General features: G+C 61.9%; 49 protein-coding genes and 18 pseudogenes (1 of these 67 running past the window's edge). 21 read left to right on the top strand and 46 right to left on the bottom strand.

The window, feature by feature from the left end; genetic code table 11:
• From IY145_RS02375 to IY145_RS02365, 3 genes are all read left to right on the top strand, one after another.
• Nucleotides 1-1,489, top strand: the 3' portion of a protein-coding gene (locus IY145_RS02375; protein WP_196406756.1) for a TonB-dependent receptor. The gene continues 983 nt to the left of window position 1, outside the view; 1,489 of the gene's 2,472 nt are visible here — the last part of the coding sequence; its start codon lies off the left edge, out of view; its stop codon occupies nt 1,487-1,489.
• Nucleotides 1,490-1,862: 373 nt separating this feature from the next.
• The gene (locus IY145_RS02370; protein ID WP_196406755.1) at nt 1,863-2,864 is read left to right on the top strand and encodes an XdhC family protein; all 1,002 of its coding nucleotides are present in this window, start codon (nt 1,863-1,865) and stop codon (nt 2,862-2,864) included.
• Nucleotides 2,861-3,451, top strand: coding sequence for an NTP transferase domain-containing protein (locus IY145_RS02365; RefSeq protein WP_196406754.1), 591 nt, complete (start codon nt 2,861-2,863; stop codon nt 3,449-3,451). Before IY145_RS02370 ends, IY145_RS02365 begins: the two co-directional genes overlap by 4 nt.
• Nucleotides 3,452-3,493: 42 nt before the next feature.
• Here IY145_RS02365 and IY145_RS02360 read toward each other — a convergent pair whose 3' ends face one another.
• Together IY145_RS02360 and IY145_RS02355 are read right to left on the bottom strand one after the other, a co-directional pair.
• Complete coding sequence (locus IY145_RS02360; RefSeq protein WP_196406753.1) at nt 3,494-5,671, bottom strand: xanthine dehydrogenase family protein molybdopterin-binding subunit; 2,178 nt, start codon at nt 5,669-5,671, stop codon at nt 3,494-3,496.
• 13 nt (nt 5,672-5,684) lie between these two features.
• On the bottom strand, nt 5,685-6,140 hold the full coding sequence (locus IY145_RS02355; RefSeq protein WP_196406752.1) for a (2Fe-2S)-binding protein: 456 nt from the start codon (nt 6,138-6,140) through the stop codon (nt 5,685-5,687).
• A gap of 187 nt (nt 6,141-6,327) precedes the next feature.
• On the opposite strand from IY145_RS02355, the gene IY145_RS02350 reads away from it, so the two are divergent.
• Nucleotides 6,328-7,224 (top strand): S-adenosyl-l-methionine hydroxide adenosyltransferase family protein, encoded by an 897-nt coding sequence (locus IY145_RS02350; RefSeq protein WP_196406751.1) that lies wholly within the window; start codon nt 6,328-6,330, stop codon nt 7,222-7,224.
• Between the two features lie 297 nt (nt 7,225-7,521).
• On the opposite strand, the gene IY145_RS02345 is transcribed toward IY145_RS02350, so the two are convergent.
• Nucleotides 7,522-8,181: a TetR/AcrR family transcriptional regulator gene (locus IY145_RS02345; RefSeq protein ID WP_246721712.1), complete on the bottom strand. Its 660-nt coding sequence runs from the start codon at nt 8,179-8,181 to the stop codon at nt 7,522-7,524.
• Nucleotides 8,182-8,303: 122 nt separating this feature from the next.
• Here IY145_RS02345 and IY145_RS02340 point away from each other — a divergent pair, with 122 nt between their 5' ends.
• Genes IY145_RS02340 through IY145_RS02325 form a run of 4 tightly spaced genes read left to right on the top strand, consistent with a single transcriptional unit; the run spans nt 8,304 to nt 11,736 of the window.
• Nucleotides 8,304-10,307, top strand: coding sequence for an FUSC family protein (locus tag IY145_RS02340; RefSeq protein WP_196406750.1), 2,004 nt, complete (start codon nt 8,304-8,306; stop codon nt 10,305-10,307).
• Nucleotides 10,304-10,513, top strand: coding sequence for a DUF1656 domain-containing protein (locus IY145_RS02335; RefSeq protein WP_196406749.1), 210 nt, complete (start codon nt 10,304-10,306; stop codon nt 10,511-10,513). Before IY145_RS02340 ends, IY145_RS02335 begins: the two co-directional genes overlap by 4 nt.
• Complete coding sequence (locus tag IY145_RS02330) at nt 10,510-11,403, top strand: HlyD family secretion protein (RefSeq protein WP_196406748.1); 894 nt, start codon at nt 10,510-10,512, stop codon at nt 11,401-11,403. The genes IY145_RS02335 and IY145_RS02330 overlap by 4 nt, the downstream gene beginning before the upstream one ends.
• A 30-nt stretch (nt 11,404-11,433) precedes the next feature.
• Nucleotides 11,434-11,736: a hypothetical protein gene (locus tag IY145_RS02325; protein ID WP_196406747.1), complete on the top strand. Its 303-nt coding sequence runs from the start codon at nt 11,434-11,436 to the stop codon at nt 11,734-11,736.
• Here IY145_RS02325 and IY145_RS02320 read toward each other — a convergent pair.
• From IY145_RS02320 to IY145_RS02305, 4 genes and pseudogenes are all read right to left on the bottom strand, one after another.
• On the bottom strand, nt 11,654-12,607 hold the full coding sequence (locus tag IY145_RS02320; protein ID WP_196406746.1) for a hypothetical protein: 954 nt from the start codon (nt 12,605-12,607) through the stop codon (nt 11,654-11,656). The two genes, IY145_RS02325 and IY145_RS02320, sit on opposite strands and share 83 nt — an antisense overlap.
• Nucleotides 12,608-12,618: 11 nt before the next feature.
• Nucleotides 12,619-13,470, bottom strand: a complete 852-nt coding sequence (locus IY145_RS02315; RefSeq protein WP_246721711.1) for a transposase — start codon at nt 13,468-13,470, stop codon at nt 12,619-12,621.
• A gap of 432 nt (nt 13,471-13,902) precedes the next feature.
• A pseudogene (cas2, locus tag IY145_RS02310) lies at nt 13,903-14,134 on the bottom strand (CRISPR-associated endonuclease Cas2).
• A gap of 15 nt (nt 14,135-14,149) precedes the next feature.
• Nucleotides 14,150-14,644 (bottom strand): IS630 family transposase, encoded by a 495-nt coding sequence (locus IY145_RS02305; protein WP_210332602.1) that lies wholly within the window; start codon nt 14,642-14,644, stop codon nt 14,150-14,152.
• 47 nt (nt 14,645-14,691) lie between these two features.
• Between IY145_RS02305 and IY145_RS25265 the strand changes: the two genes are divergently transcribed.
• Nucleotides 14,692-14,835, top strand: coding sequence for a hypothetical protein (locus tag IY145_RS25265; RefSeq protein WP_210332595.1), 144 nt, complete (start codon nt 14,692-14,694; stop codon nt 14,833-14,835).
• Here IY145_RS25265 and IY145_RS26520 read toward each other — a convergent pair.
• From IY145_RS26520 to IY145_RS26515, 3 genes and pseudogenes are all read right to left on the bottom strand, one after another.
• Nucleotides 14,787-15,074: pseudogene (locus IY145_RS26520) on the bottom strand (hypothetical protein); the annotation flags it as partial. The gene IY145_RS25265 and the pseudogene IY145_RS26520 sit on opposite strands and share 49 nt — an antisense overlap.
• 304 nt (nt 15,075-15,378) lie before the next feature.
• The gene (cas1c, locus tag IY145_RS02295) at nt 15,379-16,419 is read right to left on the bottom strand and encodes a type I-C CRISPR-associated endonuclease Cas1c (RefSeq protein ID WP_196406745.1); all 1,041 of its coding nucleotides are present in this window, start codon (nt 16,417-16,419) and stop codon (nt 15,379-15,381) included.
• A 136-nt stretch (nt 16,420-16,555) separates the two neighbouring features.
• Nucleotides 16,556-16,948, bottom strand: a complete 393-nt coding sequence (locus IY145_RS26515; RefSeq protein WP_409455290.1) for a hypothetical protein — start codon at nt 16,946-16,948, stop codon at nt 16,556-16,558.
• Between IY145_RS26515 and IY145_RS26510 the strand changes: the two genes are divergently transcribed.
• Together IY145_RS26510 and IY145_RS02285 are read left to right on the top strand one after the other, a co-directional pair.
• Nucleotides 16,874-17,077: a DDE-type integrase/transposase/recombinase gene (locus IY145_RS26510; protein ID WP_409455280.1), complete on the top strand. Its 204-nt coding sequence runs from the start codon at nt 16,874-16,876 to the stop codon at nt 17,075-17,077. The two genes, IY145_RS26515 and IY145_RS26510, sit on opposite strands and share 75 nt — an antisense overlap.
• A gap of 174 nt (nt 17,078-17,251) precedes the next feature.
• Nucleotides 17,252-17,458: a hypothetical protein gene (locus IY145_RS02285; RefSeq protein ID WP_196406744.1), complete on the top strand. Its 207-nt coding sequence runs from the start codon at nt 17,252-17,254 to the stop codon at nt 17,456-17,458.
• 54 nt (nt 17,459-17,512) lie between these two features.
• On the opposite strand, the gene IY145_RS02280 is transcribed toward IY145_RS02285, so the two are convergent.
• The 6 genes and pseudogenes from IY145_RS02280 to IY145_RS02245 all read right to left on the bottom strand — a co-directional run.
• A complete protein-coding gene (locus IY145_RS02280) occupies nt 17,513-19,447 on the bottom strand; it encodes a M10 family metallopeptidase C-terminal domain-containing protein (RefSeq protein WP_196406743.1) in 1,935 nt (644 codons plus the stop codon).
• Nucleotides 19,448-19,597: 150 nt separating this feature from the next.
• Nucleotides 19,598-19,657: pseudogene (locus tag IY145_RS26505) on the bottom strand (hypothetical protein); the annotation flags it as partial.
• Between the two features lie 185 nt (nt 19,658-19,842).
• Nucleotides 19,843-20,289: pseudogene (locus IY145_RS26500) on the bottom strand (calcium-binding protein); the annotation flags it as partial.
• A gap of 123 nt (nt 20,290-20,412) precedes the next feature.
• Nucleotides 20,413-20,499, bottom strand: a pseudogene (locus IY145_RS26495) (hypothetical protein); the annotation flags it as partial.
• Nucleotides 20,500-20,529: 30 nt separating this feature from the next.
• Nucleotides 20,530-21,330: pseudogene (locus tag IY145_RS26490) on the bottom strand (calcium-binding protein); the annotation flags it as partial.
• A 120-nt stretch (nt 21,331-21,450) separates the two neighbouring features.
• A pseudogene (locus IY145_RS02245) lies at nt 21,451-21,900 on the bottom strand (IS6 family transposase); the annotation flags it as partial.
• 106 nt (nt 21,901-22,006) lie between these two features.
• On the opposite strand from IY145_RS02245, the pseudogene IY145_RS02240 reads away from it, so the two are divergent.
• A pseudogene (locus tag IY145_RS02240) lies at nt 22,007-22,177 on the top strand (sigma factor-like helix-turn-helix DNA-binding protein); the annotation flags it as partial.
• Here IY145_RS02240 and IY145_RS02235 read toward each other — a convergent pair.
• The 11 genes and pseudogenes from IY145_RS02235 to IY145_RS02190 all read right to left on the bottom strand — a co-directional run.
• Nucleotides 22,171-23,031, bottom strand: a pseudogene (locus tag IY145_RS02235) (GH36-type glycosyl hydrolase domain-containing protein); the annotation flags it as partial. The pseudogenes IY145_RS02240 and IY145_RS02235 sit on opposite strands and share 7 nt — an antisense overlap.
• Nucleotides 23,030-23,359 (bottom strand): annotated as a pseudogene (locus IY145_RS02230) (IS6 family transposase); the annotation flags it as partial. The pseudogenes IY145_RS02230 and IY145_RS02235, both read right to left, overlap by 2 nt.
• Before the next feature lie 180 nt (nt 23,360-23,539).
• Nucleotides 23,540-24,055, bottom strand: a complete 516-nt coding sequence (locus IY145_RS02225) for an NADH-quinone oxidoreductase subunit B family protein (protein ID WP_196406742.1) — start codon at nt 24,053-24,055, stop codon at nt 23,540-23,542.
• A 13-nt stretch (nt 24,056-24,068) separates the two neighbouring features.
• On the bottom strand, nt 24,069-25,586 hold the full coding sequence (locus IY145_RS02220; protein WP_196406741.1) for an NADH-quinone oxidoreductase subunit C: 1,518 nt from the start codon (nt 25,584-25,586) through the stop codon (nt 24,069-24,071).
• Nucleotides 25,587-25,612: 26 nt separating this feature from the next.
• Nucleotides 25,613-27,060: pseudogene (locus tag IY145_RS02215) on the bottom strand (hydrogenase 4 subunit F).
• Nucleotides 27,057-27,719, bottom strand: a complete 663-nt coding sequence (locus IY145_RS02210) for a hydrogenase-4 component E (protein ID WP_196406740.1) — start codon at nt 27,717-27,719, stop codon at nt 27,057-27,059. The pseudogene IY145_RS02215 and the gene IY145_RS02210 overlap by 4 nt, the downstream one beginning before the upstream one ends.
• 1 nt (nt 27,720) lies before the next feature.
• Nucleotides 27,721-28,674, bottom strand: coding sequence for a respiratory chain complex I subunit 1 family protein (locus IY145_RS02205; RefSeq protein ID WP_196406739.1), 954 nt, complete (start codon nt 28,672-28,674; stop codon nt 27,721-27,723).
• Complete coding sequence (gene hyfB, locus IY145_RS02200; protein ID WP_196406738.1) at nt 28,665-30,668, bottom strand: hydrogenase 4 subunit B; 2,004 nt, start codon at nt 30,666-30,668, stop codon at nt 28,665-28,667. The genes IY145_RS02205 and hyfB overlap by 10 nt, the downstream gene beginning before the upstream one ends.
• 6 nt (nt 30,669-30,674) lie before the next feature.
• Nucleotides 30,675-30,893 (bottom strand): hypothetical protein, encoded by a 219-nt coding sequence (locus IY145_RS02195; protein WP_409455289.1) that lies wholly within the window; start codon nt 30,891-30,893, stop codon nt 30,675-30,677.
• A 27-nt stretch (nt 30,894-30,920) separates the two neighbouring features.
• Nucleotides 30,921-30,995 (bottom strand): annotated as a pseudogene (locus IY145_RS26485) (transcriptional regulator); the annotation flags it as partial.
• 227 nt (nt 30,996-31,222) lie between these two features.
• Nucleotides 31,223-32,251, bottom strand: coding sequence for an RHE_PE00001 family protein (locus tag IY145_RS02190; protein WP_196406736.1), 1,029 nt, complete (start codon nt 32,249-32,251; stop codon nt 31,223-31,225).
• A 326-nt stretch (nt 32,252-32,577) separates the two neighbouring features.
• Between IY145_RS02190 and IY145_RS02185 the strand changes: the two genes are divergently transcribed.
• The 3 genes from IY145_RS02185 to IY145_RS02175 are packed head-to-tail and all read left to right on the top strand — an operon-like array spanning nt 32,578 to nt 34,216.
• Nucleotides 32,578-33,003 carry a putative toxin-antitoxin system toxin component, PIN family gene (locus tag IY145_RS02185; protein ID WP_196406735.1) on the top strand — a complete coding sequence of 142 codons (426 nt, stop codon included), beginning with the start codon at nt 32,578-32,580 and terminating at the stop codon, nt 33,001-33,003.
• Nucleotides 33,000-33,266: a toxin-antitoxin system HicB family antitoxin gene (locus IY145_RS02180; protein WP_196406734.1), complete on the top strand. Its 267-nt coding sequence runs from the start codon at nt 33,000-33,002 to the stop codon at nt 33,264-33,266. Before IY145_RS02185 ends, IY145_RS02180 begins: the two co-directional genes overlap by 4 nt.
• 35 nt (nt 33,267-33,301) lie before the next feature.
• Nucleotides 33,302-34,216, top strand: coding sequence for a recombinase family protein (locus IY145_RS02175; protein WP_196406733.1), 915 nt, complete (start codon nt 33,302-33,304; stop codon nt 34,214-34,216).
• Between the two features lie 43 nt (nt 34,217-34,259).
• Here the strand turns inward: IY145_RS02175 and repC are convergent, their stop codons facing one another.
• From repC to IY145_RS02155, 4 genes and pseudogenes are all read right to left on the bottom strand, one after another.
• Complete coding sequence (repC, locus tag IY145_RS02170; RefSeq protein ID WP_196406732.1) at nt 34,260-35,594, bottom strand: plasmid replication protein RepC; 1,335 nt, start codon at nt 35,592-35,594, stop codon at nt 34,260-34,262.
• 191 nt (nt 35,595-35,785) lie between these two features.
• Nucleotides 35,786-36,859, bottom strand: a complete 1,074-nt coding sequence (gene repB / locus IY145_RS02165) for a plasmid partitioning protein RepB (protein WP_196406731.1) — start codon at nt 36,857-36,859, stop codon at nt 35,786-35,788.
• Nucleotides 36,856-38,067, bottom strand: a complete 1,212-nt coding sequence (repA, locus tag IY145_RS02160) for a plasmid partitioning protein RepA (protein WP_196406730.1) — start codon at nt 38,065-38,067, stop codon at nt 36,856-36,858. Before repA ends, repB begins: the two co-directional genes overlap by 4 nt.
• A gap of 456 nt (nt 38,068-38,523) precedes the next feature.
• A pseudogene (locus tag IY145_RS02155) lies at nt 38,524-39,693 on the bottom strand (Fic family protein).
• A 160-nt stretch (nt 39,694-39,853) separates the two neighbouring features.
• Here IY145_RS02155 and IY145_RS26480 point away from each other — a divergent pair.
• Entirely contained in the window at nt 39,854-41,290 is a 1,437-nt protein-coding gene (locus IY145_RS26480; RefSeq protein WP_196406729.1) for a DUF6880 family protein, read from the top strand.
• A gap of 109 nt (nt 41,291-41,399) precedes the next feature.
• Entirely contained in the window at nt 41,400-42,032 is a 633-nt protein-coding gene (locus tag IY145_RS02145) for a plasmid pRiA4b ORF-3 family protein (RefSeq protein ID WP_196406728.1), read from the top strand.
• 422 nt (nt 42,033-42,454) lie between these two features.
• On the opposite strand, the gene IY145_RS02140 is transcribed toward IY145_RS02145, so the two are convergent.
• From IY145_RS02140 to IY145_RS02125, 4 genes and pseudogenes are all read right to left on the bottom strand, one after another.
• Nucleotides 42,455-42,733 carry a DNA-binding transcriptional regulator gene (locus tag IY145_RS02140; protein WP_166144049.1) on the bottom strand — a complete coding sequence of 93 codons (279 nt, stop codon included), beginning with the start codon at nt 42,731-42,733 and terminating at the stop codon, nt 42,455-42,457.
• On the bottom strand, nt 42,730-43,065 hold the full coding sequence (locus IY145_RS02135) for a type II toxin-antitoxin system RelE/ParE family toxin (RefSeq protein WP_166144108.1): 336 nt from the start codon (nt 43,063-43,065) through the stop codon (nt 42,730-42,732). Before IY145_RS02135 ends, IY145_RS02140 begins: the two co-directional genes overlap by 4 nt.
• An 87-nt stretch (nt 43,066-43,152) precedes the next feature.
• Nucleotides 43,153-43,812, bottom strand: coding sequence for an IS630 family transposase (locus IY145_RS25525; protein ID WP_246721730.1), 660 nt, complete (start codon nt 43,810-43,812; stop codon nt 43,153-43,155).
• A pseudogene (locus IY145_RS02125) lies at nt 43,743-44,078 on the bottom strand (winged helix-turn-helix domain-containing protein); the annotation flags it as partial. The pseudogene IY145_RS02125 and the gene IY145_RS25525, both read right to left, overlap by 70 nt.
• A 429-nt stretch (nt 44,079-44,507) precedes the next feature.
• Between IY145_RS02125 and IY145_RS02120 the strand changes: the two are divergent.
• A protein-coding gene (locus IY145_RS02120; RefSeq protein ID WP_196406726.1) for an IS3 family transposase occupies nt 44,508-45,694 on the top strand; the annotation gives its coding sequence in 2 pieces (ribosomal slippage) (nt 44,508-44,760 and nt 44,760-45,694; 1,188 coding nt in all).
• Between the two features lie 296 nt (nt 45,695-45,990).
• On the opposite strand, the gene IY145_RS02115 is transcribed toward IY145_RS02120, so the two are convergent.
• Entirely contained in the window at nt 45,991-48,762 is a 2,772-nt protein-coding gene (locus IY145_RS02115; RefSeq protein ID WP_196406725.1) for a caspase family protein, read from the bottom strand.
• Nucleotides 48,763-48,780: 18 nt separating this feature from the next.
• Nucleotides 48,781-49,119 (bottom strand): hypothetical protein, encoded by a 339-nt coding sequence (locus IY145_RS02110; protein ID WP_196406724.1) that lies wholly within the window; start codon nt 49,117-49,119, stop codon nt 48,781-48,783.
• Between the two features lie 210 nt (nt 49,120-49,329).
• On the opposite strand from IY145_RS02110, the gene IY145_RS26475 reads away from it, so the two are divergent.
• Nucleotides 49,330-49,536 (top strand): helix-turn-helix domain-containing protein, encoded by a 207-nt coding sequence (locus tag IY145_RS26475; RefSeq protein WP_196406723.1) that lies wholly within the window; start codon nt 49,330-49,332, stop codon nt 49,534-49,536.
• 44 nt (nt 49,537-49,580) lie between these two features.
• On the opposite strand, the pseudogene IY145_RS26470 reads toward IY145_RS26475, so the two are convergent.
• From IY145_RS26470 to IY145_RS02090, 3 genes and pseudogenes are all read right to left on the bottom strand, one after another.
• Nucleotides 49,581-49,703: pseudogene (locus IY145_RS26470) on the bottom strand (hypothetical protein); the annotation flags it as partial.
• The gene (locus IY145_RS26465; RefSeq protein WP_210332594.1) at nt 49,700-49,879 is read right to left on the bottom strand and encodes a DUF1403 family protein; all 180 of its coding nucleotides are present in this window, start codon (nt 49,877-49,879) and stop codon (nt 49,700-49,702) included. The gene IY145_RS26465 and the pseudogene IY145_RS26470, both read right to left, overlap by 4 nt.
• Nucleotides 49,880-50,497: 618 nt before the next feature.
• Nucleotides 50,498-50,794 carry a hypothetical protein gene (locus IY145_RS02090; RefSeq protein WP_196406721.1) on the bottom strand — a complete coding sequence of 99 codons (297 nt, stop codon included), beginning with the start codon at nt 50,792-50,794 and terminating at the stop codon, nt 50,498-50,500.
• A 126-nt stretch (nt 50,795-50,920) separates the two neighbouring features.
• Here IY145_RS02090 and IY145_RS25510 point away from each other — a divergent pair, with 126 nt between their 5' ends.
• Nucleotides 50,921-51,619 (top strand): helix-turn-helix domain-containing protein, encoded by a 699-nt coding sequence (locus IY145_RS25510; protein ID WP_312030541.1) that lies wholly within the window; start codon nt 50,921-50,923, stop codon nt 51,617-51,619.
• A gap of 14 nt (nt 51,620-51,633) precedes the next feature.
• On the opposite strand, the pseudogene IY145_RS02075 reads toward IY145_RS25510, so the two are convergent.
• The 6 genes and pseudogenes from IY145_RS02075 to IY145_RS25235 all read right to left on the bottom strand — a co-directional run.
• Nucleotides 51,634-52,083 (bottom strand): annotated as a pseudogene (locus tag IY145_RS02075) (IS66 family transposase zinc-finger binding domain-containing protein); the annotation flags it as partial.
• On the bottom strand, nt 51,998-52,372 hold the full coding sequence (gene tnpB / locus IY145_RS25505; protein ID WP_246721710.1) for an IS66 family insertion sequence element accessory protein TnpB: 375 nt from the start codon (nt 52,370-52,372) through the stop codon (nt 51,998-52,000). The pseudogene IY145_RS02075 and the gene tnpB, both read right to left, overlap by 86 nt.
• The gene (gene tnpA / locus IY145_RS02070; RefSeq protein ID WP_196406720.1) at nt 52,369-52,794 is read right to left on the bottom strand and encodes an IS66-like element accessory protein TnpA; all 426 of its coding nucleotides are present in this window, start codon (nt 52,792-52,794) and stop codon (nt 52,369-52,371) included. The genes tnpB and tnpA overlap by 4 nt, the downstream gene beginning before the upstream one ends.
• Before the next feature lie 4 nt (nt 52,795-52,798).
• The gene (locus IY145_RS25500; protein ID WP_312030540.1) at nt 52,799-53,197 is read right to left on the bottom strand and encodes a DDE-type integrase/transposase/recombinase; all 399 of its coding nucleotides are present in this window, start codon (nt 53,195-53,197) and stop codon (nt 52,799-52,801) included.
• Complete coding sequence (locus tag IY145_RS02060) at nt 53,118-54,311, bottom strand: sensor histidine kinase (RefSeq protein ID WP_196406719.1); 1,194 nt, start codon at nt 54,309-54,311, stop codon at nt 53,118-53,120. Before IY145_RS02060 ends, IY145_RS25500 begins: the two co-directional genes overlap by 80 nt.
• Before the next feature lie 333 nt (nt 54,312-54,644).
• Nucleotides 54,645-54,734, bottom strand: a pseudogene (locus tag IY145_RS25235) (ATP-binding protein); the annotation flags it as partial.
• Between the two features lie 73 nt (nt 54,735-54,807).
• Between IY145_RS25235 and IY145_RS02055 the strand changes: the two are divergent.
• A pseudogene (locus IY145_RS02055) lies at nt 54,808-55,473 on the top strand (IS6 family transposase).
• Nucleotides 55,474-55,970: the final 497 nt, after the last annotated feature.

Genomic DNA, 55,970 nt, shown 5'->3' with positions numbered 1-55,970 from the left:
GCGCCATCTCATGGTCTCGAACGAAGCGAACTGGACCTGGGGTCGCAACACGCTCTCTTCGATCACCGCCTTTGGCAACTCGCGGGTGATCGGCAATAATCCGTTCAGCAATCAGGAACTGGAGAACAGCGTCGGCGTCTTCTCGCCCTATGTCGATCAGTTCTCGCAAGAATTTCGCCTCTCCTCGCCCAAGGAGGAGCGTCTCGAATGGACCGCGGGACTCTATTCGCTCTATGAGAACGCCTGGAGTCGTACCTATACGCGCTTCGGCAGCGACGCGGCCGCCTGGTATAGCCGCCCGGCGCTGGCGGCTGGCCTGCGGAACAATCGGGACAGCAAGTCGCGAACATTCAGCGTCGCCGGCTATGGGCAGGGAACCTATCACATCGACGACGCCTTCGCTCTCTCCTTCGGCCTGCGCGACAGCTATGAGATCAAGGAAGGCTCCGTATTCAGCTGGGATCAGATCTACGCCAATCAATACACATTCGCTCAGCAAGAGGCGGCCATTCGCGCCGGCGGCGGCCAAGCGCTCTTCGACACTGGCGGACAGAGCAAGACCTTCAATTCCATCACCGGAATCTTCAACCCGCAATACAAGCTCAACGATAATCTTCTCTTCCACGCTCTCGTCGCGCGCGGCGAGAAGTCGGGCGCGATCAACAATTCGGCCCAGCCGATCCTGGACGGCTCCCTCAACTTCAAAGGGTGGCAGCCGCTCATCACCAAGCCCGAAACCTCCTGGGACTATGAGATCGGCGTCAACACCAATTGGCTGGACAATCGGCTCATCGCCAATTTCAATTTCTACTGGAACGACATCTATAATTTTCAGACGAGCCTCACCGACGCCTCCTATACGGACAGCACGGGGCAACCGATCCGCACCTCCTATCTCGGCAACGTCGGCCACCTCCGGCTGCGCGGATTCGAATTCGTCGGGCGATGGAGCCCGCTCGAGCGTCTGTGGCTCTCCTTCAACGGCGCTTATACCGAAGCGCGCTGGATCGACTACGCCAACGCCACGCCGCCGACCGACTGGATCTGGCCGGCGACGGCGGGCTCGCTCACCGCGCCTTTGACGTTGTCGCGCTCCAACACACGTTGGGAAAACCTGCCGATCTGGGCGTTCAATGTCGGCGCCACTTACGATCATCCGCTCGGTCCGCTGTTCCGCGACCTCGGACCGGAATGGGACAGCTCGATCACCGGCTTCGGCTATGTCAATGTCGCCTGGCAGGACAAGACGCAGCTCACCGATCCGCATTCGGTGTTGCAATTCTGGCAGCCGGCCTACGCCATAGTGAATGCCGGCCTCGGCCTGCGCACCGACGACGAGCGTTACAGCCTTTCGGTGTGGGCCAAGAATCTCTTCGACGAGCGGCCGCTCTATTCCTGGTCGCCGGGCGACGCGAGCAATCCGGCGACAATCGGCCTGCCGAGTCAGCCACGCGTCTTCGGCGGCACGCTGCGCGTCAGGCTATTGTGAGGACTGTGGTCGGAATTCGAGCTACACCCGCTTTCAGATGACGGGATGGACCAAGCTACGGTTCTGGTTTCGCGCGGCACGCCGATCGATGCGCGGCCTGCTCGGCGACGACGGCAGTCGCATCGGCCGTGATGGACGTAGGCGACTGCCGTGACCGGACTTCCGAGAACCAGAGATTTCGGGCGTCGGTCTGCCCCTCGCGGCGGCCGCGATCGTTCACTGGGACACCGTCTATCTCGATCTTGCCGTCCGGCATTTGTGCATGCGGGGACCGACGTTTCCGGCAGGGGAGGGTCGACTTCCGCGTGAGCTATTGAATTTGCGGCGACCGACAGGGCAATATCGTGCAGTGACGACTCTGATGGACGCATCAATGGCTGCCGAAGACGCTGAAATATTGTTCCAAGCCGTGTGCTGGCGGCGCGCCGGCAGAGGAGTCGCGGTCGCCACCGTCATAGAGACGTTCGGCTCGGCCCCGCGACCCGTCGGATCCCATCTCGTCGTCGAGGAAAGCGGCCGCTTTCTGGGTTCGGTCTCGGCCGGCTGCGTCGAAGGCGACGTCGTGACGGCGGCACTCGACGTCATCGCCGATGGCGGCTCGAGAGTGCTGGAGTTCGGCGTCGCCGACGAGACAGCTTGGCGCGTCGGACTCTCCTGCGGCGGCCGCATCGTCGTGCTCGTCGAGGCGCTGAACGCCGCCACCGCCGAGTTGCTGGAAATTTCCAATAGAGAGATCGCCGCACGGCGCTCCCATCGAATCGCGACGCCGCTCAATGGCGGCGACCCGCGCCTGCTGAGGATCGGCGATCCGCTCGAACCTTATTCACGACGGAGCGGCGTCGTCGCGCACGAGGGAAGGCGTTGGTTCATCGAGTGGCGCGAACCCGCGCCGCGCCTCGTCATCGTCGGCGCCGTGCATGTCGCGCAATCGCTCGCCCCCATGGCGCAGATCGCGGGCTTCGAGACGATCGTCGTCGATCCGCGCGACGCCTATGCCACGCCGGAGCGCTTCCCCGGCGCACGCCTGGATTTGCGCTGGCCGGACGAAGCGCTGCCGGAAATCGGTCTCGACTCGTCCACGGCGCTCGTCGTGCTCACCCATGATCCGAAGATCGACGACGGCGCGCTGTCGCTGGCGCTCGCCTCGGACTGTTTCTATGTCGGCGCCCTCGGGTCGCGCGCGACTCATGCGCGGCGGATCGAGCGCCTTGTCGCCAAAGGTCTGACGCGGGATGCTCTGGCGCGTATAAAGGCGCCGATCGGCCTCGACATAGGGGCCCTCGGCCCAGCGGAGATCACGGTCTCCGTGCTCGGCGAGCTCATTCTCGAGCGCAAGCGCAAGCCGCTACGCGACGAAGCGAGGAAGACCAAGTGATCGTGGCGATCGTTCTTGCCGCGGGACGCGGAGCGCGCTTTTCCGACGACGGCAGAAACAAGCTGCTCGAGGATTTGGGCGGGCGTCCCTTGCTGCGACACGCGGTCGACGCCGCGCTCGGCTCGCGCGCGGGCGAGACTGTCGTCGTCACCGGTTGGGACCATGAGCGCATCGCCGAGGCGCTCGCGGGGCTACCCGTGACGCTCGTCCACAATCAGTTTCATACGGACGGCATGGCGTCGTCGCTGCTCGCAGGGCTCGAGCGGGCGCGCGAGGCCGCGGGCGCGCTCGTGCTGCTCGCCGACATGCCGAATGTCTCGTCCGCCATCGTCGATCGATTGATCGGAGCCTTCGAGGAGACGCAGGCCGCAGCAGTCGTCCCATTGCGCGGGGGACGACGCGGCAATCCCGTGCTGCTCGGGCGCGAGCTGTTCCCGCGCCTCGCGGAATTGAGCGGCGACGCGGGCGCGCGCGGCCTGCTGCGCGCAACCGCGAACGTCGTCGAGGCGCCCATCCACGATGACGGCGTTCTCGCCGATGTGGATACGCCCGCGGACCTCGTCTCGCTGCGCGAACGAGCCGGTTAGCCCGTCTGGCCGCTCGAACGATTCCGTTCGAGCGGAATCGCTCTAGGCGAAAGCCACGTTGGTCGTCTTCAACGGAACGCTGCGAATGCGCCTTCCCGTCGCCGCGAAGAAAGCGTTGAGCACAGCCGGCGCGGCGACGCAGATCGTCGGCTCGCCAACGCCGCCCCAAAAGCCGCCGCTCGGCATGACGATCGTCTCCACTTTCGGCATGTCCTTGATCCGCATCGAATCATAATTGTCGAAATTGCTCTGCTCGACGCGGCCGTTCTTCACCGTGACGCCGCCATAGAAGAGCGCCGAGAGACCATAGACGAAAGAGCCGGCGACCTGTCGCTCGATCTGCGCCGGATTGACGGCGTGGCCCGTATCCGTCGCGGCGACGATGCGATGAATCTTGATCTTGTCGCCGTCCTGCACGGAGACTTCGGCCGCTGCGGCGACATAGCTTCCATAGCCCATGAAGGAGGCGATTCCGCGATGTACGCCCGTGGGCGCCGGGGCGCTCCAACCGATGCGCTCCGCCACCGCGTCGAGCACGGCGAGCTGCTTGGGATGGTTCTTCATAAGCGCGCGGCGAAAAGCCAAAGGCTCGGCGCCGACGGCGTGAGCGAGCTCGTCGATGAAGCTCTCGAGATAAATGGCGTTGTGATTGATGTTCACGCCGCGCCAGAATCCGGGCGGGACCGGCGGATTGCGCATCGAATGCTCAACCAGCAGATTGGGGATGTCGTAGCCGAGCTGCGCGTCGCCGTCGGGCGCGAAGCCCTGGAAGGCCGCTGGATCGATCCCGTCCTTGATCGCCTCGGGACGCACGCTGGCCAGAATCGATTGACCCGACAGGCGAATGCGCAGACCGACGAGCGTGTTGTCGGCGTCGATGGCGCCGACGAGCCGGCACTGCGTCACCGGATGATATTTGCCATGGGCCATATCCTCCTCGCGCGACCACAAGAGCTTCACCGGCCGACCGGGGAACTGCTTGGCGAGAAGCACAGCCTGAGTGACGTAGTCGGTGAAGCCGCGCCGGCCGAAGCCGCCGCCGAGCATGATCTTGTGGACCTCGCATTTTGCGGGCGGCAGGCCGGAGGCGGCGACCACGGCGGCGAAGGCGGCCTCGCCATTCTGCGTGCCGGTCCACACTTCGCAGCGCTCCGGCGTGTAGAGCGCCGTCGCGTTCAGCGGCTCCATCTGCGCATGATTCTGATGCGGATAGGAATAGATCGCCTCGATCACCTTCGCAGCGCCGGTGATCGCGGCTTCGGCGTCGCCGTTGCGATTGCCGATCACGGCGGGCTGGGCGAAGTCGAGCCCTTCCGCGAGCCATGCGGCCGTCGCCTCGCTGGAAGCGGCCGCGTTCGGCCCCTCGTCCCAGACGATCGGCAAAGCGTCCAAGGCCGTCTTTGCGCGCCACCATGTGTCCGCCACCACGGCGACCGCCGTGTCGCCGACGCGTGCGACCTTCACGACGCCCGGAAAGCCGACGATCTTGCTGTCGTCGAAGCTCTTCAGCCTGCCGCCGAACACCGGGCAATCCCTGATCGCCGCATTCAGCATGTTGGGCAGCTTCACGTCTATGCCGTAGACCATCTTGCCGTTGGTCTTGTCCGCCGTGTCCAGCCGCAGCAGGCCCTTGCCGGCGATTTTCCAGTCTTTTGGATCCTTCAGCGGCGGGTCGGCGGGCGGCGTCAGCTGCGCCGCCGCTGCGGCGACCTTGCCGAAGCTCGTCGAGCGGCCCGAAGCCGCGTGAGTTATAATCCCTTTCTCCGCCTTACACTCTCTGGCAGGGACCTTCCATCCATCGGCCGCGGCCCGGATCAGCATTTCGCGCGCCGTCGCGCCGCCCTTGCGGACATAATCCTGCGAGCCCCGAATGCCTCGGCTGCCGCCCGTCGAGAAATCGCCCCAGACGCGGTTGCGCGCGGCGCTCTGGCCCGGCGTCGGATATTCGGTCGTGACCTTGGACCAGTCGCATTCGAGTTCCTCGGCGACGAGCTGGGCGAGGCCGGTGAGCGACCCCTGCCCCATCTCCGAGCGCGCGATGCGAATGACGATCGTGTCGTCCGGCTTGATGACGACCCAGGCGTTGACCTCTGGCGCGCCGTCCGCCGCCAAGGCGCCCTCGGGCCCCCCGGGAATGTCGAGCCCGAGCATCAGCCCCGCGCCGAGCGAGGCTCCGCCGACGATGAAACCGCGCCGGCCGATGGAGAGAGATTGCGTCATATCCGCCCCCTTTTTACGCCTTCGCCGCGGCGTGTATGGCTTCACGCGCCTGCTGGAACGTCCCGCAACGGCAGATATTGGTGATGGCCTCGTCTATGTCCTTGTCGGTCGGACGCGGATTCTCGCGCAGCAAAGCGGCGGCGGCCATCAGCAGCCCGCTCTGGCAATAACCGCATTGCGGCACGTCATGGGCGATCCACGCCTCTTGCAGGCGATGCAGAACGCCCTCTCGAGCGAGCCCTTCAATGGTGGTGATGTTCTTGCCGACGACATCGCCGGCCAACACGCCGCAGGCCCGAACCGCCTCGCCCTCCACATGCACAGTGCAGGCGCCGCATTGGGCGATGCCGCAGCCATATTTCGTGCCCGTGAGGCCGACATTTTCACGGATCGCCCACAGCAGCGGCGTGTCCGGCGCGACGTCGATGTCGTAGCTGCGCCCATTGACGGTCAGAGTGAGGGTCGTCATGCAAAAGCCTCTCGAAAGGCGCCATTTCGAATTTGTCTACCAAAATAGTCATGTTAATGAAAGGGCGGTGACGAGGGGTCGGTCGGCGCCGACCTCCCTGAAGTTTTTCCCGTTCCGACTCTTTCCGGCAGCTCATTCACGAGCGAAGATCGCGTGGAGAGCCGGCTCGACCCCGCGAGGAAAGTCCATGTTTCGCTCGATCGTCGTCGCTCTTGCTCTCGGCCTGTCCTGCGGCGGCGCTGCGGCCCGTTCGCCGCTCGTGCTGTTCACCGATTTCGGGACTGCGGACGGCGCCGTCGCGGCAATGAAGGGCGTCGCCTATTCGATCTCGCAGGATCTGCTGATCGCCGACCTCAGTCACGAAGATCCGGGCGGCATTTTTGCCGGCGGCTTTCGTCTCTATCAGGCCGAGCAGTTCTGGCCGAAGGGATCGGTGTTCGTCGCCGTGGTCGATCCCGGCGTCGGAACCGGACGGCTCGCCATAGCGCTGGAGACGCTGAGCGGTCGCTTCTTTTTGGCGCCGAACAATGGGCTTCTCACACTCGTCGCCCAGCGCGAAGGCGTGAAGGAACTCCGCGAAATCGACGAGAGCGTGAACCGAAGACCCGGTTCCGAACAATCCCATACATTTCATGGCCGCGACATTTTCGCCTACGCTGGCGCGCGGCTGGCCTCAGGCGCGCAATCCTTCGAGCAGATCGGACGCAAGCTGCCGCCGGAGGCGCTGATCGCGCTTCCCTATCGCGCCGCCGAACGCAAAGGGGATCTCGTGAACGGCGTCATTCCCGTGCTCGACGCGCATTTCGGCAATGTCTGGACGAATATTCCACAGTCGATGTTCGAAGAATTGAAGGTCGCTCTCGGCGACGATCTTCGCGTGCGGATTCATCATGGCGATCGGCTCGTCGTCGATCTCGTCGCCCCCTATCAGCGCACATTCGGCGATGTTCAGCCGGGGACTCCGCTCGTCTATGTCGACAGCCTTTTCGACATGGCCGTCGCGCTCAATCTGGCCAATTTCGCCGAGCGCTACGGTGTTGGATTCGGCCCGGATTGGACGATCGATTTCTCGCGCGCGCCATAGGCGCGCGCCGAAGCATTTGCACCTGGCGTTCGCTGTGCGGCCGCATTGATCTGGACGCCGCCGCTGCGGACGCCCATCACGCTTTCGCCGCGGAATACGGACATCGATCAACCGATCACGTCGAAGGCCATCGAAGCGATTCCAAGAAACGTCCCGCGCTACCGCCGGGGACGAGCTCAGGTATCGGATCCGAAGAGGTCGGGTCGAACTCGGAATTCTTCGAGTCGCAGAGAGTCGAGCGTCCGCCAGCTGCAGCGCCGCGCTCGATGCATATCCCGCGACGCCGGCAGAGCCGTTTCAATCGTCGAAGACAAGATCGAGATTCGCTTCGAACAGATCGCCGATGTCGAGAGGATGGGCGCGGTCGAGAAGGCCGTTATGAATGATCGCGAACCAGATCGGCGCGATGAGCAGATGTGGATAGTTCTCGAGTTCCGGGCGACGCAGCTCCCCTCGCGCTCGCGCAGTCGCGGCCAAATCGTGGATCTGCTTCAAGAGCGGCTCGAACATCACGCGTCGGTAGATATCCGTCATCTCCGGAAATCGCGCGCCCTCGACGAGCACCAGACGGGCGATGGCGGCCCGACCGTTGCGCTCGATCTCGCGTATCGACACGAGCATGGTGCGCCGCATGAATGTCGACACCGTCTCGTCGGGTCGGCGATTGGCGGGGTCGGCGTCGATCAACGCGCCTGCGATCTTCTCCTTCACCACGGCTTCGAATAGCGCCTCCTTTGCCGGAAAATAGCGATAGGGGGTGCCCTTGGCGACGCCGGCGCGCCTCGCGACGCCGTCCATCGTCGTGTCGGCGTAGCCTTTGTCGAGAAACTCGCCGAGCGCCGCATCGACGATGACACGGCGCGTCTGCGCGGTCTTCTCCGGACTCGGCCCTCTGCCGGCCCGCGGCGCTTTCACGGTCTTGGTGATCTTGGTGATCTTGGCGGGTCTTTTCGCCATTGTTCTCGATCCTTTCGGCCGGATCACGGCTTGACATAAAATGACCTAATGGTCATTTTTATCGAAGGCCGGCCCAGACGCAAGCGCTTCGCTGCGATCGCCGGTCGCCTCGGGGCCCTTTCATGACTTTTTTCGGCTCGGGCCATTGGCTGTTCTCGATCAAGACATTCGTCGCCGCTATGATAGCGCTCGCCGTCAGCTTCTGGCTCGATCTTCCACGTCCCTATTGGGCGCTGGCGTCAGTCTATATCGCCTCGCAGCCACTCTCCGGCGCGACGAGGTCCAAGGCCGCCTATCGGGCCGCGGGCACATTGATCGGAGCCACAGGCGCGGTCCTGATGGTTCCCAATCTGGTTGACGCCCCGCTCGCGCTGGCGCTCGCCATGTCGATCTGGTCGGGACTTTGCCTCTATCTCGCGCTCCTCGACCGCACGCCGCGCGGCTATGTGTTCATGCTGGCCGGCTACACGGCGGCGGTCGTCGGCTTTCCGGCCGTCGACGCGCCGGAGACGATCTTCGATCTCGCCTTGTCGCGAGCCGAGGAAATCCTCGTCGGCATCGCCTGTGCGACCCTCATGTCGAGCCTCGTCCTCCCGCGTTCCGTCGGCCCGGTCGTCGCCGAACGGCTCGAGAACTGGCTGCACGGCGCACGCGTTGCCGCCGCCGACACGCTCGATCCGGAAAACAATGCCTCGGCCGACGCGCATTGGCCGCGCCTCGTGACCGAAATGGTGGAGATCGAAACGCTCGCCATCCATCTCGCCTTCGACGCCGCGGTCGAGCGCCGATCGCTCGACAAGGTCCGGCGCATCGTGCCGCGCATGCTCATGCTGTTTCCCGTTCTCTCGGCGGTCTCCGATCGGCTCGCCGCGCTCGCCGACCTCGGCGGCGCCTCGGAGCGCGTTTCGTCAATCGTCGCGGACGCGCACGCCGTGGTCGCCGCGAACAAAACCAACGACGCCGGCAAGGAGACCACCGAGCTGCGGCGCGACCTCGAGGCGGCTGCTTCCTCGAGCGCGGACGCCACCTGGCGCGAGCTCGTCGAGGCGAGCCTCTGCCAACGCCTCGGCGAGCTGCTCGATATTTTGTACGACTGCGGCGAGCTGACGAAAGCGCTCGCCGAGGGAATGGCTCGGCTGGCGCCCCTGCGCCTCACGATCGAATCGCGAATCGAGCGCGCCCGCCATCTCGACCATGGCGCGGCGCTGCATGCCGCCATCACGCTCGCCTGCGCGATTTTCGCCTGCTGCCTGTTCTGGATCGTCACATCCTGGCCGGAAGGCTCCGTCGCCGCGATGATGGCGGCGATCGTCGGAAGCCTCTACGCCTCCCAGGACGATCCTGCTCCGTCGATCACTGGCTTCGCCAAATGGACGATCGTCGCCACGACGATCGCCGGCGTCTATCTTTTCGGCATACTGCCGCACATCCACAATTTCGAGACGCTGGCGCTGGCGCTCGCTCCCGTCTACCTCGCCTTCGGTCTGCTTATCGCGTCGCCGCAGACTTTTCGCATCGGCCTGCCTCTCGCCATCGTCACGCCGACGGCCATGGCCGTTGAGGAACTCTATTCCGCGGACGCCGAGAGCTTCGTCAATTCGAGCCTCGCAATGTCCGCCGGCATGGCGCTGATGGCGGTCGCTACCGCCTTGATCCGTCCGGCGGGCGCGCAATGGCGCGCGCGCGGCTATGCGCGCGCGAACCGGGCCGCCCTCGTTCAGGCCGCCGACCCGCGAGCGGGCAACGACGTGCGCCTGATGGGTCTGATGCTGGATCGCCTGTTTCTGCTCGCGCCCATCGCCCATGAGGTCGAAGGTAAATCGCTCGACGCGCTGTGCGATTTGAGAACCGGGCTAAATATTCTCGATGCGCGCCGAGCGCGAAACGCCCTCAGCGGCTCTCGCCGACGACGGGTCGACGCACTGTTGAAGCATCTTTCCCGACATTTCCACGCCGGAGCGCCGACGCCGTCCCGCGCCGTGCTGCATGCGATCGATCGCGCGATGGCGATGGCGCAAAGCGCGGGCGACGCGCGCCTGCTGCTCGCCCTGGTCGGCCTGCGGCGCTGTCTCTTCACCGCAGAGCCCACGCCAGATCGGTCCTTGTCGGAGGCGAAAGTCGCATGAATGCGGAAATCAGCATTTTCGGCGTGTTCGTATCGTCGCTGCTCGCCTCCGCGCTCGTCGCTTTCGTCCTGGAGATCGTGATCAAGCAAGCGCTCGAAGCCGTTGGCTTCTACCGCTTCGTCTGGCATCCGGCTTTGTTTAATTTCGCCATGTTCGTCTGCCTGCTCGGCGCCTGCGTTCTGCTCTCATCCGTGAGATCACTATGAAATTGAGATTGCTTACCCTCCCGCGCATCGCGACGACCTCGACGCTCGCGGCGGCGGCGATCATCGTCGCCTGGCGTCTATGGGTGCATTACGAGCAGGAGCCCTGGACGAGAGACGCCCGCGTGCGCGCCGACGTCGTCGCTGTCGCCGCCGATGTTTCGGGACTCGTCAGCGAGGTTCTCGTCCATGACGATCAGTTCGTTCACAAGGGCGACGCGCTGTTCCGAATCGATCGGGAGCGCTTCATTCTCGCCCTGCGGCAGGCGGAGGCGATCCTCGACGGGCGCACGGCCGCGCTCGACGCCGTGACGAAAGACCTCGCGCGCTATCGCGCACTGGAGGCGACGAAGACGATCGCTGTCTCCAAGCAGCAGCTCGACGCGGCGATCTCCGCGCAAGCCCAGGCGCAGGCGGCGTCGCGACAGGCGGCGGCCGATCGAGACATCGCCCGATTGAACCTCGAACGATCGGAAGTTCGCGCCTCGGTCAGCGGACCCTTGACGAATTTCGACTTGAGGCCCGGCGCCTATGTGACGGCCGGGAAGGGCGTCGCGGCGCTGATCGACGCGGAGAGCCTGCACGTCGACGGCTATTTCGAAGAAACCAAGCTTCCGATGATTCATGTCGGCGATCGCGCTTTGGTCCGCCTGATGGGAGAGGCAGCCGAGATCGTCGGTCGCGTCGAGGGAATAGCAGGCGGCATAGAGGACCGCGAGCGTAGCGCTGGAACGACGATGCTGCCAAACATCAATCCGACATTCAGCTGGGTGCGGCTCGCACAGCGCATTCCTGTGCGCATCGCGCTCGACTCGACGGCGGGCGACGTCGCATTGATCGCGGGCCGCACAGCCACAGTGATCATCGGCGCAATGAGCCAGACGACGCCGTGACCGCCGCCCTGCAAAGGCGGTCAAGCTGGTATGGCCGACCAGAGCATCGTCGTCCACAATCTTGCGCGCATTCTCGCCGCCGGCGACGGCGCCGCCTTCGACGGCGTGTCGGCGACGCGATGGGCGGAGGAGGGCGAAAGGGGCCTCGTGCTCGATCTGCATTTCTTCGGCGCCTCGCTCGGCGACGACATCGGAGTCGTCGGCGCCGCCGCCGACGCCTGCTACGCCGCCTTCGATCTCGAGAACGCCTTCATGTTCTCTTTCGCGCAGATCGACGCATCGACGCCCGCCGGACGATCGCCTTCGATGCGAAATTCAACCCCCTCGTCCTGAGGCGCTTTTTGCGGAATGCAAAAAGCCTCGAAGGACGTTCCAAAGGGCGACTCTTCGAGACAGGGGCTTCGGCGTGGCTGCGAAATAAGTGAATCAGAGAAGCCTCGACATAAGGGCGCGTCCTTCTCCCGCTCGCAGGAGAAGGATGCGCGGCGAGAGTCTCGCTTGGGGCCGAAGCGTTTATTCGGCGGCCGCTTCCTCGCTCTCGGCCTCGACGGGCGGGGCGGCGCGCAGCGTCAGATAGCGGTCGAGCGCGCTGCGTCGGCGGCGCCAGAAGCCGCGCGCCGATCCGCCCCTGGCGGCCGAGCGCGGCGGTGAGCGCGGCGACCTCCGCCGCGACGGAGCCGCGCGACGCGCGCTTCAGCGCGAGCGAGAGCTTCGCCTCCACCTCAGCCAGCGTGCGATTATCGAGCAGGTAGACGCCCTTACGGTCGAGGCTCGCTACTCCCTCCCGCACCAGCCGGTTCAGCAGGCCGACGATATTGCTGCGCACATCGATCGGCAGCTCGAAGCGATTGCGCTGCATGCTGTGCGTGCGCAGGAAGATGCCGCTGCGCTCGAGATGGCTCCGCACCTCCGCTTCCGTGAGGCCGGTCGCCTTGGCCATCACGATGCAATCGTCGACGATCTTCTTGGCGCCCTCGAAGCCGCCGGCGGCGGAGGCCGTGTCGGCGTCGGCCGCGTTGCGGATGCGCGCGGCGATGGCGCTCATCTCGCCGCGAATCTCGCCGTCGAGCGAGCATTTGTGCTCGAAGGCGGCGCGGCCGGCGATCGTCTCGTCGCGCGTCGTGAGCCGGTCGCGCGTCTCGGCACCCGCGGGCTCGCAGTCGAATTCGGCGGCGACGCCGCCAGTGACCCCCGCGGCCCGCATGGCCGCGACAATTAATTGCCTCGCAGGCGGGCTTGGCCTCGCGAATCCGCGCCCAGCTCGGATCGGCGCGAATGAGATCGCGCGTGAGGGCAAGGCGGCGTGCGGCGCTCACGATATCGGCGGGTTCTTCCTCCGCGACAGCGGCGGCGGCGTGCGCGGAGGGCGCGCTCTCCGCCTTCTGCCGCAGCGTGACGATCTGCGCCGACCCAGCCGGCCATGACCGAACGGTCGATCGTCACGCCCTCGCGCGCGTAAATGCCGGACTGGCGATGCAGCGGAAGATGATCGCAGTATTTGGAGACGATCACATGAGCGAGCAGCGCCGGCCCCGGCCGTCCCTTCTCGATCGGCAGCGTCGGCATGGGCGCCTGAACGATCGTCTCGCAGGCGAGGCAGCTCATCTTCGGCCGCACATGCAAGACGCGCTTGAAGTGCGAGGCGACGTATTCCAGCATCTCGCGCTCGTCGGCGCCTACCGGTCCGAATTTGTTTCCGCCGCAGGTCGGGCAGACGCAGGGCGCGTCGTGGACGATCGTCTCGAGCGGGAGTTGATCGGGCAGAGGAACGCGAACGGACGGCTTCTTCTTCGACTTCGATGACGAAGCGCCGCTCGTGGTCGCTTCGCTTCGCGCCTGCCGCTCGGCGTCGCTCTCCTCCATGTCGCCGATCAGCAATTCGAGCTGTTCGATGTCGCGGTCGAGCTTTTCCGATGAACGCCCGAAGCGCGCGCGCCGCAAAACGGCGAGCTGCATTTTCAGCTTCTCGATCAGCAGCGTTTTGGCGTGAACTTCCGCGGAGAGCGCCGCCGCAAAGCGCCGCAGTTCGGCGGGGTCTTCGGGCAAATCGGCAGAGGCGCGCGACATGATTTCATCTACCACGAAACACGCAACGGCGCAGCTCCGGTGCGCGAGAGGCGACCGTGCCACACGTTCAGGGCCGCCCAGTTGAGCACCTTGTTCCAATCCACGCCTCTGCGCGAGAGGCGACTTCAGCAGGATAGAACATTGATCGGACGAACAAAATAGAGGTTTACGCGCGAACCGTTGCGATCGAACTCCCTAAAAGGAGCGCACATTGAAAGGGAAGCTTCAGATTCTTGATAGCAAGGGATATTTAACTCCGCGAACCTGCCGGCTTCCCACCGGTCGCTCCGGGTTCGCGCTCGTAAAATGTCATGCCCTCGCTTCCGGTGAACGCGAACGCGGATCGAAAGCGAAATCGCCGGAAATCTCGAAAATGGCCGACTTCAATCGAGTGAAAAATGAAGACGCCGGATGAGCTAAACCGTGGTCTGCTCACACGATCATCGGTGCATCGAAGTCCACTGCCGGCTTGGCGCCCACATGCTCCACGCGGCGGCGCCAGTTGCTGCCGAGAAAATAGAACCGGAGGCTCCTTGTTCGGATCGATTCCGCCGATCAGTCGGGCTCGCAGCGTCGCCCATTGCGCCGGATCGACCTCGCATTCGAAAACAGAAAACTGCACGCGTTGCCCGACATCGCGGCAGGCCTTGGCGATTCGTCTCATACGGTTTCCGGCTGATTACTTCGGCTTGGCGATTTTTGGCCACCAATGGAAGCCGGCGCGGCTTTTGATGATGTCGCGCTCGCTCGCGAGCGCGGCGCATCTTTCGCCGATGATCGCGTCGAGTTCCTCTATCGTTCCGATGTGCTTGTTGACGATCGGCTCGTCGACGAGAGCCCATAAGGTCTCGGCGGGTTGCAGCTCCGGCGTATAGGGCGGCAGAAAAACCAGTCGCACGCCATCCGGCACGCTCAGACCAGCCTCGCCGTGCCAGCCGGCGTTGTCGATGACGAGCACGATCGTGCGATCGACGCCGGCCTTGGCTTCGCGCGCGAAGGTCTCGAGCAGCGCCGCGAAAAACGGCTTCGAGACGCCGTCGTGCACGTACCAGAAGGTCTCGCCGCTCGCCGGCGAGACGAAGGCGGTCACATAGAGCCAGTCGAAGCGATGATGGCCATGCGCGATCGGCCGCTCGCCGACGGGCGCCCAGACGCGCCGCGTGACCGGTTTCAGGCCGGCCTGTGCTCGTCGCTGGCGAAGACCTCGACCGATCGCTCTGGATGCTTCGCGGCTTCCTCCGCGACGGCGTCTTCGAGGTTTTTTTGAACGCCGCCGCCTCCTCGGGCGAAGCCACCTTCGGATTTTTGGGGCGTGGAGCCTGGATCGACATGCCGCAGGCTTTCAGCGCTTCCCAGCCGCGCTGAACCGCAACTTTCTCCAGCCCCAATTCGCGCGCGAGAAAAGCCGCGACTTTCGCGCTCGTCCACAAGCCTCCGTCGTCGGGGGGCTCGTTCAGCCGAACGCGCAGCTCGGCGAGCAGATCGGGCTTCAACACCGTCGCCGTCGAGCCGTTGCGCCGGCGCAAGTCGCCGAGAGACTCCGGTCCTTCTGCGTTGTAGCGCGCCGCGAGTTGCTCGATCCAGCGCTGGGCAAAGGACGTCATCTCGGCGACTTCGCCGAGCGTGTGGCCCTTGGCGAGCAGCCAGATCGCATGGAAATGCCGCGCCTCGCGCGCGTTCGAACTCGAAACATACCGTTCACGCAACGCATCGACGCTCAAATGCGCAGCTATCGTCGCCATGACCCGCCTCCAGCGATTCATGGCGATACAGCTTAGCTACTTCGATTCGCCCCGGGAATCCCCGTCGCCGAGTCAATCAGCCGGAACCCGTATCAGTCGCCTGCGGCCGGCCGCCGTCAATGTTTCCACGTCATAGCTGACGAGCACCATCATCTGCGTCCGGCTCCTATTTCCAGATCATCGGCGGATAGCCGTCGAGATCGCCGCGCACCGCCTTGGCCAGCAGTCGCGCCTGAATGTGGGGCAGCAGGCCGATGGCCAGTTTTTCCTTCAGGAAAGGGTGCTCGATTTCCTCGCGCTTGCGTTCCTGAAACGCGACAAGCACCTGCTTACGCGCATCATCGTTGAGAAGCACAGCGCCATTCTCGAACAGGCGAAAATCGCTCACGCCGATTTCGCCGCGATTGATCAGCGCCAGCCGATCAGCCAGATGGGGACGCAACTCCTCCATCAGATCCAGCGCGAGACTCGGGCGTCCGGGACGCAGACGATGCAGAAATCCCACCGCCGGATCGAGCCCGACGCCTTCGAGCGCCGACCGGCAATCGTGAGCCAGCAAGGTATAGAGGAACGACAAGAGCGCATTGACCGCATCAAGCGGCGGACGGCGTGAGCGGGCGCCAAAGCGTAGACCCGGCTCCTTCACGCAGATCAGATGATCGAAAACCCCGAAATAGGCGCGCGCGGCCTCGCCTTCCACGCCGCGCACCTCGTCGAGCGCGCGAGGCTTCAGACAGCGGCGAGCCGCGTCTGCCAGATGTTCTACGGAAGAATGCAGAGCGTCTCTGGCGGTCTGATCCAATCCGTCGCCGTGATCGCGCAACGCCCTTTGCAATACTGCACGCTGGTTGGAGGCTTTGGCGATAATGATCACAGCAGCAAAGTTCGCGCTCGCCGCCTCGCTCTCATGGACACGGAACTGATCGCGGCGCAACAGCACATTGCCCGAGACCGGTCCCTCGACGCGAGCGAGAAAGCGGCCATTGTCGGAGAAATGAGTGATAGCAATTCCCGACTCCACCGCCGCCGCCATCAGGCCAGTAGAGATGGTCACGCGACCGAACGGCGCGATGGAGCCGAGCTTGTGCAGCGGCACGCGCAGCCGCTCCCCGCCGTCCACTTCGACTACGGCGTTCTCTCCGTCCTTGCGTACATAAGCGCCCTCGGTGGAGACATAGAGCGTGTTGAGGTGGCGGCGGTCGACCATCTCACTCCCCGACCATGCGTTCGAGCCAACGCGCCACCTTGCCGCCTTCGGCGGTCTCTCGCGGCGCGCAAATCTCCAGCAGCGAGCAGGCCCGGCAGAGCTTGGCCTCGTAGGTTGCGTGAACCGGACTCTGGGGTTATGGGCATGCTGAGCGTGGAACGATCTTTTCAAAGGACGCCATTTCGACCGCGAAATCATCGTTCTCTGTGTGCGCTGGTATCTGCGATACAAGCTCAGCTTCCGAGACCTCGTGGAAATGATGGCGGAGCGCGGCTTGTCGGTTGCCCATACGACCATCATGCGCTGGGTTCAGCGCTACGTTCCGGAATTTGAAAAGCGATGGAATCGTTTCGCGCGCCAAGTCGGCGGATCGTGGCGCGTCGATGAGACCTACGTCAAAATCAAGGGCCACTAGGTCTATCTCTACCGCGCCGTCGATAAGGCGGGAAAGACAGTGGATTTTTTGCTGCGCGCGAAGCGAGATGTCGGCGCCGCCAAAGCGTTTTTCCGTCGTGCGTTCGCGCGCCACGGACGGCCGCCGCGCAAAATCACTCTCGACGGATATCAGGCGTCACATCGGGCGGCGCCCGCCATGCGGCGATCACGATCGCCGGCGTCGAACTCATGCATCGCATCAGGAAGGGTCAATTCGCGCTGAGCAGATTTAGAGCCGCCGGGACGACTGCGCCCGAAATCTGGAGTGCGGTGCTCGCTGCTTGATCCTAACGAACTGCCGGACCCATCGCGTAGCTATCGGCAATAATTGCACCGCAACCATCTCAAAAACCGGAATCAATGCCAGGCGGCCCTCGGCGGAGGCATACCATCTGTTATGACCGTCGATCGCATCGCCGAGCAACTCGGTGAAAGCGTCGACTTCCTGTACGATGTCGCCAACGAAATGGAGCCAGAGGACGGCGAGATCTGGGTCTACGGCGCCGGAGATCACGAAATCCTCGCCTTCACCGACTTCGGCGTCGAAAACCTCGTCGAACTCATAAAAATCCACAACGAACTGAAATCACGATCCAATCCCTGACCAGAAGGCGCTGCCCTGCGGCCCACAGCGAATGTTTACCGTTTCAGGCGCGGCCTACCATTTGATGTCGGCGGCGGTCACGTTATTGGAGGTGAAGGCAATCTCCATATCCGTGGTGCCGTTGCCCTGGAGATCGACGAATAAGTAACTGCCATTGGCCGTGTTCAGCAGGCCGAACGTATCGGCCGCACCCGCGCGTACGGCTGTCAGATCGACCTTATCCGTGCCGCTCTTGAACCCGTGGATGATGTCATAGGACGAAGTCGTGCTGTCGCTGATCGCCTTGTAGACGAAAGTATCGGCCCCGGCTCCGGCCACGAGGGAGTCCGCGCCGCCGCCGCCAATGATCGTATCAATGCCATTGCCTGCGGCGATCGTTTCGCCAAAACTGGAGCCGGTCAGCGTCTCAACGGTTGTTGATCCCGCTGTTGAGCCGCCCTGCATGAAGACGCCGGTTTGCAGGCCGAGAATATCGGAAGCGTTAATGTCCTGGGTCGAGGCAAGCTCGAAGTAACCCGAGACCGCACCGCCGAAAATATAGGTGCCGCCCTGATAGCGCTGCAGACTGATCGAGGTCGGGTTCAGCGCGGTCATATCGACCTTGTCCGTCCCGGTTTTGAACCCGTGGATAATGTCATAGCTGACAGGTGTTGAATCGCTGGCGGTGTTGTAGACGAAAGTATCGGCCCCGGCTCCCGCCACGAGGGCATCGGCGCCGCCGCCGCCAATGATCCGGTCAATGCCATTGCCCGCCGCGATTGTTTCGCCCAAATTGGAGCCGGTCAACGTTTCGACGCTTGTTGATCCTGCCGTTGAGCCGCCCTGCATGAAGACGCCCGTTTGCAGGCCGAGAATATCGGAAGCGTTAATGTCCTGGGTCGAGGCAAGCTCGAAGTAACCCGAGGCCGCGCCGCCGAAAATATAGGTGCCGCCCTGATAGCGCACGAGGCTGATCGAGGTCGGGTTCAGCGCGGTCATATCGACCTTGTCCGTCCCGGTTTTGAACCCGTGGATAATGTCATAGCTGACGGGTGTTGAATCGTTGGCCGCGTTGTAGACGAAAGTATCGGCTCCGGCTCCGGCCACGAGGGCATCGGCGCCGCCGCCGCCGGTGATCAGGTCAATGCCGCTGCCTGCCGCGATTGTTTCGCCGAAAGCAGAGCCGATCAGCGTCTCGACGCCTGTTGATCCCGCCGTTGAGCCGCCCTGCATGAAGACGCCCGTTTGCAGACCGAGAATATCAGCGGCGTTAATGTCCTGGGTCGAGGCGACTTCAAAATAGCCCGAGGCCGCGCCGCCGAATATGTAGGTGCCGCCCTGATAGCGCACGAGGCTGATCGAGGTCGGGTTCAGCGCGGTCATGTCGACCTTGTCCAGGCCGGTCTTGAAATCATGGATGATGTCATAGGCGGCCGGCGTTGAATCGCTGGCCGTGTTGTAGACGAATGTATTATCGCCCGCCCCACCCGTGAGCGCGTCCGCGCTGCCATTGCCAATGATCGTATCATTGCCTGGTCCGCCCACGAGCTGGTCGGGTCCGGGCGTGCCCGTCAGTGTTACGCCCGGAATAGTCGTAATGACATCTGACAGAACGAAGGCATTGACTGAGCGCACGGAAAGGATGGCTCCTGTCCAGCCTGTGGCTTGCAGCGTATAGAAGCCGTTTTCCTGAATGATTGCGACATTGGTGGGAGAAATTGCCGAGATGTCGATTTTGTCGATGCCGGTCTTGAAGTCTTCAATAATACTGGGTGCGACCGTTGGCGTTGAAATCGAGTCGCTGGCATTCAGGAATTTGAACGTATTGCTGCCCGCATTACCGTAAAGGAGGCTATTGCCGGGACCGGCGATGAGTGTGTCATTGCCGTCGCCGCCGTAGAGAATGTCACTGCCGCCGCCGCCATAGATTGTATCATCGCCGCTGCCGCCGTAGATGATGTTCGCATTCGCGTCGCCGTAGAGAATGTCGTTGTAATTCGACCCGAACATGCCCTGAATATTGACATAGGTATCACCGGCAGCGTCGCCCGTCTTGATCGCGGCATTGGCCAGGGAGGCGGTGACGCCCGCCTTCGCGTCATTATAGGAGGCGTAATTATAGCCCGTGCCGCCATCGAGAGCGTCCGCTCCTGCGCCACCGTCGAGAATATCGTTGCCGCCAAGGCCATTGAGCTGGTCATTGCCCGCCCCGCCATTGATATTATTGGCCCCGCGTCGCCCGTGAGAATGTCGTTATAGCTCGATCCCTGCAAAGAGGCCCCGAGAAGATTATTATAGGTGTCGCCTGCGGCATCGCCCGTATTGCTGGCCGCATTGGCCAAAGAGGCGGTGACGCCCGCCGTGGCCGTGTCATAGGAGACAAGATTGCCCGTGCCCGCCCCATAAAGCGCATCGGCTCCCGCGCCGCCTGTCAGGATATTATAGCCCGATCCGCCATAGAGCGTGTCATTGCCATCGCCGCCCTGCAGCGTGACGGTCGCCGCACTTCCGGCATAGAGCGTGTCATTGCCCGCCCCGCCTTCGATGAGTTGGGCTGTGGCATCGCCAACGAGAATATCGTCAAAGGACGAGCCAACAAGATGCTCGATTGAAATGAAGGTGTCGCCCGCCGCAATGCCGGTGCTCTTGGTGGCGTCGGTCATGTTGACAGTTAGGCCTACTGTTGAATCTGAATAATTTGTGGCGTCATAGCCCGCACCGCCGTTGAGGACATCAGCTCCCGCGCCGCCCTGCAGCGTGTCATTGCCGGCGCCGCCGATCAGCGTGTCATTGCCCAGACCGCCCTGCAGCGTGTCGCCATTATTGTCGGCGATCAGTGTGTCGTCAAAAGTGGAGCCGATGAGGCCCTGAATATCGACATAGGCATCACCGGCAGCGTCGCCCGTATTGATCGCGGCATTGGCCAGGGAGGCGGTGACGCCCGCCTTCGCGTCATTATAGGAGGCGTAATTATAGCCCGTGCCGCCATCAAGATAATCAGCGCCCGGACCGCCGTCGAGAATATCATTGCCCGCACCACCATAGAGCTTGTCATTGCCATAGTGGTTGTAAACAGAGGTGTCGGGATCGCCCAGGATGATGTTGTCCCCGGCGTCGCCATAAAGAACGTCGTCAAAGGGTGATCCCGCCAAGGACGCGCCATAGAGGTTGATATAGGTGTCGCCCGCCGCATCGCCTGTATTGATCGTTGGAGTGGCCATGGAGGCGGTCACGCCGACGGTAGCCGTTTCGTAATCGATGAGATTTCCGGTGCCGCCGCCATGCAATTCATCCGCGCCAGACCCGCCGATCAGGACATTGTAGCCTGTGCCGCCATAGATGATGTCATTGCCCTCCTCGCCCTGGAGCTGGTTCAGGACACCCGTCGCGCTGCCATAGATGATGTCGTTATATTTGGAGCCAATGACATCCTGCAGATTCGTATAGACATCTCCGGCGGCCCAGCCCGTATTGATCCCCGGATTGGCGAGCGAAATGGTGAGGCCCTCGGGCGAGAGATAATAAGAAACTGTGTTCTCGCCGGCGCCGCCATCCATAATGTCGATGCCCGCGCTGCCCACGAGCGTGTCAATGCCGTTGCCGCCATAAAGATAGGTTATCGAGCCGGCCGCGCCAAAACCATAAAGCGTATCGTTTCCGTCGCCGCCATAGAGCGTATCATTATTGCCGTCGCCCGAGATGTAATCATCGTAAGACGAGCCGATGACGGTCGTGATGCCGACATAGGTGTCGCCAACGGCCCAGCCAGTGGGCGATCCGCCGCCGGAAAGATAAATATTGGTCCCCGATGGCGCATTCGCATAGCTGACCGTGAAGGTTCCGACCGAACCTACGAACTGATCCACCGCAGCGGTTGCAAAAAGAGTGGCCATAGGAGCTCCGGTGACAAGGGTTTAGTGACAACAGCAGGAGACTGACGCGAACACAATAATACGGGTTGTGTCGCAAATTTTGCGTTAAGGCGAGATGCAGGACAGGGGGCCTCTCGAGGCTTACGCCGCGAGAGCGTAGAACTGCTTCGCTGGACACAATCTGCGCGCCGTTCGGAACTGTCCCTTTCGGATCATGTGCATGAGTTCGACCCCGGCGAGCGTCGCCGCGGCCGAGCGAAAGGATTGAACCCCAAAGCCGGCCGCGCCACCCGTTTGATCGCTCGGTGGTCCTGTTCGACGATGTTGTTCAGATATTTCCTTCGCCGGATTTTGATGTCCGCCTCGTGCTCCGCGATGTAGCTCTCAATCGCCGCGGTGTTGGCGCCGCTCTTGTCGATCGTGATCTTCTTTGGCGCGCCCTTCTGACTGATCGCTCGGCGCAGGAACAGCAATGCCGCTTTGCGATCGCGCTTTACCGTCAGCAGGAAGCCCACCGTGGCGCCGGCTGTCGACGGCCCGATAGAGATATTTCCAGGAACCTTTGATCTTCACATAGGTCTCATCCTGTTGATTTCCACTGAGAGCTGACCCAGGCAGCACGAGTTTTTCCACCGAGAACTGACCCATGTTCGAACCTTTCCCCCTCGACCGTCGCGGGGATCTGGGAGTGATCGACATGGAGTTATTGAGCGTCATCCGACGCTGGCGATATCGGCAGGAGTTCTCGATCCGGGAGATCGCGCGACGCACGGGGCTGTCGCGCAATACCGTGCGCAAATACCTGCGTTCGGACAGCGTCGAGCCGCGGTTCGCCACGCCCGATCGACCGAGCCGGCTGGACCCGTTCTGCGCATAGGCCAGGATCGCCCACATGGCGGCGTGGCTGTATTGGCCGCCGTTCTCGCGCAGGCCGGGAGGGTAGCCCTTGATGTAGCCCGGATCGAGCGCGGTCTTGTCGAAGGGCGGCGAGAACAGCAGAGCCAAGCGATCCTCTTTGCGGATCAACTGCTCGTACAGGGACGCCATCGCCGCGGATGCGCGCACGGGATCGGCCGCGCCCGACAAGACCGCCCAGGATTGCGCGATCGAATCGATCCGGCACTCTTCGCTGTCTTTCGAGCCGAGCCAAGTTCCGTCGTCGAATGTCGCGCGGCGATACCATTCGCCATCCCACGCTTCACGCTCGAGCGCCTCGCGCAGCTTATCCGCATGTGCGCGCCAGCGGCGCGCGCGGTCTGAGTCGCGTTGTTCGGCCAGCGGCGAAAACAGCGCGATGGTTCGCAGCAGCAGCCAGCCGAGCCACACGCTTTCGCCGGCGCCGCCTTCGCCGACCCGGTTCATGCCGTCGTTCCAATCGCCGCCGCCGATCAGCGGCAAGCCGTGTCCGCCGGTCAACTCCAGGCATTGGTCGAGGCCGCGGGCGCAATGTTCGAACAGTGAAGCGGATTGGTCTGCGATCTGCGCGGGAAAAAAGGCCTCGTGCTCCCCGTCTCGCAAGCGCGGGCCTTCGAGAAATGGCACGATCTCATTCAATATCGCGGCGTCGCCCGAGCTGGCCACATAAATCGCGGTCGCGAAGGCGAGCCAGACGCGATCGTCCGATATCCGCGTTCGCATCCCTTGCCCAGAGTGCGGCAGCCACCAATGCTGCACGTCGCCTTCGACGAATTGCCGGGCGGCGGCGCGCAGAAGATGGCGCCGGCACGCCATGCTGACCGATCGCCTTGTGCAAGAAGCGCAACGCGGCTTTGCAGTCCCTCTTGGCCGTCAGGAGGAAATCCACCGTCGCGCCCGCCTTGTCGACGGCCCGATACAGATACTTCCAGAAGCCTTTGACTTTCACGTAGGTCTCATCGAGACGCCAGCTCGAGCCGACCGCGCTCTTGCGAGCACGGAACTGCTTTTCCAGCAAAGGCGCATACCTGACGACCCAGCGGTTGAGCGTCGAATGGTCGACTTCGACGCCGCGCTCTTCCATCATTTCTTCGAGTTGACGATAGCTCATCGGATACGCCACATACCAGCGGACGCCTCATCGGACTATTCCGCCTGCCCCACGCCCGGCGATCATAGCCCCAACCGACCCGCGAGAAAAATTCGCGACAGAGCCCGCGAGGCCGCGCCAGATGGTTGCGGTGCAATTTTTGTCGATAGCTACGCGATGAGGTCCGGCAGTTCGTCAGGATCAGACGGCAGAGCTGATCAGATTTCATGACCGATTGTCGACAAGCGCGATGAGTCCTCTCAGAAGCGCAACAGGATCTGGCGGACAGCCGCGAATGTGGAGGGCGACCGGCATCACTTCCGAGACGGCTCCGACGCACGCATAGCTCCCCGCGAACATGCCGCCGTCGAAGGCGCAATCGCCGATGGCGACGACCCATTTCGGATCGGGCGTCGCGGCATAAGTCCGCTCCAATGCCTCGCACATGTTCTTCGTTACAGGACCCGTCACCATGAGAACGTCGGCGTGTCGCGGCGAGGCGACGAAGCGCAGCCCGAATCGTTCGAGATCATAGAAAGCATTGCCGAGCGCATGTATTTCGAGTTCGCAGCCATTGCATGAACCGGCGTCGATCTCGCGGATCGACAGACTCCGGCCGAACCTGCGACGACTCGCGCTGTCGAGAATGCCGGCCAACTCGCCGATCGCCGCGTCGTCAGGCGAGGGCGCGAGCTCCGTCAACGGCGCGCGCAGCAGACCTTGGAACAGAAACTTGCGCATGGCCGCCGAGCCTCTAAAGGTCGTGCCCCGAATAGGAACAGTTGAACGATTTGTTGAGAAGGGGGAAGTCAGCGACGATATTGCCCTCGATCACGGCTTCGAGCAGAGGCCATTGGAACCATGACGAATCGCGCAGATGACATCGCTGCACCGTTCTCGTCGCTCCGATCCTCACCCAAACGAGAATGTCGCCACGAAAACTCTCGACGAGCGCAGCGCCCTCGCTGCCTTCGCTCGACGCAGGCAGACTGTCGGTCGACACGGGCCCAGCCGGCATCTTGTCGAGAATCTGCTCGATCAATCCGAGCGACTCCTTGACCTCGTCGAACCGCACCCAGACCCGCGCGTCGACATCCCCTGCATGCGCCGAGCCGACCTTGAAGGAGAGCTCAGAATAGGGCGCATAGCCCGGCGAGCGGCGCGCGTCGAAGCCGCGGCCAGAGGCGCGTCCGATGACGCCGCCGCAGCCATATTGATTCGCCAGATCGGCACGCAGGTGGCCTGCTCCGACCGTGCGATCCTGTATGGACGTCGTGTCGCCATAGAGCTGGATGAATCGAGGAATGAGACGTTTCGCGTCGCTCAGCAGAGCGCGCAGCGCGCCTTCGCCTTCAATAGACAGGTCGGTCGCAACGCCGCCAGGCGCGACGCGATCCATCATGAGCCTGTGGCCAAAACACACGGAGGCGGTTCTGAGAATTCGTTCGCGGAGAATGGCGCAATGCGTGTGCATCAGGGAAAAGGAGGCGTCGTTGCAGATCGCGCCGATATCGCCGACATGATTGGCGATGCGTTCCAATTCGGCCATCAGCGCCCGCAGATAGACCGCACGTCGCGGGACCTCGATGTCGAGCGAGGATTCGACGGCCTTAGCGAAAGCGAGAGCGTAAGCGACGGTGCTGTCGCCGGAAACGCGTCCGGCGAGACGCGCAGCGCGATCGAGCGGCGCACGGACCATCAATTGCTCCGTGCCCTTGTGGACGTATCCCAGGCGCTCCTCCAAACGGACGACGACCTCTCCATTCGCCGAAAAACGGAAGTGGCCGGGTTCTATGATGCCGGCATGGACGGGCCCCACGGGGATTTGGTGGAGGGGCACGCCTTCCGCCGCAAGGAATGCGTAAGAATCGCCCGACGCTTCGCACGGCTCCGGCCTCGCGCCGGGATGTCGCACGCCCCAGCGGCCATGATCGAGCCAGTTCCGCGTGTCGGGCAGGCCCTCCGCGCGCAGGCCATAGATGTCGCGGATCGCGCGCTCGAGCCGCAAGGCGGGCGGATGCATGTGGCCGACTGAGGGAAAGCAGCCGTTCGGACATTCGATGGTGACGATGGCGATGTCCGAAGACTCTCGGTCCAATACAGCCATGTGAACATCCGCGCCATCGCTCCAAAGGCCCAGCATGTCGCCATGGCCCTTGCTGATTTCGCGGATCGCGCGAAGCCAGCCGGTCTGATCGACGACATGGCGCGGCCAAGGACGCGACTGGTCGATCCGGCGCCCTCCCCGCATCGTCTCTCGAAGCGAAATCATGCCGCTGTTCCTTGTTTCGTCAGACCTTATCCGAGCAGCCTCGCGACATTCTGAAACCACGCGACAATATGAGGCTCCAACCATAGTCCCATCAGCAACACCAGCGCGAGATGGAAATAGAGCGGAACGACCGAGGCTTCGACCTCGCCGATCGACTCCGACGGCTCTCCGAAAGCCAATCCGATAAGGCGGAACAACAGCGCGCCGAACGCCACCAGCAGACCGAGGGCGAACGGGATCGCGAGCAGCGGCTCGCGCGCGAACGTCGAGGTCACAACTAGGAATTCACTGGTGAAGACGCCGAACGGCGGCAGACCGGCTATCGCCACGACGCCGGCGACGAGGCCCCAACCGAGCACCGGATGGCTTTCGGTCAACCCGCGAATATTGGCGATCTTCTGCGTGCCCTTGACCTGGGCGATATGGCCGACGGCGAAAAAAATCGCCGATTTCGTCAGACTATGCATCGTCATGTGAAGGAGTCCGGCGAAATTGGCGAGCGGCCCGCCCATGCCGAACGCGAAAGTGATGATGCCCATATGCTCGATCGACGAATAGGCGAACAGTCGCTTGATGTCGTCGCGGCGATACAGCATGAAACCCGCGAAGATGAGAGAGGCGAGACCCAGAGCTATCATGAGCGGTCCTGGCGCGATCGCCGCGGCGTTGGCCGCGAGCAGCATCTTGAAGCGCAAAACCGCATAGAGCGCGACATTGAGAAGAAGGCCGGACAAGACCGCCGAGATCGGCGTCGGTCCTTCCGCATGCGCGTCTGGAAGCCATGCGTGCATGGGCACGAGGCCGACTTTCGTTCCGTAGCCCAGCATCAGGAAAACGAATGCGACGTTGAGGAGTCTCGGACTGAATTCCGCCCCATGCCGCATCAGGGCCGTCCAGACCATGGCGTCATAGCCCTCTCCGAGGATTGGCTGCGCGGCCATATAGACGAGGATCGTCCCAAACAGAGCGAGCGCTATGCCGACGCTACCAGGATGAAATATTTCCAGGCCGCCTCCAACGCCTCGTGCGTGCGATAGATTCCGACCATCAGCACCGTCGTCAGCGTGGCGAACTCGACCGCGACCCACATTAGGCCGATATTATTCGCGAGCAGCGCTAGATTCATGGCGAACATCATCGACTGGTACATGGCGTGATAGAATCGCACATAGGCCGGCTTCAATTTTCCCGTCTCGATTTCGTGGCCGATGTAGCTCGCGCTGAATACGCTCGTCGTGAAGCCGATGAAGCTGGAGAGCACGACGAAGACGATGTTCAGATCGTCAACGAACAGATACTTACCCGAGCCGGGCCGATTGAACAGCAGCGAGCCGGCGACAAAGAAGGTCGCGCCGGACGAAATGAAATTGATGTACGACGTCAGACGGTAGCCGGACAGAAACGAGAGAAGCAACGCCGATAGAGCGGGGATGACCAGCAATGCGCCGACCGGTTCGAAACCCGGAATGTTCATCGCTGGCCTCCACGAGCGCGGTCAAGCTCTTGGATATCGACGGTGTCGAAACGTTCGCGAATGCGAAACAGAAAAATTCCGATGACGATGAAGGCGATCAAGACGGAAAAAGCGACGCTGATCTCGACCACGAGCGGCATGCCCTTGGCCCCGGTCGCCGCGAGAATCAGCCCGTTTTCGAGCGACATGAAGCCAATGACCTGGCTGATCGCATTGCGCCGCGTCACCATCATGAGCAGGCCGAGAAGCACGACGGACAGCGCGAAGGCGAGATCTTCGCGCGCCAGCGGGTCGGCCGCCGCCGTGGCTGGAAGCATGACGATGAGCGACAAGGCGACGAGACAAATTCCCAACAGCATCGTGACGCCGACACCGCCGATGATTTCGATATCGCGATGAATTCGCAGGCGCAGCATGATGCGCTGAAGACTGACGGGAATGATGACTGCCTTGAAGATGATTGCGATCGCCGCCGTCACATAGAGGTGTGGGGCGTGCTGGGTATAGGCCTGCCAGCCGACCGAAAACGACAAAACGACGGCATGAAGGGTGAAGATGTTGATCAGCCCCGTCATGCGATCCTGATAGAGCAATATGAAGCTGACGAGAACGAGGCCTCCGGCGAACAAATGAGCTACGTCGAACGACAGGTTTCCCATCTCAAAGGCTCCGTGACACGAACAGCAGCAACGTGCCGAGAAGTCCGAGCATCAGCGCCGCGCCGAGGAAGTCGGGCACGCGAAACACGCGCATTTTCGCCGTTGAAACTTCAAAGAACGCGAGAAGAAACCCGCCGACGGCCAATTTGACGACGAAGGCGGCCGCGCCGAGCATCATGGCGCTGAAATCCGCGCCGTGCCGGGCGAGCCCCCATGGCGCGAAGATGCAAGCGATCAACGAAACGTACAAGAGCAGCTTCAGCGCCGAAGCGAGCTCGATCACCGCGAGATGGCGTCCGGAATATTCGAGCACCATCGCTTCATGCACCATGGTGAGCTCGAGATGCGTCGCCGGATTGTCGACCGGGATTCTGCCGTTCTCGGCAATCGCGACAATAACGAGCCCGATCAGCGCCAGGCCATAGGATACGCGCAATTCGAGGTGCGAGACCATATGAACGGCGATTTCGGAAAGCTGGGTCGAGCCGGCGATAAGAGCGACGACGAAGACGATCATGATCATCGCCGGTTCGGCGAGAGACGCGAACATCGTCTCGCGGCTCGAGCCGATCCCGCCGAAGCTGGTTCCAACGTCCATTCCGGCGAGCGCCAGAAAGAACCGGGCGCTTCCCAGGAGAGCGGTGATGACGATGAGGTCGGCCGACCAGCTGAACATCAGCCCGGTGGCGAAGGTCGGCACGAGCGCCGCGGCGACCCAGGTCGCCGCGAAGATCAGGTAAGGCGCCGTACGAAACAGCCATGAGGCGTTATCGGCGAGCACGACGTCCTTGCGCATCAGCTTGAAGAGATCGCGGTACGGCTGAATGATCGTCGGCCCGCGCCGGCGCAACAGACGCGCCTTGATTTTGCGGGTGAAGCCGAGCAGCAGCGGCGCCAAAGCCAGCACCAGAATCATTTGCAGCCCCTGAACCGCGAAATCGAAGATCATGGCCATATCGCAACCACCAGAAGCAGGCCGACGAGAGCGATGAAGACGAGCGTGAGATTTCCCTGGATGGTCAGAAAATGCGTCTTGTTGAATTGATCCGCGCAAAAATCGACGCCTCGCAAAATCGGCGCGTACACGCCTGCCCAGACCCGATCGTGAATTTCGACGTTGAATCGGGCTGGACGAATGTCGCCGGGAGGCGGCATATCCAAATGGTCACGCGCCACAAAGGCGACATTCCCGAGTGTTCGGCGAACGGGCTGAGCGAAGCTGCTGGCGGTGTATTGGGTGACGGGGCTCGCGTCGGGATAACCGCAATCCCATGCCAGGCCTCGCCGGGACGCGCGCGAACCGAACCCATGAACGAACCGTGCGGCGACCAAAGTCGAGAAGACGATGAAGATGAACAACAGGAGGCCGTTGTAGGAGCTGCGGCTCTCGGCGATCGGCACGATCGACAGCCAGGGAAGCCCGCCCTGGGTCGGCATATGACCGCCGACGAACAGCTTTGCGGCCGGCGTGATCGTATCGATCAAATAGCTCGGCAAAAGGCCCGCCAGGAGACAAAGGGCCAAGAGACCCGACATTGCCGCGAGCGACCAAAAATCCGTCTCATGCGCGTTCCTGGCCGCGGATGACCGAGCACGTCCTAGAAATGCAATGCCGAAGAGCCGCACGAAACATCCCGCGCAGAGCGCCGCGCTCAGCGCCAGCGCGACGCCCACGGCGGGAACCAGGAGTTTCAGACCCCATTGCGGCAGCGATGGGCTGAGCAGAACCGCCTGGAAAACGAGCCATTCGGAAACGAATCCATTGAGCGGCGGCAAAGCGGAAATTGCAAGGCATGCGCCCAAGAACAGGAACGCCGTTCGCGGCATCGAATGGATGAGCCCGCCGAGACGCTCGATGTCGCGCTCGCCGGTGGCGTTGAGCACCGCGCCGGCGCCGAAGAACAGAAGGCTCTTGAACAAGGAGTGATTGAAGATGTGGAAAAGAGCGGCGGTGAAAGCGAGCGCGGCGGGCAGGGCCATGCCGTTCGCCTTGAACGCCAGCGCCAGACCGAGAGCGATGAAAATGACGCCGATATTTTCGATCGTGCTGTAAGCGAGCAGTTTCTTCAGGTCGCTCTGGATCGTCGCGCAGAGGATGCCGAATATGGCGGTGATCGCCCCTAGCGTCAGCGGCGGCGCGCTCCACCAGAACTCCGGCGGCCCGAGCAAGTCGAAAACGATGCGAATGAATCCATAGATGGCGACTTTCGTCATGACGCCGCTCATCAATGCCGAGACATGACTCGGCGCGGCGGGGTGGGCGAGCGGTAGCCAGACGTGCAAGGGAACGAGGCCGGCCTTCGAACCCGCGCCCAAGAGGACCAGCGCCAGGACGAGCCCGGACTTCCATGACGGGGCCGCCGCCTGGCGGATATCCGAGAAGGAATAGCCGCCGACCGATCCCGCCAGGAGCCCGAACGCCATCAATAGCGCGAGCGTGCCGAAGCTCGCCATGAGCAGATATGTGAACGCGGCTCGTCGGTTTTCGGCGTCATGATGATGCGCCAGGACGAGCGCCCATGACGAAAGCGACATGAACTCCCAGGCGACGAGAAAGCTGAATGCGTCGTCCGCCAGAAGCACGAGATTCATGCCGGCCAGGAAGGCTGGAAAAAATGGCAGGATGCGAGAAGGATGCTTCTCATGAGCGCCGTAGCCGATCGCATAGAGGCTCGCCGCTGCTCCCCCCAGGTTGATGATGGCGAGAAAGAATGCGCTCAGCACATCCAATCGGAAGTGCGCGCCGATCCAAGGCAGGCCGAGCGGCAGCGCGGCCGTTAGCGCGACGGCGCTCCGGGGGATGACCGCGGCGGCGAAAAGCACGACGCAGAGCACGCAACAAAGACCATAGACGACCCGGCTCGCGGCGACGCTTCGCGCAAGGGCGATAGAGAGCGCTCCCGTGCCGAGCAATGCGGCGATGCTCCAAAGGGCGACCGTCAAGGGCATCGCAGTCTACCTCGCGTCGCGACCCGGCGGGGCGTCGTCCGCCGAATCATCGGTCTCGGCGGGCCTGCGCGAGGCAGCGGCGGATTTTTTGAACCGGACGCCGCGTCCACCGCTAGGACTGACCGCTCCTTCGCCGATGAATTCGATGCCGATGCCGTCGAGAGCCGCCATCAGTTTGGTCAAGGAATCAACGTTGCCGCGAACGACGTCCTCGCTCGTCTCCATTCGCTGAATGGTTGGAAGCGACAAACCCGACAGTTCCGCGAGTTTGCGTTGGTCCAAGCCGGTGAGCGAACGCGCCGCTCGAAGCTGAGCCGCTGTTATCATGTCAAAACCATCAGTTATTCACGAAATTAAATAACTTATAATGGATACGACGTGGTCGGAGCCGATGCAAGAAAATTAGATCGAATGAACGTCCGGTCACGCGCGGGATGTGTGAGCGCGTCCGCGGCGACGATGATTCCTTTCTCCATAGTCGACCCTTAGCATGCAAATAGCGCGTCGGGCGTTGGAGGCGTGAACGTCGCCGAGCGCCAGCGTCAGGTCGGGTTTCACGGTGAGGAACACCGGCTTGCGCGGACGCGCGCTGCGGCTGCGCATTGGACACGGCACAAGTCGACGAGCCGCGGCAGCCTCGAACTCGTTCTGCGATCTTTGCATTTTCTGAGCAGGAGCTCGCGTGCAAGCGTCAATCTGTCGAGTTCCTTCGAGTCCGCCTTCGCCATCGTCTCGATTGCACACGCGAATGCGACCAATCGAGATTCAAAATCATCCCGCCCAGCTCGGCGATATTTGGCCTGTCGAAATCCCGAATGCAGCGCTGTGAGATAGTACCGCGTCTTTCCGCGGGAACGTAGCAAGGCCGCGGTGAGCAAAGGGCCCAGCCAAGCGCTGCTCTGTAACGGCTCGATCTTCTCCCAGGCGTCGAGCGCGACGCTTGCGGCCATCAAGGGCGGAAGGTTCTGGGTGCGGCCCAGACACTCGCGCCACTCCGCGACGCGGGCCTCCTCGTCCCAATCTTCGTCGTAAACCAAACGAGAGTCGTCTCGCTTCAGCGAAGCCGGCTCGGTTCGCTCGATCGCACGTGACGTTCGCGCCAGCAATTCATCGATTTCGTCGAATTCTCCTGTACGGATCGTCTCGCCGTCCTCCTCATCCAACTCCCCATCCGCCACGTCTTCGCCCATGGTGCGCGAACCGGTGGTTGGCTCGCACACCTCGCCCTGTGGTCTCCAAGCACCGCGCAAATCGGCGAGTCCGTCGGTCCTCAACGCCCACGCCGGTTCGCGAGCAGCTATGCGACGGCGCGTGAGATGAACGGCGTGGGCCCGCAAGAGTTCGTGCGTCGGCGTGCGTACGTCCGTTCCGGCATCATGAAGCACCAGGTCTTCGATCTGCACGAATTCGCCCGCGCGCCGCAAAGCTGCGCAGGCGTCGTGGAAATGCGCGCGAAGAACGAAGGCTTCGGCGACGGGACTGGAGCGAAGCCGCTCGTCGAGACGCGCGAGAGCGTCCGACGCGCTCTCGAAAGGCGCTTGCAGGCGCTCGAATGAGACCGAGCCGGGACGATCTAATCCCATTTTAATTCCATGCATATCAATATCATTATCAACTTAGTTATAATTTAGCTTGAGTGATAGAAGATGCTTTTTTATCTTTCGCCGACAGGATCGAAATGCGTCGCCACGGCTGGCCGAGAGCAAGCCTCGGGACGGCTCCGAAGGCGCGTTTTCGGCCCGCAAATCGACGAAAATGGGCTGTTTTTCGGGCCTTTCTCCTGCTCACCACTATGTCGCGGCGGCGAACTTCGGCCATCGGATGCACTTTCAAACGACCGGTTTATGATAACTTACACTTTTGGAATCCTAGCCCGTGACACATCCCATAGGATGTATTATATCAGGCCATGAAGCGCCTCGTTCTCGACACCTCGGTCATCGTCTCGGCATTCCGCAGCTCGCGCGGCGCGAGTTTCGTAATTTTGAACCTCGTGGCCAATCGACGCCTCGTCCCGCTCGTCTCGACGGCCCTATTCCTCGAATATGAGGACGTGCTGCAGAGACCGGAGCAGCGGGACGTGCATGGGCTCGATCCGAACGCGGTCTCGAAAGCTCTCAAGGAGCTGGCGGCGCTCTGTGAACCCGTGGAGCCTCATTTCAGCTGGCGACCACAACTGTCAGACCCGGCCGACGAAATGGTCTTGGAGGTCGCGCTGAACGGAAGGGCCGACGGTATCGTGACGCACAATGTCCGCGACTTCCACCAAGCGGTCCCAAAGTTTGGAATTCCGGTTTTGACGCCAGGCGCCTTGCTGGAAAGGATCGAAAAATGAGCAAAGCGACATATCCCCTAAAGCTGCCCACCTCCCTCAAAAAGGAAGCGGCCAGACTCGCGAAACAGGACGGCGTTTCATTGAATCAATGGATTGCGACAGCCGTCGCCCAGAAAATCGGCGTCATCGAAACGACGGCCGAGTTCCTGAAGCGTCGCGCTGGAAACGCGAGCGGCTCCGGTTTATCGGAAATTCTGCGGCAAGCGCCCGACCGCGCGCCAGATCCCGGCGATGAATTGCCCCCCGATTGGGTTGCGTCGTGAAGAAGCCGCTCTCATTGAAGTCAATCGTCTGACCCATGCCTCTGATCGGCTACGCCCGCGTCTCGACCGAGGATCAGGTCACGGGTGCACAGACCGATGTGCTGAAGGCCGCCGGCTGCGTCGAGATTTTTCGCGAGCATATGTCGGGGGCGAAAGCCTCACGGCCGGAACTGGCCAAGGCCCTTTCGCGCGTGCGCCGCGGCGACGTGCTGGTCGTCGCGCGGCTCGACCGTTTGGCCCGCTCGCTGTCGCATCTCCTGGCCGTGATCGCCGAGCTCGACGCCAAAGGCGCGCATTTCAAATCGCTCGCCGATCCCATCGACACCACGACCCCGCAGGGCCGGTTCGCCCTGCAGGTTCTCGGCGCCGTGGCCGAGTTGGAGCGCGCCCTGATCCGGGAGCGCACCAAGGACGGCCTGCGCGCCGCCAAGAAGCGCGGCCGCATCGGCGGCAATCCAAAGCTCCGCGCCGGCGACCGCGACGCCATCCAGCGCATCGTCGACGCCAAGGCGGCGAACTATTTCGAGCGCGTCAATCGAACAGCCGAACATTGGCTGCCGATCGTCCGGCAAATGCGCCCGGATCACCGCTGGCAGGATGTCGTGCGCGTGCTCAACGCCAAGCGCGATGGCGCCACCGGCGCTCCCCTGCCCCAATGGACCGTCGAGCGCCTGAAGCGCGCCGTCAAATGCTTCGTCGCCGAGGGCTTGATCGAGCCCCGCCTCCTCCATCAAGCAGCCAGCCGAAAAGTCAGCAGCGAGCGTCTGGTCACGCTCGTCGCCGGGATCAAGCGGGCCAATCCCGATCTGACGCTCGCGCAGATCGGCGCGCAGCTCGAGGCCATGTATGAGCGCACGCCGCGCGGCGGAACGCGCTGGGCGCCCTCCTCCGTCAAAAGCCTGCTCGACCGCGCCGAAAAGCTCCGATTGCTCGACGCCGAAACGCTGTGAGCGAGCGGACCGCCGGGCCTCGGTCCGATAATCCATCCCCGCGTCACCCCGTTTTCTTGCGCTCGCGCGCCGCCTTCGCGGCCTTGCCGCGCAACAGGGCCATCAGCACGGGCCCGAGCGAGAACTCCCCTGCCCTCGCCTTTTCGGTCAGGACACGGAGATAGCCGCCGGCGCTCTTGATCTCATCGCCGCGTTGCAGGATCGCGGCGATGACGATGGAGGCGTCATGCTCGCCCAGGACATCCAGGGCCTGTGACCAGGCGTCTGGCGAAACGCCGAGCGCCGAGCGCACTGTCGCCGCCGCAGCAGCGAGGTCTCGCCACGATGAAATCTCGCCACTCGGGCCGTAATCGGCGATGTCTGGACAGGCCTCCAGCACCATTCCGAGCGGATAAGCGCGAAGGGTCGGCTTGGGATCGGCGGTTCGAGGACGATCAGCGGATGTTTCTGGGGCGCGGTCGATCGCTCCCCCAGGCTCTTCGAGATTTGGCTGGGATGGCTGAGCCCTACCTTCCTGAAGGTTAGGTTCAAGATCAGAAAAGTTTGTGGTTTGATTCTGTATGTGACGCTCAGTCTGAGACTCATTGCCGCTCATATTTTGAGCTTTTATATGCGTTTCCAGCGACTTGTGGATTTCGATCGCCAGCAGGGCCAATTCGCCGGCCAAAGCCTCCAGATCGGCGCGGGAAAGCCCCCGTCCGTAGCGCCCCGAGAGCGTCGCATAGCGCTGATGCGCCTCGTCCCAATCGCCCGAGACGCCCTCCTCCAATGCTGTCTCGATCATTTTTGCGATGTCGCGGCGGGTGAGCGTGATCTTCTCGCGCAGCAGCGCGATCGCGCGGTTCTCGGCCCGCACCTCCTCTGCGAGGTTCTCGATTTCGCTCGAGCGCGCGACGAGCGGCGCGAGGTCGAAACCAAAGGCGTCCTCTATGGCTCCCCCCTGCCCTTTCCGAGCGAAGCGCTTGCCGTTCGGAGAGTCGCGGCGGATGATCAAGCCGGCGTCGACGAGGCAGGCGAGATGCCTCCGCAGCGTCGCCGGCGCCATGCCATGGGCGCGGATCGAGAGTTCCTTGTTCGAGGGAAACACGACGATGCCGGCGCCGGCCGAGCCCGCCTCGGCCGACATCGACCCGACCTCCGGCAGACTGAGCGCTGTTTCCTGGTGAAAGCTCAGCAGCGCGTGCAGCACCGATAGCGCGCGCTCGGTGACGCCGAGCGGCTCCTTGGCTTCGGTGAGCGCGCGAAACAGCCGCCATTTGTGGACGACGGTCTCGGATGCGCCCGGCTTCGTGGCGAAATTCTCGGTCGCGGTCTGGCTCGCCACCATGGCGAGCGACAACGACCGCCGCCCGAAGGGCGTCGTTGGACGTGTCTGCATGATCCTTTGCCTCATTCAGGCAAAAGAAATCCGCTCGCCGAAACGGCGCCGACTCTTGACAGCGATTCGCGGAAGTGTGATTCTCTAGGTGCGAACTACGAGAAGGGCTTCCGGGGCGACGTTTCGGGGGCCTTTTTCTTTTGTCGATGTCTCCTGCGTCATACGCTCGACGTCACACATAACTCTCCCCGTCATCGACGGGATTTGAACTCCTCATAGAGCGCCTGCAATCGCTCGAGGACGAAGTCACCAAATTCAGGGGCGACGCGACGATCGATCGTCACCGAAATTTTTTCGGCGTCCTGCACAATCTTGGCGAGTTTTGCGCCTTCCGCGGTCGTCCAATTTTGGAGACGAGGCCGCTCCGCGACGCTCGGTCTCACCAAGGCATGAACCCGTCGAAACCGCTGATCGCTTTCGAGAGCGAGGAAGTCCGGCGACGCAATCAACGCTTTGACCGATTTCGCGACTGCGGGATCCGAAAAACGCTCGGCGAGATCGATCCACCCGCGCCGCCCGATTCCGAGCGACGGACCAATCGCATGGATGACATTCTCGGGAACTCTCGAAATAACCGAGAGCATGTTGGACAAATCGCTCTTGTAGACGGACAGCGCGGTCATGATCGTGTCGCGCTTGAAGCCTCTCTGTTCCAAGCTGCGCGCGAAACGCGCCTTCTCTATGAACGACAAATCTTGCCGCTCGTTATTTTCCTGACCTTGCGCAATGACGAGTTCATCATCGGAGAGAGACTTGACGACGGCGCGCACTGTGCGCTGCAGATCGAGCGCAGCGCGAAGCCTCCGATGGCCATAGGCGACCTGAAATCGCCCGCTCACGCTCGGATGAGGGCGCACGAGAATCGGCACTTGCTGCCCATGATCTCGAATAGCTTCGACCAGTCGTGCATGCGCCTCCCGGCTCGTCGCCATGCGATCCTCGACAAAGGAAGGATCGATCAGCGTCGGATCGAGGTCGACAACGACCTGCCCCTCGGCAAGCTGCCGCTCGATAGCGAGCGCGCGCTCGGATTGTGCTTTGAACTCGCTGAGAGACTGCCCGAGCGCGCCGACAGGAGCCGCAGCAGACTTTATAAGTGCCGAGGAGCCGAGAATGGGTCGTGTCTTGTGCGTTGCCGCCCTTACCACGGGATCCGCGTCTGACTTTTCGTTGACTCGGAGATCATCGGTCGCGGCCGTGACTTTACCGTCGGAGGCGGGCGCCGAGCCGAGTTGCAAATTCGCGAAGAGCGCTTTTCGGCTCATGCTGTCCTCCCCCAGGCTCTTCGGATTAAACTCTCGATCTCTCCGTTGACTTGGTTCATGGATTCGACCGCGCGATCGTATGTCGATCGGGTGAACTGCTGGCGCTCCACTTCATACAGCGTCTGGTTTGTGATCGATGCGTCCGAGATCGCCGTGCTTTTCAGCATGGGATGTATGAGCACGTGTTCCCCGAAGATCGACCGCAGGAAAGCGACCATCTGATTTTGAGGGCCGTCGCTCGGCTCGAATCTCGTGACGAGGTAATTCATCCAGTCGTAATTCGTGGTCCCCCCCGCATCGGCTACGACCTCCAAGAGGTCTCCCGTCATCGTCAAGAACTGCGCCATCGACAACACGTCGAGCATTTGCGGATGCACCGTGATCAGAACTGCGGTGGCGGCGCTCAACGCAGAGAGGGTCAAATAGCCGAGTTGCGGAGGGCAATCGATGACGACGATGTCATAGAGGTTCTGCGCCTCGGCAATCGCCTGAGCGATACGTCCAAAAAACATCAAATCTCCGGGTGCATGCTGCATCAGCGCCCTCGGCGTTTCGTGCTCGAACTCCATCAGCTCTAGATGGGCGGGGATCAAATGCAGATTGGGAATATAGGTTCCTCTGACGATCTCGCTGATGGAACGACGATGCTCGTCGTACCGAATCGCGCCGTACAAAGTTTCATTGGATCCTACATCGAGTTCGGGCTGCGAGCCGAAAAGCGCAGACAGGCTTGCCTGAGGATCGAGATCAATGGCGAGAACGCGATACCCGTGCAGAGCGAGATATTGCGCCAAATGCGCCGATGTCGTCGTCTTCCCCGACCCACCTTTGAAATTCATGACAGTGATAATCTGCAAATGCTCGCCATCGACGCGATGGGGCAGATAGCGACGATCACCTCGGGCGCTCTGGTCGAGAATACGACGAATATTCTGAATGTCCTCAACCGAGTAGGACCGTCGACCGTTCGTGACCGTCGAAGCCACCCCGCGTCCTTCAGCCGCGACCTGCCGGAGATATCCTTCGTGGATGCCAATAAGCTTCGCCGCTTCCGCAGGCGAAAATAGGCGGATGGACTTTTCTGCGGACGGAGGAAAATTGTTGCGTTGATGTGCCTGCAACTGCTGCGACAGATTATTCGCGTGCCGCTGAATCAGCGTCCGAAGCTCTGTCGCCTTCGAAGCGGAAATGGCGGGTTTGCGTGCCATGTCTTGAGGGATCTCACAAAATCAAAGCTGCGGAGTTTTTCAAAGTTTCGCGCTTCGAGCGCGTCTTGAGGCATTAGCGCCGATTCTGAGCGAAGGCGCAACGTTTTTTCTGCTAACGAAACGTTAACAGCTGAACGAATCATGTGAGCTCGGTGACGCAATAATTCGTTGGCGCAAATCCCAAACATCACATTGGGGTGCCGGCCTGACGGCTGGGATCGTTAGCCGCGGCTAACTTCTTTCTTCAGCGATCCCGAGTTAGCCGCGGCTAACTCGGGGCCAGCCGGCCCACGAACGACACCCTAGCCCAGATGTAGCCAAGCCGACCCACCTCCGAGCCGGGCGTTGACAACCCTACTGGAGCGCCCCACGTGACCTCGCCAACTAAGCGCGCGGGGGAGAGAGTCGGGCAAGCAGCCGCTTAACGCGGCACGTTCATGCCGCGAGAAACGGAGATCACCCTCGCAGCCGTCCCGTTCCTTCGCCGAGAATATCGAGATAAACACGGTAGCTGAAAACGCGCCACGCCGACGGCCCGTAATCTCCGCGACGATGCCCAGGCGCTCGAGATCGCCCAGCGCAGCATTCACGGTCGGCGCGCTCAACCCGGTACACTCCGTTCGCGCTGACGAATGGATGCAGCTGAAGCAAGTCGTGAATGCGAAGTGAGGACCCCGTCCGATCGCTTTCGGCTGCTATCCGCTCCCGGTCACTCGTGAAAAGACCCGCGATCCGCACGGCTGCTTCGAAGGCCTGATTCGCCGTTTCGGCAACGCCCTCCAGAAAAAATTCGAGCCAGCTCTCCCAAGCGCCATTTTCGCGCACCTCTTGCAAAAGACGATAATAGTCCGCGCGATGCGTTTTCAGATAAAGGCTGAGATAGAGGAGGGGAGTCCGCAGCACGCCATTGGCGCACAGGAACAGCGTGACCAGAAGGCGCTCCACACGACCATTCCCGTCGAGAAACGGATGAATGGTCTCGAACTGGACGTGAAGCAGCCCGGCTTTGATCAGCGGCGGCAATTGCGATCCGGTTTCGTGAATGAAGCGCTCGAAAGCGTCGAGACAGCCGCCGAGCTCACTGGGGGGCGAGGGCACGAACAGCGCGTTGCCGGGCCGCGTGCCGCCGATCCAATTTTGCGAGCGCCGAAATTCGCCGGGATCTTTCGTCTCACCACGACCGCTCTGCAGGAGGCGAGCGTGGAGTTCACGAATGAGTCGAAGCGAGAGCGGGAACTCTTCGAGCCGTTCGAGCCCGTACATCATCGCGTCGACATAATTCGAGACTTCCCGGATGTCGTCGATCGATTGGGCCGACGACGCCTCCGTCTCGAACCGAAGGAGATCGGCGAGGGTCGACTGCGTGCCCTCGATTTGCGAGGAGAGCACGGCTTCCTTGCGGACATACATGTAGAGAAAAAGCTCCTGTCGCGGCAGCAGGACGGCTGCGCCATCGAGCCGGCCGAGCGCTCGCTCCGCGGCGCTGACGCGACCGAGAAAGGGCAGGAGATCGATGTCCCGGCTCGGCGGCAGGGGAGGGGGAACGAAGGCGCGCACGACTTCGCCGCCGACAGTCGCTTCTCCGTAGCGACCAAGCCGGAACCTACGGGAATTCTGAGCGCTCATGGGCGCAGTATGATCCAGACTTCGTATTTGAGCACTCCGGCATCGCCTTAAATGGTCGGCCTGAGGCTTTAAGACGCCTCAATTTTGCGGGCGTCCCACCCGCGCCGTCCAGGTCACAGTTGGACGCCTCCCGAAATTCAATTCGGCTATAATCTCCGTTATGGCGCCGAAAAACACACTCACCCCCCAAAACCTCCAAGCGCTCGGCGCGGAGCGGCTCGCCGAATTGTTGATGGAAATCAGCAGTGGCGATGCCGCGGTAAAGCGTCGCTTACGGCTTGCGCTCGCCGGCGCTCGCGGTCCGTCCGACGCCGCACGAGAAATTCGCAAGCGCCTCGCTTCGATTTCCCGGCCCAGCGCCTTCATCGATTGGCAGAAGCGCCGCGCGCTCGTCGACGACCTGGAAACGCAGCGACGCGCAATCGTCGATCACGTCGAACCCGCCGATCCGAAAGAAGCGCTCGATCTCATGTGGAGCTTCACGGGTCTCGCCGCTTCGGTGTTCGCGCGCTGCGACGACAGTAGCGGAACGATCATCGGGATTTTCCACCGAGGCGCAAAGGATCTCGCTCGCTTGGCCGAGACCGCGCGTTGTGACGCAATGGAGTTGGCGGACCGCACCTATCAGGCGCTGCTCGCCAACGACTATGGACAATACGACCATCTCATCGCCACGTTGAGCGGTTCGCTCGGCAGCGCCGGTCTCGCGCATTTGAAGCAGCATCTCATCTCGCTGTCCAACGAGCCGATAAAAAGGATCGAGGATCACGAGAGGCGCAAAATCGGCTGGTCGGCGAGCGGTCCTATCTTCGAAGACGAGATCCAGAACCGCCATCGGGCCAGCGTCATCCGGTTTGCATTGAGCGACATTGCCGACGCGCAGGGCGACGTCGACGCCTTCGTTGCGCAATATGACAAGCGAGCGACGAAGTTTCCGAAGATCGCGGCGGAAATTTCCCGACGGCTCACCGCCGCCGGCCGCGCCGACGAGGCGCTGCAGATGGTGGAAGCCGCGGAGCGCGGGCGCGCCGACCGCCCTGAGTTCGAATGGGAAGACGCGCGCATCGCGGCGCTCGAGGCGCTGGGTCGAAGCGAAGACGCGCAAGCAGCGCGTTGGTCGTGCTTCGAGCGCTTTCTGTCAGAGCGGCATTTGCGCGAGCATTTGAAACGCCTTCCTGACTTCGATGATATCGAGGCGGAAACAAGAGCGCTCGACATCGTCGAAAGCCACGCCAATTTCCAACAGGCGCTGTGGTTTCTGGCGTCATGGCCGGCGCTCGATCGGGCGGCGAAACTCGTCCTACAACGCTCTCAGGATCTCGACGGAGATCGCTATGAAATTTTGACGCCGGTCGCAGGAGCCCTGGCCGGGAAACACGCATTAGCGGCGACGCTAGCGCTGCGCGCCATGATCGAATTCGCGCTCGATCAAAGTCGAACCAGCCGCTACAAGCACGCGGCGCGCCATTTGCTGGAATGCGCCGGGTTGGCCGCAAATATCGGCGACTTCGGAAAGCACGAGACCCACCAAGCCTTCGTGGCCCGGATACACGGCAAACACGGCAAGAAGACTTCGTTCTGGTCCAACACCGCCTGAGCGCCTCTCGAGCGGTTGGTCGTGCGATCAAAAGGCGGTATCAAAGCAGACTTTAGAACGCGTGCATCGAGCGATGTAAGAGTCGATCGACAGCGAGATCGGGTTCGTCATGCCCTTTGAAGAATTGAACGCGGCTCAGGTTCGAATTGAAATCGCTGGCGTCTCGCCGCCGATTTGGCGACGCCTCATTGTTCCGCTTTCGTGGAACCTTCACCAATTGCATCTCGCGATTCAGGCCGCCTTCAATTGGTGGAACTACCATCTCCATGAGTTTCGGATCGGCGGGTTGCGCTACGGCGACTTGGAAATCGAAGACGACGTCTGGTCGGATATGGATCCCCGAGTGTTCAATGAGCGCGAAGTGCGGCTGGCGGACTTTTCCGGCGAAGACCGAATTGCCTTCGGCTATCGTTACGACTTTGGAGACTGTTGGGATCACACCGTCGAGATCGAAGACAAGCTCACGCTCCCGGTTTCACCGAGGCACGCAACATGCGTCGCTGGCGCTCGGGCCCGCCCGCCGGAGGATGTCGGCGGGAGATACGGCTATGAGAATTTCCTCGGGATCATTTCTGACCGTAAGCACCCGGAATATCGCGAGACCCTGACCTGGTGCGGCGGGCATTTCGACCCGGAGTGGTTCGATCTCCCGATCGTCGACAAGGACGTGCGGAGCGCGCTGCGGCCCGGCGTGAAACGTCGCCTTCATCAGCCGAAACCGCGGAAAGAAAAAGCGAAGTGATTTTTAAACTGGCCCGCACTCGCGAGTTGGCAACCCGCGCTTTCAGGAATTGATAGCGCCGAGCCATTGAGAAAAGACCGTCGTGTGACGGCACTCGTCGGTCGAGACGCTGAAGCGACGAGCGGATTGGAACGGGGAGGGGACCGCCGTAGCGGTCCAGTCGGGAGCTTTTCTTTCACTCGCTTCGGCTGTTGTTGCCGACCATCGGCGGGCGCGCGTCCATCCCGCCGAGATCACGGTGTTACCAGCTGTGCCGGCGAATTCGAAGCCTTCCTCTCCTCGCCAGCATAACGGCCGAGCCCGGTGGATCTCGAAAACGCCTATTCCGCCCTCAAATTATCGGACATCAAAATCCGCTCGACAACTAGGGCGCTTTGAACACGGACAAAACAACAAAAGCGCCGCCGAGAATTCGCCGCGCGTCATGCCACAAGCGCCCTTTTGACGGCTTCCGGCTCCCGTGCGATCACGCGCAGCAACATGGCGGCTGGGCCGCTGACCGCACGCTGACCCTGCTCCCATTTGCGATAACCGGATAGGCTCATCCCCATGAGGGGAGCCATCTCTGACTGCGTCAGCCCCGCAAGTTTGCGGACCTCGCGCGGATTTACGGGAGCGTGAACGACAGCCGGCCCTTCACCCTTCACATGCGCCAGCGCTTCGCCAAGAGACTGGATCAGGTCTTCTCCGAACGCGGTCATCTCTTCTTCCTCGCAGCCTTGATCGCATCCACGAGCGCCGCGGCGCCCCGCTTTTCCTCGGGAGTCAAATCGACCTTTTCGTTCTTCTGGTAGACCAGCAGTGCGTAAAGCGGGATCGAGTCATCGAGAAAATAGTAGACCACCCGAGCGCCGCCACGTTTGCCTCTTCCAGAAGCCGCAAATCTGACTTTACGCACTCCACCCGTGTCAGGGATCACGTCACCGCTGAGCGGGTTGTCGGCGAGGAAGGAAATGAGTTCGGCCTTTTCGTTCTCGTCGAAAAGCTTCTCCGCTTGCCGCGTGAATGTCGGGGTTTCCGCCACAGTTTGCATTAAACCTAGTAACCCATTGGGTTGTATTTGTCAATTAGCCAGGATCGAGAGCTGAAGCGGGATTGAATTCATACGGTTTCCGGCTGATTACTTCGGCTTGGCGATTTTTGGCCACCAATGGAAGCCGGCGCGGCTTTTGATGATGTCGCGCTCGCTCGCGAGCGCGGCGCATCTTTCGCCGATGATCGCGTCGAGTTCCTCTATCGTTCCGATGTGCTTGTTGACGATCGGCTCGTCGACGAGAGCCCATAAGGTCTCGGCGGGTTGCAGCTCCGGCGTATAGGGCGGCAGAAAAACCAGTCGCACGCCATCCGGCACGCTCAGACCAGCCTCGCCGTGCCAGCCGGCGTTGTCGATGACGAGCACGATCGTGCGATCGACGCCGGCCTTGGCTTCGCGCGCGAAGGTCTCGAGCAGCGCCGCGAAAAACGGCTTCGAGACGCCGTCGTGCACGTACCAGAAGGTCTCGCCGCTCGCCGGCGAGACGAAGGCGGTCACATAGAGCCAGTCGAAGCGATGATGGCCATGCGCGATCGGCCGCTCGCCGACGGGCGCCCAGACGCGCCGCGTGACCGGTTTCAGGCCGAGCCTGTGCTCGTCGCTGACGAAGACCTCGACCGATCGCTCTGGATGCTTCGCGGCTTCCTCCGCGACGGCGTCTTCGAGGTTTTTTTGAACGCCGCCGCCTCCTCGGGCGAAGCCACCTTCGGATTTTTGGGGCGTGGAGCCTGGATCGACATGCCGCAGGCTTTCAGCGCTTCCCAGCCGCGCTGAACCGCAACTTTCTCCAGCCCCAATTCGCGCGCGAGAAAAGCCGCGACTTTCGCGCTCGTCCACAAGCCTCCGTCGTCGGGGGGCTCGTTCAGCCGAACGCGCAGCTCGGCGAGCAGATCGGGCTTCAACACCGTCGCCGTCGAGCCGTTGCGCCGGCGCAAGTCGCCGAGAGACTCCGGTCCTTCTGCGTTGTAGCGCGCCGCGAGTTGCTCGATCCAGCGCTGGGCAAAGGATGTCATCTCGGCGACTTCGCCGAGCGTGTGGCCCTTGGCGAGCAGCCAGATCGCATGGAAATGCCGCGCCTCGCGCGCGTTCGAACTCGAAACATACCGTTCACGCAACGCATCGACGCTCAAATGCGCAGCTATCGTCGCCATGACCCGCCTCCAGCGATTCATGGCGATACAGCTTAGCTACTTCGATTCGCCCCGGGAATCCCCGTCGCCGAGTCAATCAGCCGGAACCCGTATCACCCCTTCGAGGGCCATCTGAAGTGAAAAATCTGGCGAATTCGTTTTTCGCCCTCTGTCAGAACTTGAGTTTTACCCCGCCTTGAAACGCGCGTGGTGAGAGCCTGCGTAGATCGAGCCGGTCGCATTTTGCGTGACGTGCCCCTGAAAAATTCCACCAGCATCGATTAGAGTCCGGCCGATTGCAGGACGGACACGATGAAGAAGAAACGGTTCACGGAAGAGCAGATCATCGGGATTTTGCGGGAGCAGGAAGCCGGCGCGAAGGCGGCGGACCTCGCGCGCAAATACGCTATTTCGGAGACGACGCTCTACAATTGGAAGGCCAAATTCGGCGGGATGGACGTTTCCGAGGCCAAGCGACTGAAGGCGCTGGAGGAGGAAAACGCGCGTCTGAAGAAGCTCTTGGCCGATCAGATGCTCGATGCGGCGGCGATGCGTGAGCTTCTGGGAAAAAAATGGTAGGGCCCGGCGTCAAGCGCGACGCGGTCGCGCACCTTCGGGCCGTCATGGGTCTGTCGGAACGTCGGGCCTGCCGGATCGTCGCGATCGATCGCAAGACGGCGCGCTACGCGTCGAAGCGTCCGGCCGACGCCGAGCTTCGCGCCGAGCTGCGTGATCTCGCCAATGCGCGTCGGCGCTTCGGCTACCGGCGGCTGTTCGTCTTGCTTCGTCAGCGGGGCGAGCTCTCGGGCAAGAACCGCATCTATCGGCTCTACCGCGAGGAAGGGCTGACGGTGAGGAAGCGCCGCGCACGCCGCCGCGCCGTGGGAACACGGGCGCCGATTGTCGTCGAGGCGAAGCCGAATGCCCGATGGTCTCTCGACTTCGTGCACGACCAGCTCGCCAGTGGCCAACGATTCCGCATCCTCAACATCGTCGACGACGTAACGCGTGAATGCCTGGCGGCGATCCCGGACACATCGATCTCCGGCAAGCGGGTGGCGCGCGAGCTGTCGGCGCTGATCGAAAGGCGCGGCAAGCCCGGCATGATCGCTTCCGACAATGGGACCGAGTTCACCTCGAACGCGGTCCTGTCCTGGTCGGAGGAGAACAAGGTGGAGTGGCACTTCATCATGCCGGGCAAGCCGATGCAGAACGGTTTTTGTGAGAGCTTCAACGGCCGCATGCGGGACGAGCTGCTCAACGAGACGCTGTTCTTCGGGCTCGACCATGCGAGAGAGAAAGTTCGCTCTTGGGTTCACGATTATAACCACAGGCGCCCGCACTCTTCCCTCGGCTATGCGACGCCGGCGGACTATGCGGCCGCGCTCACCGCAACAGGCGATCGGCTGCGCAACCCCGACCAGCTCCGCCGATCGCCTGTTGCTCACCCCACGCCCGCGGGCGTATCAACCGCCGGGACTCAACTCGCCGCTGGATGAAACTTCGGGGGCACGTCAGCTCAGGCCGAATGTCCGCGCCGCTTCCCGCCGGCTCCTTCCTTCAATGAAAACAAATTGTCGAACCGCTGCGTAGGTCTCCACCGCAAACATCCCCGGCCGCCCCTTCCGAATCACGCTTCGGAAATGGTCCGCCTCCAATGTGGCCGGCTTTTACGCCGCCCTGCCGCTGCACATGCGCCGCTCATTGGCCGATTATTGCGCCGCCGCGTACAATGATTGCGTCGCAATCAATGTAATGCTTATGATAGCGCCCGAAAAAGGTGCTGAGGCGGCGACTACCAGGAAAACTTCAGCAGCCAAGAGTTGAATGGTCGCTCGATTCCAATCGTCTTTCTCTGTCTCAAGACCGTGTAGTTTCTGAGTAGCAGCCCCCCGAGGGGACCATATAGACGCGAGGTGACGTAGATACGCCAATCGAGCGCCCAGTCGGGAACACCCGCGAGCCAAGCGTCGTAATTCTTTTGCTGATCCTTCAGATTTCCGAGAAGGTTGGCCATATTGGGATCAAATGCGCGCGGATGGCTGCCCACCGAGGCGGCGATCGCTGGTAAATCGTCCCGAAAAGCCACGAAATCAAATGCAGTGCCGCGATCGGTTGCATCGACGGATGTGAGCAAAGCGAGAACTTCGTCCCTATCTCCATAAAGAGCCGTCATCACGACATAGTATAGGTTGTGTTCCCCGCTTTGCCGGAAAAAGGAGCGGATTGTTTTTATCTGCTCAGAAGGGAGGTGGGCAACGACGATCATTCTAATTAGGTTGTCATAATCCATCACAAAATCATCAAACCGTTGCAGAAGCATCTTTACTCCCATTTCCGGGGAAGCGCTCAACGCAGCGAGCAAGACCCATTTCCGAATGGAAACCGGTTGCTGGGGTTGGAAAAGAAGATTCTGCAACGCAGGGGACCAGTAGTTGAGCTGCACGGCCCACTTGATCGCATTCGTCCCCCTTTCTACGTCGTTATTGGTCAGCGTTCGATTTCCTAAATTTTCCAGATATGCATTGATGACATCATCAATGAGGTAGCCGTTTGCGTGAATCTTGTCGCGACGCTGCACGAAATCCAGCACGCGGTCACGCTGGTTATCGTCGTCGTTGAAGTCGAACAACACAGTCGCCTTCAGATCCTCGCTTGACTTAACCAAAATTTCAACCGCATTCCCGCCAACCTGTGGAACTATCTCATAGTAGACGTCAGAGCAACTGTTGAGGAGATATTCAGAAACATCGAGTTGGTAACTTGGTGGAGCTTTCTTCACGGCATCGATCAGAGTAATGTCGCAGGGTCCGCTGCCAGAGAACATCAGCTCCTCAATTGCCATTCGAGTCCATTTGACATCCTCCTTGTCGTTCCAGTCAAGCTCCGGCAGCTTCTTGATGCTTCTTAACACCCTGGCCGACAACAAGCGTCTGTAAGTATCTGATTGTAATTGGTTGAAATAGCCGAACGTTTTTGTCTGTGAGCGAGAAGCGCGGACGAAAAACGGGATCGCAGCTGAGCGGCAGTTCGCCTGTAGAGCGCCACTCATGGCGAATTCGGCGACGTCGGGCTGATCGCTACTCATGAGGCGGTAATATAAGAATGACCTTAGGGTATCGGAGCATGGCGGCTGCAGAGACGACAGCCCGAGCAGAACATTCGGGTTAAAAGCATTTTTGGAATCCTTTAGAGCCTTGATCGCGATATCGGGCTCGAATTGGATTAGGGCAGCGAAGGCGATCGCTACCTGGGAAGGGTCTTGACCGTCATTGATGATCGATGCGAACCTGTTCTTGTCCTCATCACTGAGCGTTCCCAGGTATGCGTATGCATTCAACATCTCGACAGAATTTACTGTCGAGTCGCGGGTGTCCAGAGCGGTTCTGGCAATCTGCCGGGCTTCGTCTGCGCGACCCAATAAACCCGCGAGCCAGAACCTCCCTTTTGTCGACAGACTCCCCCGGAGCTTCTCCAAAATATCGTTGTCATTATCCAGTTTGGCAAAAGCGAGATTTTTCTCGTTTGCCAGCGCGGAATCCGGCAAAAGCAGCGTGCGGTCAACTCCAAATTGCCAGAGCCGACGGGGCATTCCCGGCCATGGGAAATTGGGATAACCCTGATAGAGGGTGACATAACCGCCATCTAGACGGAAGAAGTAATGCTGATCAAGCCAGGTCCAGTATCCGACGACGACAATGATGATCGCGGCGGCTAGAGTGCCGACAGCCTTCGACACGCGCCGCCGCACGTATTCGGGTGAATAGCGCGCCGTCTTCAGCAAAAGGCCACCTATGGCAATGTCGCTATTGACAAAGAGGAGCGGATCCTTTTCGAAGGAGCCGTCGAAACTCGGGTGCTGCGGCGGAAGGCCGGCATATTCGCTTTGCAGAAGTTCCTCGACACGAGCTACAACATGGGCCATGAGACTGGTGAAGTATATTTCACCCTGCGCGCCCATACCTGCCATATTTCCATGCAGTGCCTCAATCAGTGCCGCAGTAAATGGCGATCCTCTGCCAGTTATTTCCCAAGAGCTTTCCCCCTCTTTAGAGGAACTCAAAAGAATGCGGAACTCTAGTCGGTTTTCGATGTAGCCGAAAAGTGCGCGGGCATTTTCATAGATCGCGGATCCGCCGCAGCAATCTGCCACGATGAGTATACCGCGCGCATATGTTCCTGCAAACGCTAGTCCGAGGTCGGTGCTAGTTATGAGGGTCTCCGGACGAGAGAGTATCCCATCGCTCGGGACGAGAGCAAAGGAGCCGTTGGATTTGACGCCATGGCCTGCGAAATAGAAGAAAATAATATCTCCTTCCGCGGCTCTACAGGAGCACTTGCGCAGCGCCGAGATTATCCCTTCGCGTGTCGTCTCCTCAGGTGCAGTTAGACACAGAAGCTGGTTATCAGAGATGCGGCAGGCGGTAGGAGAGAGAAGAACGTCTTTAAGACGTAGCGTTTCTCCTTCAACGGCAGAAAGCGGTGCTAACCCCGCATCGATGGGCTGGCCGACCCCGACAAGCGCGACCTGAATCGTCTCAGGAAACTTGTTGGCGCGCACGTCCATTTGCCCCTCGGAGTATCGTCAGAACCAGGATGAAAAAAATCGTTTCTCTGATGGACGAATGGCACCACCGCGGGCTACGGCCGTCGGACTGACACCGCCGGTTGTGCTAGAAATACCCACTGCGGAAAGATACACAAGACAGCCATTCAAGACGGCGATGACGTAATCCGAACCCTGCTTGTCCAGCGCCACGGCTCCGCCGATGCAGATTCCCTGAGCCACAACGAGACCCAACCATTTCGGCGACCAATCGAACGCAGACCGCAGCGTGTTCGTGACGATAAACGTCGCGCCGGAAGCACCTGCTAAAGTGCCCAGCGCCGCCCACGTGAAGAATTGATCAGGCAATGACGCCATTGGAGGTCCTCCCGCCCTGCTTGACCGCGCCACAAGGCCGCACGATTGGAAGCCGGCCAGCCCCATGGAAAGGTCCAGACCCGGTATTAGTTCATGAGCGCGGTTTGGACCAGCGGCTAGAGCGGTTTCCGAACGGTATGAATCGTTTTGGGATTCCCGAATCGGCCTTCGTCTGATTCAAACTACCCGCCGCGGAAGGAGGCGGCGGGGATGGCTCTTTCCGATGATCTTCGCGAACGAGTGGTGAAGGCTGTTGTCGAAGAAGGCATGTCGCGCAATGCGGCAGCCACGCGGTTCGGGGTGAGCACTCCGAGCGCAGTGCGCTGGGTCAAGCGCTTCGAGACCTCGGGCGAGATGTCTCCGGCGCCGAGCGGGGGAGACCAGCGCTCGAAACGGATCGAAGCATATCGCGAATAGCGGATCGCCTCGGCCAATTTCGATTTGCCGGAGATACGCGGCAGCTCGCGCTCCCAGAGATCGAACAACGCCTGCACGATGTCGCCCGGCGTCGCCCTTCGCGCCGCCAGGCGCGCCGGCGGCGGCTGACTGCGCACCTCTTCCTCGACAGCCCACAGCAGCTTCATCTGCTCGACCAGAACCGGCGGCGCAGATGAGCCCAACATCCGGCCAGACGCAGGCCGTTGGAATGCAGCAGCGCGACGACGCGGCCCGTGCCTTTGGCGCGCAGTTCCGGCGCGACGGCGCGCAGCCGGTCCGAACGGCGCGCCAACTCGGCGGCGTGGGCCAGCGCGTCCGGCAACTCCGGCTCGCTCGGCCGAGGGCCCGGTTCGAAGCGCCGCGCAGCTCCGGGCGCAAGAACGTCGTCGCGGCGAGCGCGAGCGGCCGCTCCCATCCCAGGCGCTCGGCGAGCGCCACATCGGCCACCCACCAGGCGAGGATTTCCGCTTCGGCGCGCCGTGTCGCCGGCAGCTCCCGCGCCAGCGCGACGCCGGCCGCCGACGGCACGGACAGCCGGTGAAGGCCGCCGGCGCGGGCTGGTCTCTCCCGCGCCGGCGGCGAGATGCACGGCGTCGCGCGAGGCGGCTTCGTCCTCGCGCAAGCGCAACGCCGACGCGCAAGTCGTCGCGGCGCGCTGAATCTGGTCGAGCAACGCCAACCCCGCGCCGGCGGCGAGCTCGGCCGCGGGGCCGCCGCGCGCCGGCGGCCCCGCCCATGACGGATAATCGCAGGCTATCAACGAGCTGGACGGCGGTTCCGCGTCGACGCGGAGCGCGCGCCAGGCGCCTGCGGGCGGGAAGCGGCGGCGCGGCGATGGGAGCGAGCGGTTCGGCGGGATCGAATCGGGGCATGTCCGAGCGTCACCCGCAGCGGCGCTTTGTCACGCGAACTCACGGCATAACCGCCGCGCTCGTCTGGTCTATTCGATGTCCGATAATCTGCGCTTATCGGACATGGTGGGGGCCGCCCGGGAAATCGCGAATGTCGTTCGCGTTTCATGGCTCGACAGCCCGCAAAATTCGAATTCAGGCGTCGGATTTTCGCGCTTCATCGCTGGACCGGCTTCGCGGTTCATCAGTGGACTGACGCTGGCGAAGCCCGGATATTCGTGCATCGCCCTCTCGAGAACGGCGGGGCGGACCCCGAGGTCGGCGGCCGCGATCGCCGCCGAAGCGGCGGACGGGTTTTCGTTCGGGCCCGCCATCCCGGCGGCCACGGCGTCGTTTCGCACTGACCAGTAGACCGCCGCCCGGGGAGCGGCGTGACCAGGCGGACCCACTTTCGAACCGCACGCCCCGCCGGCGCCTTGCATTCGGCTACCCCTTTGGGGTATGCATCGACTATGAATTCGCCCGCCCTCATCACCGTCGTCGAGACAGAAACCTATCTGGCGCGCGCGACGGAGATCATGAGCGAAGCCGAGAGAACGGCCGTCATCGATATGATCGCGGCCGACCCTCGAGCCGGTGATTTGATCCAAGGCACGGGCGGCATGCGGAAGGTCCGCGTTCCGCTGGGCGGAAAAGGAAAACGAGGCGGCGCCCGCCTCATCACATTTTTTCACGACGCCGACATGCCGTGCTTTCTGATCACGGTCTACGCCAAGAACGTGCAAGCAGACCTCGATCCCAGACAGCGCAAAGCGGCGACGGCGCTCACGACGCGATCCGCGCCCAATTCCGGAGATAGGACGATGGACGGCAAAGATTTCGAAAGCATGATCTCGGGTCTCGAAGACGCTCTCGCCTACGCCAAAGGAAAGCCGAGCGCAGGAACCCGCGCGCACAAGCTGAAGATCGATCGGAGCTTCATCGCCGAGACGCGCCTCAAAGCGGGATTGACGCAGGAAGAATTTGCGAAGGTCACGGGCGCGTCGCTGGGAACCGTGCGCAAATGGGAGCGCGGCGAGCGCTCCCCTTCCGGCGCTGCAGGAATGCTGGTGAGAATTCTGGCGCGCGACCCGGCTCTGGTGATCCAGGAGGCCGGAATTGGCGAGCGAACGCCACGCAAAGGACAGCGGCGCGCCAAAACAGCGGCGTGACAGGTGTCACGCTCCCCTTCGATCAGCCGCGCCGGGGCCGGCGCCTGCACGACGGCGCCCTCGCAGGCGCGGCAGGCGTATTTGGGACGCCGCGTCACCAGAACACGGAACTGCGCCGGCACAATATCGAGCCGCTCGGAAACGTCTTCGCCGATCGAATGCAGCGCGCCCTTGCAGCACGGGCAGGACTTGTCGTCGACATCGACGATGATCTCGATGCGCGGGAGATGCGCTGGCAAGGCGCCACGGTTCGTGCGGCGCTTTCTGGCCGCCCTCTCACGGTCCGGCGCAGAGCCGGCTTCCGCTTCCGCCGCCGCGGCAGCCTCTGCCTGCTCGACCTCTTCGAGCGCGAGCAGCATCTGGTCCTCGGGGAGCGTCTCAGAGCTCCGCCCGAAGCGGTGTCGTTGCATCTCCTTGATGATCTGAACGAGGCGCTCGCTGCGCGCGCGTTCGGCGAGAAGCATCGCCTTCAGCTCGTTCGGATCCTCGGGAAGCTTTTCGACTGCCTGCGCCATACCCGCAACGGAACTCGCCATCCTCGAGACGCTTGGCGAACAGACACACACCCGTGCCGTCCCAGAAAATCAGCTTGATGCGGTCGGCGCGCTTGGCGCGGAAAACATAAATCGCGCCGTCGAAGGGATCGGCCATCATCGTCTCGCGGACCAACGCCGCCAGACCTTCCGCGCCTTTGCGGAAGTCGACGGGCTTCGTCGCCACCATCACCCGCACCGCGCCGGTCGGACCGATCATTTGGCGGCTCTCAACGCCCGGATCACCGCAGTGATGGTCTTCGCCTGCGCTCCGCGTCCGACCCGAACCGTGACGCCATCGACTTCGAGTTCGATCGTCGGCGCCGAATCGATTTCCTGGCGCAGGGCGCGTCGTTTGCGCTTCGCCGGCCGCGCTGGCGCAGGTCCTTGCATGACTGCGGGGACGAACAATGGCGCGCCTGCGTCCTCGCGAGCCTCGGCCTCTTTGCGCGTCTGACGACGCCACGTAAAAAGCTGCTGCGGCGTCAGACCGTGCCGCCGGGCCACTTCACAGACGCTCGCGCCCTCCGCGAAGCTCTCTGCGACAATCGCCGCCTTCTGATCCGCGCCCCATGTCCTCCGACGCCCCGCGCCCGTGAAGACCTCGATCCGCCGCGTCGAAGCCGCTTCAGGCTCCGACATATGTTTACGCTCTGAAATCGACATGTGTCGGAGCCCCTATCACTCCGATTATCGTCGCCCCAACTCGCTCAAAACAGGTGGGATCAGAACACCGCTTACGATCGACGATATTATTGAGATATTTGATGCGGCGGATTTCGATGTCCGTTTCATGCTCCGCATTGTAGCGTTCGATCGCCGCAGTGTTGGCGCCGCTCTTGTCGATCGTGATCGTCGCCGGCGCGCCATGCTGACCAATCGCCTTGCGCAAGAAACGCAAGGCGACTTTGCGATCCCTCTTGGGCGTCCCAACGCAGCTCCGTGCAACACCGCCTCGCTCGGCTTCAATCCGCCCGCTTCGAGTTAACGTGACATCGCCCGTTAGGCTCCACCAGAGGGAGTTCGAAACTAAAGACGGCTCCACAGTCGCTCTTTTCCGCGGCCCATATTCTTCCGTAATGCGCTTCGATGATCGAGCGAGACACCGACAGGCCGATGCCCATTCCGCTCGCCTTGGTCGTTGCGAAAGGCTCGAAAAGCTTCCCTTGCATGGTCTTCGACAGACCCGGGCCGGTATCGGCTATATCGACTCTGATCGAGTTCTGCTTTTCGTTCGAGGTGGAAATGGTCAGCTGTCGCCTCGCAGAATCGTTCATGGCATCGCGTGAGTTCCGTATTAGATTGATCAGAACTTGCTTTATTTGAACACTGTCCGCGAGCACGGTGTCCTTCTCCGCGCCGAGCTCGAGAGTTACGGCGACGTTGGCCTCCTTTAGCGCCTCTGACGAGAGGTCGAGCGCCTCATCGACCAGTCTGTTCAAGCTGCAGATCGTCTTGTCGGACTCTCCGAAATCGGCGAATTGCCGCATGTGGCTGATGATCTGCCCCGCGCGCATGATCTGTTCGGTAGCCAGATCCAGCGTGTCCGCGACCGACGCGGAACGCCGGTTCTCCGGCAGTATCGCTAGCCGTTTCGCCGCCTTGAGGTAAATCGCCGTGGCGGCGAGCGGTTGATTGAGTTCGTGAGCGAGCGCGGCCGCCATGCCGCCCATAGCGGTAAGACGCTCCTGGCGCATTAGATAGAGCCGCTCCGCCTGGGATTGCCGAAGCTCGGCCTCCGACATTCTTTTCCATGTGCGGTGCAGCATTTCGGCTGCGCAGGAGATCATTACGCAACTCGTCAAGAATATACCCAAGCCCAGCCAGTCGCCCGGGGCGGAAAGAGGGCCGAACCATAAATGCGCCATCAGGGCCGCTGCGAGGGCCGCCGAAGAACCGGAGACCAGTCCGCCGAAAAGCGCCGCTATGGTCACCACCGGATAGAATGTCGCGTAAAGGACGCGTTCGCCCAGCACGTCCGTCGCTGCATAGCGCCAAAACACCCCACAAATTGCCACCACAAAGCCGATGAGCGACCGCCTCGATGCAGGCGCGGAGTAGAGGGACGCGAGCAACTCCATGAGCGCGTCCAATCGGCGGTTCAGGCTCGGCGAAAGGCTAGAGCCGAACCGTTTCTCCGAGCGCTTCTCGGTATCCAAATGCAATGTCTCCCGCCCACACGCCAACCGCGTGCATCGGCAAAACCGTTGCATCGGCGAGGCTCTGTGCAGGCTTTCACGCCCCGTTTCACATTATCTAGCGCACTGCCGCTGACTTAGTGCCGTGCGCCAAATAAGGTGTGTCAACGGCGGAGAGATTTCCGGCCGACGGTTCGGCGCAGTCGCCGACAAGAAAAAGGACCCGATCGGGCCATTTTGCTTGTCGGCGGCGAAAATTTCTCGTGGGGCCTACGAGGGGATTGCGCCCGTGTCGGCGTCGACGCTCGCCTGGTCGATCGGCGTGGGGGTCATGCGTTGTCGCGCCTTCGATTGTCAGAGCCGATAGCTGTCCCCGTTCATCTCGAGGATATGGACATGATGGGTGAGGCGATCGCGCAGCGCGCCGGTCAGACGCTGATTGCCGGGTTTTGTCGCAAATGTTTTCGAAGGTCGATATGGCCTATGATCGTCGGCAGAGAGCAGGCGGAATAGCGCGATGATCGACTTCAAGGGCAGCCATTTTGAACGCGACGTGATCCTGTGGGGCGTCCGCTGGTATATGGCGTATCCGATGAACTATCGTCAACTCGAGGAAATGATGGAAGAGCGAGGCGTCGACCATTCCACGCTCAACCGCTGGGTCGTCAAGTATGCGCCTTTGCTGGAGAAACAATTCCGTGCTCGCAAGCGCGCGATCGGATCCAGCTGGCGTCTCGATGAGACCTATGTGAAAGTCAAAGGCTGCTGGAAATATCTGTATCGGGCCGTCGACAAGGCAGGCGCGACGGTGGATTTCCTGCTAACGGCCAAGAGGGACTGCAAAGCCGCGTTGCGCTTCTTGCGGAAGGCGATCGGCCAGCATGGCGCGCCGGAGAAGATCACGATCGACAAGAGCGGCACCAACACGGCAGCGATCGAAAGCTACAATGTGTAGCATGAAACGGACATCGAAATCCGCCGCATCAAATATCTCAATAATATCGTCGAGCAGGACCATCGAGCGGTGAAGCGAGTGACGCGGCCGATGCTGGGTTTCAAATCATTTCGATCGGCTGCTGCGACACTCTCGGGGATCTAACTCATGCATATGATCCGAAAGGACCAGTTGCAGGCCAGGGGCAAATTGCGTCCAGCGCAGCAGTTCTATGCCCTCGCGGCGTGAGCCGCGTCACTCTCGGACGCCCGCGTCGCCTCCCTAGACAAAATTTGCGACGCAACCCCTGATCGCGCATATAGCTCTCGAGCGCATCGACGAGAGGCCGCCTCGACGCTCGGCTAACAGCGAGACGTTCTTACGCGTCTTGCCGTGGCGGCCTTTGAAAAGATCGTCCACACTCAGCATAATCCATTCTCCGGCGCTCGGTTGAGCGTCGCCCAGGCGATTATGTCCCGCTCACGCCGTTCGCACCAGAACCGGCAGCTTCGTTCGACGCTCACCGAGACGAAGTCGTGTGCCCGCTGGCTAAGTTGGCCGCAGGCTTCTGAGACGGCTCGGACCTTGCCATCAAGACCGCATCAGCCGCTTCAATGAAGCCATCGCCCCCGGGCCCCGCGCTAATCCATGTGGGAGGAATGGGTATCTGTGGAAGGTCCCGCGTGACTGTGCTGACGCCGACCGTGTGCCGGAAGAAGCCGAACATGGGCGCGTCGTTGACCGAG

The organism is Methylosinus sp. H3A, assembly GCF_015709455.1.
GTDB lineage: Bacteria > Pseudomonadota > Alphaproteobacteria > Rhizobiales > Beijerinckiaceae > Methylosinus.
The sequence above is the reverse complement of the archived record's forward strand: the minus strand, read 5'-3'. Positions and strand labels throughout refer to the sequence as shown.

Coding starts and splice junctions, on each gene's coding strand:
- IY145_RS25265 (WP_210332595.1), top strand. CDS start 14,692: ATGCTTCGCGGCTTCCTCCGCGACGGCGTCTTCGAGGTTTTTTTGAAC.
- IY145_RS02360 (WP_196406753.1), bottom strand. CDS start 5,671: ATGACGCAATCTCTCTCCATCGGCCGGCGCGGTTTCATCGTCGGCGGA.
- tnpB (WP_246721710.1), bottom strand. CDS start 52,372: ATGATCGGTCCGACCGGCGCGGTGCGGGTGATGGTGGCGACGAAGCCC.
- repA (WP_196406730.1), bottom strand. CDS start 38,067: ATGGCACGCAAACCCGCCATTTCCGCTTCGAAGGCGACAGAGCTTCGG.
- IY145_RS02330 (WP_196406748.1), top strand. CDS start 10,510: ATGAAATTGAGATTGCTTACCCTCCCGCGCATCGCGACGACCTCGACG.
- tnpA (WP_196406720.1), bottom strand. CDS start 52,794: ATGTCGGAGCCTGAAGCGGCTTCGACGCGGCGGATCGAGGTCTTCACG.
- IY145_RS02285 (WP_196406744.1), top strand. CDS start 17,252: ATGACCGTCGATCGCATCGCCGAGCAACTCGGTGAAAGCGTCGACTTC.
- IY145_RS02135 (WP_166144108.1), bottom strand. CDS start 43,065: ATGCAAACTGTGGCGGAAACCCCGACATTCACGCGGCAAGCGGAGAAG.
- IY145_RS02180 (WP_196406734.1), top strand. CDS start 33,000: ATGAGCAAAGCGACATATCCCCTAAAGCTGCCCACCTCCCTCAAAAAG.
- hyfB (WP_196406738.1), bottom strand. CDS start 30,668: ATGCCCTTGACGGTCGCCCTTTGGAGCATCGCCGCATTGCTCGGCACG.
- IY145_RS02145 (WP_196406728.1), top strand. CDS start 41,400: ATGCCCTTTGAAGAATTGAACGCGGCTCAGGTTCGAATTGAAATCGCT.
- IY145_RS02355 (WP_196406752.1), bottom strand. CDS start 6,140: ATGACGACCCTCACTCTGACCGTCAATGGGCGCAGCTACGACATCGAC.
- IY145_RS02280 (WP_196406743.1), bottom strand. CDS start 19,447: ATGTTCGGGTCGAATTACAACGACATTCTCTACGGCGACGCGAATGCG.
- IY145_RS02220 (WP_196406741.1), bottom strand. CDS start 25,586: ATGATTTCGCTTCGAGAGACGATGCGGGGAGGGCGCCGGATCGACCAG.
- IY145_RS25510 (WP_312030541.1), top strand. CDS start 50,921: ATGAATTCGCCCGCCCTCATCACCGTCGTCGAGACAGAAACCTATCTG.
- IY145_RS02140 (WP_166144049.1), bottom strand. CDS start 42,733: ATGACCGCGTTCGGAGAAGACCTGATCCAGTCTCTTGGCGAAGCGCTG.
- IY145_RS02315 (WP_246721711.1), bottom strand. CDS start 13,470: ATGTCGCGCGCCTCTGCCGATTTGCCCGAAGACCCCGCCGAACTGCGG.
- IY145_RS02205 (WP_196406739.1), bottom strand. CDS start 28,674: ATGGCCATGATCTTCGATTTCGCGGTTCAGGGGCTGCAAATGATTCTG.
- IY145_RS02185 (WP_196406735.1), top strand. CDS start 32,578: ATGAAGCGCCTCGTTCTCGACACCTCGGTCATCGTCTCGGCATTCCGC.
- IY145_RS02345 (WP_246721712.1), bottom strand. CDS start 8,181: ATGGCGAAAAGACCCGCCAAGATCACCAAGATCACCAAGACCGTGAAA.
- IY145_RS02175 (WP_196406733.1), top strand. CDS start 33,302: ATGCCTCTGATCGGCTACGCCCGCGTCTCGACCGAGGATCAGGTCACG.
- repC (WP_196406732.1), bottom strand. CDS start 35,594: ATGCAGACACGTCCAACGACGCCCTTCGGGCGGCGGTCGTTGTCGCTC.
- IY145_RS02225 (WP_196406742.1), bottom strand. CDS start 24,055: ATGCGCAAGTTTCTGTTCCAAGGTCTGCTGCGCGCGCCGTTGACGGAG.
- IY145_RS02335 (WP_196406749.1), top strand. CDS start 10,304: ATGAATGCGGAAATCAGCATTTTCGGCGTGTTCGTATCGTCGCTGCTC.
- cas1c (WP_196406745.1), bottom strand. CDS start 16,419: ATGGTCGACCGCCGCCACCTCAACACGCTCTATGTCTCCACCGAGGGC.
- IY145_RS02320 (WP_196406746.1), bottom strand. CDS start 12,607: ATGCGGGCCGCGGGGGTCACTGGCGGCGTCGCCGCCGAATTCGACTGC.
- IY145_RS02370 (WP_196406755.1), top strand. CDS start 1,863: ATGGCTGCCGAAGACGCTGAAATATTGTTCCAAGCCGTGTGCTGGCGG.
- IY145_RS02210 (WP_196406740.1), bottom strand. CDS start 27,719: ATGGGAAACCTGTCGTTCGACGTAGCTCATTTGTTCGCCGGAGGCCTC.
- IY145_RS02190 (WP_196406736.1), bottom strand. CDS start 32,251: ATGGGATTAGATCGTCCCGGCTCGGTCTCATTCGAGCGCCTGCAAGCG.
- IY145_RS02115 (WP_196406725.1), bottom strand. CDS start 48,762: ATGGACGTGCGCGCCAACAAGTTTCCTGAGACGATTCAGGTCGCGCTT.
- IY145_RS02325 (WP_196406747.1), top strand. CDS start 11,434: ATGGCCGACCAGAGCATCGTCGTCCACAATCTTGCGCGCATTCTCGCC.
- IY145_RS26475 (WP_196406723.1), top strand. CDS start 49,330: ATGGCTCTTTCCGATGATCTTCGCGAACGAGTGGTGAAGGCTGTTGTC.
- IY145_RS02110 (WP_196406724.1), bottom strand. CDS start 49,119: ATGGCGTCATTGCCTGATCAATTCTTCACGTGGGCGGCGCTGGGCACT.
- IY145_RS02350 (WP_196406751.1), top strand. CDS start 6,328: ATGTTTCGCTCGATCGTCGTCGCTCTTGCTCTCGGCCTGTCCTGCGGC.
- IY145_RS02340 (WP_196406750.1), top strand. CDS start 8,304: ATGACTTTTTTCGGCTCGGGCCATTGGCTGTTCTCGATCAAGACATTC.
- repB (WP_196406731.1), bottom strand. CDS start 36,859: ATGAGCCGAAAAGCGCTCTTCGCGAATTTGCAACTCGGCTCGGCGCCC.
- IY145_RS02195 (WP_409455289.1), bottom strand. CDS start 30,893: ATGGAGACGAGCGAGGACGTCGTTCGCGGCAACGTTGATTCCTTGACC.
- IY145_RS26480 (WP_196406729.1), top strand. CDS start 39,854: ATGGCGCCGAAAAACACACTCACCCCCCAAAACCTCCAAGCGCTCGGC.